Genomic DNA, 43540 nt, shown 5'->3' with positions numbered 1-43540 from the left:
GGCGGAGCGAAAGGTCGATGCTCTATGGGATGCCGTCGGCGCCTTGATCCCCCGCTTCACACCGGCAGAATGCGCAAACTACTTCAGGGCTGCTGGATATGACCCGGATTGAACAGGATGTGCTCTAGCAGCCAGTTTTAGGGCGGAGGCGCGGGCGGCACTTGTGGATGGCAGGGGAGAAGGGTGACGTCGAGCCCTCTCTCCGCGGAAGCGCCTCGGCGCGAGGCCAGCCACGAAATCCGGCGCGTCCCTGAGGCCTGCGGTGAAAACCGTTCATTTCGGCGTCGTGAAGGATCGAGGAGGACTTCGTGCGGCCTGAATTGGCATTCATAAGGAACTCGCGTCGAGATCTCGCCCCAGGCGGGTATATTTCTCCACTTTCCCCATGAGGGCGTCCTAATTTTATTTTTTCTTCATATAAAGAAGGAACACTGTCGTCCGTAGGCTTTGCCTGACAATGGCGACACGGGCATGATGCCTGTCGTGTAAACTCTCAGCGTACGATGTCCGAGTTCAATCCGCCAGGCTGGGTTCCCCCCGGTCGCGTCTGCATGACATCGAGGCCCGCATGCGTGATTTTCTGAATAGGATGCCGCTGACCACGAAACTGGCGGCGCTTATTGTCGCGGTCAACATCTGTGGCGTTTCTGCCTTGGCCACCTATACCTGGATATCCGAAACGCGCTTGCTGATCAGCACGGCGACGGCACATTGGTCGCGCGGCGCCGAGCAGTTCGCGTCGGTTGCGGCCGGTGGCGTGAAATGGGGCAAGGTCAATGCGGTGCGGGAAGCCTATGCTCTGCAGCGCGACAACCCTAACCTCGACCTCGTCCAGTTCGCCGCGTTCAACGCCGAGCTCGCACCGGTCGACATCTGGGCACGCGACGGCGTGGCGGGCGTCCTGTCCTCCGCCGAATTGGCCCAGGTGATCGGTCAAAAACCCGACAGCACGGTTGTCGATACGACTTTGGCTTCCAGAGGTCTGGTCGGGATCGTCGTTCCCCTGCCCGCAGACAAATCCGGCAAGGTCACGGGCTATCTCTTCACTGCCTGGTCGGTGGAGAAAATCCTCGCCACGGCGCAGCAGGAAGTGCTGAACACGCTGCTTATCCAATTGCTCATCATCACCGTTGCGGTCACAGCCTTCCTCTTGGCAATGCGCCGGCTGGTCGGACGCCCCGTCAGGAACCTCAGTGCGCGCATCATTGCCTTGCAAACCGGCGACCTCACCTCTCCGGTCGAATACCAGCGCAATGGCGACGAGATAGGTGTTCTCTCTCGCGCGTTGGAAGTGTTCCGCGGCGAGGCTATCGCGAAGGTCGAGGAAGAGCGTATCGCCGCGGTACAGCGCCAGTCGCTTGACGAGGAACGCGCCCGCAATACGCGGATCACCGAGGAAACCAGCAATACCCAACGAGCCGTCATGGCAGAGCTCGGACACGCGCTGGAAAGGCTTGCCGGAGGCGATTTCTCGATTCATCTCAATGGTCTCGGGCCGGATTTTGAAAAACTGCAGCAGGACTTCAACAACATGGTGGAGGCGGTTGCTGCCGCCCTGACGGAGATCAAGGAAGCGTCCCACCAGGTGGAGGATCGCTCCAGCGAGCTTGCCGGCGCCGCCGACCAGCTGGCTCAACGCACGGAACGACAGGCCGCCGCTCTCCAGGAGACCGCCGCCTCCCTTGGCCAGGTCACGACAACGGTCAGGACCTCTTCGCAGAAGGCCGAGAGCGCCGGGCACCTCGTCGAGGAGACGAAGAAGGGCGCCCATTCCTCGGCAACCGTCGTCCGCAATGCGATCGGGGCGATGGACCGGATCCAGGCTTCGTCCAGCCAGATCGGCCACATCATCAGCGTTATCGACGAGATCGCCTTCCAGACCAATCTCCTGGCGCTGAATGCCGGTGTCGAGGCGGCCCGTGCGGGCGAGGCCGGCAAGGGTTTTGCAGTCGTTGCTCAGGAAGTGCGCGAGCTGGCCCAGAGATCGGCAAATGCGGCCAAGGAAATCAAGGTTCTGATCACCAGCTCCAATCAGGAAGTCGCTGCCGGCGTCGGGCTTGTCAACGACACGGGCGACGCCCTTCTCCAGATCGGCGACCAGATCAACCGCATCAGCGACAGCATCGTTTCGATCGTCCAGTCCTATCGGGAACAGGCCACGGGCCTGCAGGAGATCAACAGCGCGATCAACCAGATGGATCATGCCACGCAGCAGAATGCCGCGATGGTGGAGGAAACCAATGCAGCCTGCCAGGAACTGCTCTCGCAAGGCCGTCTGCTGCTGAGTTCGGCCAGCAGCTTCACTGTCGCAAAAACAGCCGGAAATGGTGCCCGGGCCCATTCCGAATCGGGGGGGCATCAATCTCTCTCCGACAAAAAAACCGGCTTTGCCGCTCCGTTCAGACAAGCGTCCTGAAGACGCCTCTGAAGCGGCATGAGCGCATAAACGTCAGCAACCTCTGGAAGGGAAACACCTATGCATAAGATCATCGTCATGCTCCTTCTCGGCAGCACCGTATCCGCCCTGCCGCTTGGCACGGCTCTGGCCGAGGAGGCCCACGTCGCGCCGGTGACCGAATATGTCACCGGTAAAGTAAAGCCCTGGCTCACCGACGCAGTGATCATTTCGGCGATCAAGGCCCAGAATGCCACCAATGCCAAGCTGAGCGACGCCGATATCCTGGCGCTCGACAAAAAATGGCGCGCCGAGGTCGACAGTTCCAATCGTGCGACGATCGACAGCGTTCTGAACAACGCCTTGTCGAAGCTTCTCGTGGAAAAGAAGGAAAAGTCTGGAGGGGCGATTACGGAAATCTTCGTCATGGACGCCAAGGGCCTCAATGTCGGCCAGAGCGACATAACCTCCGATTACTGGCAGGGCGACGAGGCAAAGTTCAAGAAATCCTTCGGTGCCGGCAAGAACGCGCTGTTCGTCGACGAGGTTGAAAAGGACGAATCGTCCCAGACGCTGCAGTCGCAGGCAAGCGTGACGATTACCGATGAGAGCGGAGCGCCGATCGGCGCCGTGACGATCGGGATAAACGTCGATTCTCTCTGAACCGGGCGAGATACCCCTGGCGCTGCGGCATCGTTGACGCCGCAGCGCCAGGAAAAGATAAACGAAGTCCCAAGGGACTCGCCGATGAAGAACCTGTTCGGCACACATCCACGCCTTTTCGGGTAGCCTGCGCGGCTATCGTCCCGACGCACTGGAAGTCAGTTGGGACAACTGGGGCTCTTTTCCGCGGGGACAGGGCTTCACCGGGAGCCGATCGCCGGCGGCTGATTCTCTCCGGCCCCTTTTCAAAAATCTCGGTGCTTGTCACGGGCCTGCCGGTTAAAAACCGCGCGGCCTTATCTATTAGTGGTGGCCACAGATTCTTGACCTGCCCCAATATGGTACAGCCGAACCCTCAAAACCCTGCTAGATCGGGCTTTCGGCACCTGCTGCCGCTCACGAAATATTTCCGCGCCTCATAACGCAAGTTTCAGGCTGTCCCCGCAACTGCCTGAGAATCCTCGGCTATTTCTTCGTCCCCGTTATCCACAGCCGCGAACCACAATATCTTGTGGTTATAAAAGCGTTGCAATCTACGCCTTGACGAATCTCTCGGCTCGTTCGACAGTGTTCCTTACGTTGCGGCGGCGACTGGACCGGAATTAACGAGGCCGGTTCTTCTTCGAGTTTGACGGGAAAGATCATGCAGTCCGGCTATGAGGACGGGCTGCTATCACGGTCTCCGTGCGTGCTCGTTTTTCCGCTCCGGAACAACGGCTGGGACTGGCGGAAAGATTCTGTTAATACTATATGTAGTAGTGTTGCAGCCGTTATCACCACAACATACAGGTTCGCATCGAAAGATGATTCACCTGGGATCGGGAACATTCAACCGGCTGCGCGCGTCGAACGTGTGAGCTGGAGCGGCACATCTGCGCCTTATCATCAGGCGCCAACGGACGAGGATTAAGGCAATGCGCATCGAACGTCGTTTCACCAAGCCGGATACAGGCGCTTATGGGGAAATCGAATTCCGCAAGGGGATCAGCGAGATCCGCAATCCGGACGGCTCGATCGTCTTCCGGCTTGCCGATATCGACGTGCCGGCGCAGTTCTCCCAGGTTGCGACGGACGTTCTGGCGCAGAAGTATTTCCGCAAGGCCGGCGTTCCGAAGTTCCTGAAAAAGGTCGAGGAAAACGACGTCCCCTCCTTCCTGTGGCGCTCTGTAGCTGACACGGAAGCAATGAAGGCTTTGCCGAAGGAAGAGCAGTACGGTTCCGAAACCGATGCGCGCCAGGTTTTCTCCCGCCTTGCCGGCACCTGGACCTATTGGGGCTGGAAGGGCGGCTACTTCACCTCCGAAGAAGACGCGGCCGCCTTCATGGACGAGCTTGCCTACATGCTCGCCACCCAGCGCGTCGCCCCGAATTCTCCGCAATGGTTCAACACCGGCCTGCATTGGGCCTATGGTATCGACGGCCCCGGCCAGGGCCATTTCTATGTCGATCCCTTCACCGGCAAGCTCACCAAATCCAAGTCGGCCTATGAGCATCCGCAGCCGCATGCCTGCTTCATCCAGTCGGTCGAGGACGATCTCGTCAACGAAGGCGGCATCATGGACCTGTGGGTCCGCGAAGCGCGCCTGTTCAAATACGGCTCCGGCACCGGCTCCAACTTCTCGATGCTGCGCGGCGCGGGCGAAAAGCTCTCCGGCGGCGGCCGTTCGTCGGGCCTGATGAGCTTCCTCAAGATCGGCGACCGCGCTGCCGGCGCCATCAAGTCGGGCGGCACCACCCGCCGCGCCGCCAAGATGGTCGTCGTCGACATCGACCATCCGGATATCGAGGAATACATCAACTGGAAGGTCAAGGAAGAGCAGAAGGTAGCGGCCCTCGTCACCGGCTCGAAGATCGTCTCGCGCCACCTAAAGGCGATCATGAAGGCCTGCCTGAACTGCGAAGGCGGATCTGGGGACGATTGCTACGACCCGCTCAAGAACCCTGCCCTGAAGCGGGAGATCAAGGCTGCCAAGAAGGACCAGGTTCCGGAAAACTATATCGGCCGCGTCATCCAGTTCGCCCGCCAGGGCTACAAGGACCTGGAATTCAAGACCTATGACACGGACTGGGATTCGGAAGCCTATCTCACCGTCTCCGGCCAGAACTCCAACAACTCCGTCTCGCTGAAGGACGACTTTCTGCGCGCTGTCGAGACCGACGGCGACTGGAACCTGACCGCCCGCAAGGACGGAAGGGTGATGAAGACGCTGAAGGCCAAGGATCTCTGGGAGCAGATCTCCTACGCCGCCTGGGCGTCCGCCGATCCGGGCATCCATTTCAACACGACGATGAACGACTGGCACACCTCGCCGGCCGGCGGCCCGATCCGCGGCTCGAACCCGTGCTCGGAATACATGTTCCTCGACGACACGGCCTGCAACCTCGCCTCCATGAACCTGCTGCAGTTCAAGGACAAGACGACCGCCCGCATCAACATCGCCGACTACGAACACGCGACGCGCCTGTGGACCGTCGTGCTCGAAATCTCGGTGATGATGGCGCAGTTCCCATCGCGCCAGATCGCCGAACTCTCCTACCAGTACCGCACGCTCGGCCTCGGTTACGCCAATATCGGCGGCCTGCTGATGTCGACAGGCATTGCCTATGACTCGCCGGAAGGCCGCGCCATCGCCGGCTCGCTGACCGCGATCATGACCGGCGTTTCCTACGCCACCTCGGCTGAGATCGCCTCCGAGCTCGGTCCCTTCCCGAACTACGCGCCGAACCGCGACAGCATGCTGCGGGTCATCCGCAACCATCGCCGCGCCGCCCATGGCGAAACCTCCGGCTATGAGCAGCTGTCGGTCAACCCGGTGGCGCTGATCCATTCGGAAAACCCGGACCAGGATCTGGTCGCCCATGCCAAGGCTGCCTGGGACAAGGCGCTCTCGCTTGGCGAACAGCACGGCTACCGCAACGCGCAGGTCTCGGTCATCGCCCCGACCGGCACGATCGGCCTCGTGATGGATTGCGACACGACCGGCATCGAGCCCGATTTCGCACTCGTCAAGTTCAAGAAGCTCGCCGGCGGCGGCTACTGGAAGATCATCAACCGCGCCGTCCCGGAAGCCCTGCGCACGCTCGGTTATTCGGAAAGCCAGATCGCCGAGATCGAGGCATATGCCGTCGGCCACGGCAACCTCAACCAGGCACCGGGCATCAACCCCGGCTCGCTTCGGGCCAAGGGCTTCACCGACGAGAAGATCGAAGCCATCAACGGCGCCACCAAGGCTGCCTTCGACATCAAGTTCGTCTTCAACCAGTGGACGCTTGGCGCAGACTTCCTGAAGGGCACGCTTGGAGTCACCGACGAGCAGCTCGCCGACGTGAGCTTCAACCTGCTCGAACATGTCGGCTTCTCCAAGAAGGACATCGAAGCCGCCAACATCCATGTCTGCGGTGCGATGACGCTCGAAGGCGCACCGTTCCTGAAGAACGAACACCTGGCCGTCTTCGATTGCGCTAACCCCTGCGGCAAGATCGGCAAGCGTTACCTCTCGGTCGAAAGCCATATCCGCATGATGGCGGCCGCCCAGCCGTTCATCTCGGGTGCGATCTCCAAGACGATCAACATGCCGAACGACGCGACCGTCGAGGATTGCGGCTCCGCCTACATGCTGTCCTGGAAGCTCGGTGTCAAAGCGAACGCGCTTTATCGCGACGGCTCAAAGCTCTCCCAGCCGCTCAACTCGTCGCTGATTGCCGATGACGATGCGGAAGACGCCGTCGAGGAACTGCTGGCCCAGCCGGCAGCCGCCCAGGCGGTGACGATCACCGAAAAGATCGTCGAGCGGATCATCGAAAAGGTCGTCCGCAGCCAGGAAAAGCTGCCCGGCCGCCGCAAGGGTTATACCCAGAAGGCGAAGATCGGCGGGCACACGATCTTCCTGCGCACCGGCGAATACGACGACGGCCGTCTCGGCGAAATCTTCCTCGACATGAACAAGGAAGGTTCGGCGCTGCGCGCCTTCATCAACAACTTCGCGATCTCCGTCTCGCTCGGCCTGCAGTACGGCGTGCCGCTCGAGGAATATGTCGATGCCTTCACGTTCACCAAGTTCGAACCCGCCGGCATCGTCACGGGCAATGATGCGATCAAGAACGCCACGTCGATCCTCGACTACGTGTTCCGCGAACTGGCGATCTCCTATCTCGGCCGCCACGACCTCGCGCATGTCGATACGTCGGACTTCTCCAACACCGCGCTTGGCCGCGGCGTCTCGGAAGGCAAGGCGGATGTCGTCTCCAAGGGCCTGACCCGCGGCTACAAGCCAACCCTCGTCTCCGGCACCGGCGGCGACCGCCCGGCAGCCGACATCAAGGGTGCGGCGACCGCCGCCCCTGCCCGCGCCTCGGCCGGCACCAACGTCACCGCCTTTGCCGGTGCCGCCGCCCGCAAGCTGGAACCGACCGTCGCCATCTCGACTTCCGAAATCGTCTCCTTCAAGCGGGACTACGAGGAGCGCGCCAAGGAACTCGCCGAAGAGATCGTCGAGGAACTGACCGAAGAACAGGTGGCCACCACCGCCCTCTTCTCCGACAAGGCCGCCGACGAGGCTGCGACCGCCAAGACGGAAGCCAAAAAGGTCGAAAACGAACGCCGCATGCGCTCGATTGCCCAGGGCTATACGGGCAACATGTGCGGCGAGTGCCAGAACTTCACGATGGTCCGGAATGGGACTTGCGAGAAGTGCGACACTTGTGGGGCTACGAGCGGGTGCAGCTGATAATACAGGAATAAGTGGCGCAGCCGCTTTTCCACAACCTAGACTGAGATAAGCTGATCCCCGCGGTGATTGAGTTCACCGCGGGGATTTGTCTGTGGAGAAGGAAATGAAATGTCGATACCAAGCTGGCTGCGACAGGAAAGGCAGCTTCGAATTAATACATGGGAACTACTGGAAACCCGTAGTCAACCATGCTAGATTTTGAATGGGATGAACAAAAGGCGGCGATGAACCTCGCCAAGCACGGCGTCAGCCTTTCCGACGCCTCCGCAGTTTTTAAAGACCTATTCGCCTTCGATACCGAAGACAGATCGATGGATTACGGTGAGATCAGACGACGCATCATCGGACTCGGCAATGGTCGCTTCCTGACTGTCATCTATACCGAGCGTGGTGAAACGATCCGGCTCATATCAGCCAGAAAAGCAACGCGGGCGGAGCGTCGGGAGTATGAAGATGCCAGATAGTAAAAAACAGCAATCGAACTGGGCTCGCTTTGACGCCATGAGCGACGATGAAGCGGAAGCCAATGCGCTCGCGGACCCGGACAACCCACCCATGACGGGCGAGCAGATCCGCTCCGCTCCCCGCATGCAGCAGGTCAAGGTCATCCGACGCGCGCTCGGCCTGACCCAGGAAGAGTTTTCCGGCCGCTACCAGATTCCGCTCGGGACGTTGCGCGACTGGGAGCAAGGCCGATCCGAACCGGACCAGCCGGCAAAGGCATATCTGAAGGTGATTGCGGTCGACCCGCAAGGTACGGCGGAGGCGTTGGTGAAAGGCGCTGCATAGTTTCAATAGACGCCGAATGCTGCTTCGCCAGCCTCCATGGCAATGGTCCGCCGGGTCGCAATGAGACGGTCAGAATAAAGGTTGGACTCAAGTCCAACGAGACGGCGTCAGAAATCGCCCAATGCGTATCCGGCGCCGCGCACGGTCCGGATCACGTTGTCGGACTTGCCGAGGCTGATGACTTTGCGAAGCCGGCCGATATGGACATCGATGGCGCGCTCATCGACAGTCGTGTCGTCGCCCCATAGGGACGCCTTGAGCTCCGAGCGGGAATAGACCTTGCCCGGCGTCCGCATCAGGAATTCAAGGAGCTTGAACTCCTTCGGCCCGAGCTTGACCTCACGTTTCTGCCGGTGAACCCGATGGGCTTCCCGGTCAAGCGTGAGATCGCCGACCTTCAGCATATGGTCGAGAAGCGCCGGGTTCACGCGCCTGAGCAGGTTCTTCACACGGACAACGAGCTCGACCGGGGAGAATGGCTTTAGGAGGCAATCGTCGGCACCCGCCGCGAGTGCTATGAGGTGAAGGCCTTCGCCACCCGACGGCACAAGGAGGATGATCGGAAGGCGCGACAGGACAGGGTCGAGACGCACCTCGCGGCACACCTCGAGACCTCGCACGCCCGGAAGATCCGAACTCATGACCAGGATATCCGGCGGAACCGCTTTCAAGCGATTTGAGATCTCGGCTCCACTTGCCAGCATCGATACGACGAAGCTGTCGGCCACGAGGGCTTTCCGCAATATCAGGCGGAACGACTCGTCGTCGTCGACCAACAGGACCCGCGCGCTCATCTCGTGGCCACCAACTATGTTTCCATGGAGTATCCGGCGCCGCGGACGGTGCGGATGACATCCTGCATGTTGGAGAAGTTGAGTGCCTTGCGGAGTCTTCCCACATGGACGTCGACCGTACGCTCGTCGACGTAGATGTCATGGCCCCAGACGCCGTCCAGAAGCTGCGAGCGGGAAAAGACCCGCCCCGGCGCCGCCATCAGGAATTCGAGCAGGCGGAATTCGGTCGGGCCCAGACGCACTTCGCGGCTCTTGCGGTGGACGCGATGGGTTTCCCGATCAAGTTCGATATCGCCGCAACGGAGAACGCTTGAGAGCACCTCCGGACGGGCCCGGCGCAGCATGGCCTTGACGCGCGCCATCAGTTCCGGCGTCGAGAAGGGTTTTACCACATAGTCGTCGGCGCCGGTGGCGAGGCCGCGAACACGTTCGCTCTCCTCGCCGCGGGCCGTCAGCATGATAATCGGCAGGCGCTCGGTTTCCGGGCGCATGCGCAGCCGGCGGCAGAGTTCGATGCCGGAAACGCCGGGCAGCATCCAGTCCAGGATCAGAAGGTCCGGTACCCGCTCCTGAAGCCGAATTTCGGCTTCGTCGCCCCGCAAAACGGTATCGACCTCATAACCCTCGGCTTCCAGATTGTAGCGAAGAAGCACGCTCAGCGCCTCTTCGTCTTCTACGACAGCGATTTTCGGCAGCATTCTTGGCCTGCTCCGTCAGTTCTATTCGGTGATCGCGCCGAGCGTGTTCGACGAGTCGTCCTTCGGACGATCGCCTTCCGGCTGGGCGCCTGTCGTCATGTAGTAGATGGTCTCGGCGATGTTGGTGGCGTGGTCGCCGATACGCTCGATGTTCTTGGCGCAGAACAGAAGATGCGTGCAGGTGGTGATGTTGCGCGGATCCTCCATCATGTAGGTGAGGAGTTCGCGGAACAGCGAGGTGTACATCGCGTCGATTTCCTCGTCGCGGCTGCGGATCGCCTCGGCCTTTTCCGCCGAACGCGTCGCATAGACGTCGAGGACGTCCTTGAGCTGCACGAGGGCGAGATCGGAGAGATGTTCGAGGCCGCGGGCGAGCTTGCGCGGAACGCCGGTGCCCTGAACCGCGATGACGCGCTTGGCGGTGTTCTTGCCAAGGTCGCCGACGCGCTCCAGATCGGAGGCGATGCGCAGCGAACCGACGATCTCGCGAAGGTCGGCTGCAACCGGCTGGCGGCGGGCGATCGTGATGATCGCCTTGTCGCCGATCTCGCGCTCGGCGTGATCGAGGATCACGTCGTCGGAGATGACCTTCTGGGCGAGTGCGGCGTCGGAATTGACCAGCGCCCGCACGGCGTCCGAGCACATCTGCTCGGCGAGGCCACCCATTTCGGAAATGCGGCGGCTCAGGTATTTCAGTTCGTCGTCATAAGCCGACAGGATATGGGTCGATGCCATCTTCTAGTCCTCAAAATTGATTTTCAGGCGGCACAATCGGCTGGATCAGCCGAAACGGCCCATGATGTAATCCTGGGTGCGCTGATCGTCGGGATTGGTGAACATCTTGTCGGTGTCGTTCTCCTCGACGAGCTGGCCGAGATGGAACATGGCGGTGCGCTGCGACACGCGGGCAGCCTGCTGCATCGAATGCGTCACGATCACGATCGTGTAGTTGGCACGCAGCTCATGGATGAGTTCTTCAACCTTGGCGGTCGCGATCGGGTCGAGAGCCGAGCAGGGTTCGTCCATGAGGATGACTTCCGGCGACACGGCGATCGCACGGGCGATGCACAGACGCTGCTGCTGGCCGCCGGAGAGGCCGGTGCCGGATTCGTGCAGGCGATCCTTCACTTCGCCCCAGAGACCGGCGCGCTGCAGGCTCGCCTCGACGATCTGGTCCATGTCGGCCTTGTTCTTGGAAAGACCGTGGATGCGCGGACCGTAGGAAATGTTCTCGTAGATGGTCTTCGGGAACGGGTTCGGCTTCTGGAACACCATGCCGACGCGGGCGCGAAGTTCCACGACGTCGATGTTATTGTCGTAGATATCGTCCGTGTCGAGGGTGATCTTGCCTGTGACGCGGCAATTCTCGATCGTGTCGTTCATGCGGTTGAGGCAGCGCAGGAAGGTGGACTTGCCGCAGCCGGAAGGACCGATGAGAGCCGTCACAGTGTTTTCGCGGACGTTGAGGTTGACGTCGAAAAGCGCACGCTTTTCGCCGTAATAAACCGAAACGTCCTTGCCGATCATCTTGTGGGAAGCATCGCTCATCTTTTGGTCCAGCGCCTTTTCTACTGCCGATTCTGACATCATATTCATTGTCATACTCCTTCTACCAGCGCCGCTCGAAGCGACGCCGCAAGAGAATTGCGCCAACATTCATTAGGATGAGGAACAGGAGCAGGATGATGATTGCTCCCGAGGTACGCTCGACGAACGCGCGCTCCGCTTCGTTCGCCCACATGTAGATCTGGACCGGCAGCGCCGTCGACGGGTCAAGCGGCGTGGTCGGATAGTTGGCGACGAAGGCCACCATGCCGATCAGCAGCAGCGGCGCGGTTTCGCCGAGTGCGTGGGCCAGGCCGATGATGGTGCCGGTCAGGATGCCCGGCATGGCAAGCGGCAGGACATGGTGGAAGATCGTCTGCATCTTCGATGCGCCGAGCCCGAGGGCCGCCGCCCGGATCGAAGGCGGCACGGCCTTCAGCGCCGCGCGGGTCGCGATGATGATCGTCGGCAGCGTCATGAGGGTGAGCACCAGACCGCCGACGAAGGAGGCGGAACGCGGCAGGCCCATGAAGTTGACGAAGACCGCCAGACCGAGAAGACCGTAGACGATCGAGGGAACGGCCGCGAGGTTGTTGATATTCACCTCGATCAGGTCGGTGAACTTGTTCTTCGGGGCGAACTCCTCGAGATAGATCGAGGCGGCGACGCCGATCGGCAGCGCCAGGACAAGCACGATCAGCATCATGTAGAACGAGCCGATGAGCGCGACGCCGACGCCGGCGGCTTCCGGACGGCTCGATGCGCCGTTGACGAAAATGCCGCTGTTGAAATGCTTGGCAAGCGCACCGCTGTCGGAGAGCTGCGTCATCCAACCGAGCTGCTGGTCGTTGATCTTGCGGTTCTCCTGGCCGACGTTGAGGTCGATCTGGCCCTTGTAGGCCGAGTCGATATCGCCGGAGGCGAGCAGTCTTACCGTCTGCGTCGTTCCGATGATCGCCGGATTGGCGACCACCAGGTCACGCAGCTGAACGCGGACACCATCCGACAGCATCTGGCTGACTGCGCGGGCTGCGACACGGTCGTCCACGCTGACGTTGAGCAGCTTGGCGAGCGCGTTGCGGGCGACGACCGGATAGTTCGCCGTCATCAGCTTCTGCGGGTTGGTGGCCCTTTCGTTCTGCGGGTCGATGATCTGCTGCGAGAACTCGACCGGCATGGTGATCATGGTCTGCTGGAAGGCGGTGTATCCCTTGGAGACCACCGACCACAGGAGAAGCATCAGGAAGATGATGCCGAAGGAAAGCGCGGCGATGCCATAGGCGCGGAAGCGACGCTCGGCGGCGTAGCGGCCCTTGATGCCGATATCGCGACGGACGGACTTGGCCTTGGGGATGCCGGCGGCGGGAGAAACCACATCGGTCATTCGTACTGCTCCCGGTATTTGCGCACGATATAGAGCGCGTAGATGTTGAGGCAAAGCGTGATGGCGAACAGCGTGATGCCCAGCGCGAAGGCAACCAGGGTCTGCGGCGAGGTGAACTCAAGGTCACCCGTCAGCTGGTTGACGATCTTGACGGTCACGGTCGTCATCGGCTCGAACGGATTGATCTGCAGGCGGGCGGCAACACCGGCCGCAAGCACGACGATCATGGTTTCGCCGACGGCGCGCGATGCGGTCATCAGGAGAGCGCCGACGATACCCGGCAGAGCTGCCGGCAGGACGACCTTCTTGATGGTTTCCGACCGAGTGGCGCCGAGACCGAGCGAGCCGTCACGCAGGGCACGTGGCACTGCCGTGATGATGTCGTCCGATAGCGAGGACACATAGGGGATAAGCATGATGCCCATGACGAAACCAGCCGTCAGAACGCTCTGTGCCTGTATGAAGTTGGCATAGTCGCCGGTGACGAGGCCGTTCAGCTGCGAAGAAATGTCGCGAAGGAACGGACCGACCGTCGTCAATGCGAAGAAGCCGTAGACGATGGTCGGAATGCCGGCGAGCACTTCGAGCAGCGGCTTGGCAACCGAGCGGACCTTCGGCGAAGCATATTCCGACATGTAGATTGCCGAAAAGAGACCGATCGGAACCGCGAAGAGCATCGCGACGAAACCGATATAGAGCGTGCCGAGCAGCAGCGGAATGAGACCGAACTGACCTTCGGAGCCACCCGAACCCGCAGCGGCAAAACGCGGGTCCCATACCGTGCCGAAGAAGAATTCCCAGGCGGGAATGGCGGTGAAGAAGTGGGCAGCTTCCGTCAGCATCGATGCGACGATGCCGACGGTGGTCAGAATGGCGATCGAAGACGCGACGACGAGGCTGCCGAGGATCACTTTTTCCACCCGGTTGCGGGCGCGGAAGCGCGGCGCGATCTGGCGATAAGCAAAGAGGGCGCCGCCGATGGAAGCCCCCAGAACAATGATCGTCATGAGGATACGGCTGACGAAGGTCATCCTGTTCAGCTCGGCAGCGGCCTTGACCATGAAGGGCTGCGGATCACCCGCAAGCGGAACGCCCTTGGCGCCAAGCGCAGCACGAAGCTCCACCGGATTATTCTCGATGCGGGCGATTTCGTCGCCAGTCAGCGCATTCATGCCGCGGGCAATCGAGGTAATCATGCCGTAGCTCAGGCCCTGCTCGGCCTGCGATTGGGTTTTCACCTCTTCGGGAAACGCACCGCGCACCGAGGAGCTGATATACATGGGGCTGGCGACCAGCCAGACAAAAAGAATGACGACGGCCGGCAAGATCGCCCAGACGGCGACAAAAGAACCGTAATATCCAGGCCGCGAATGAAGTTTGGAGGAAATTCCTCCGACCAGTGCCATTGCATACCGGGCACCGGCGACGTAACCGGCTATGCCGATTATCGCCAAAATCAACAATATTAGTGATGTGTTCATCATAATCCCCCGGCGTACCGCCTTCGGCGGCAACCCATCACCGCCCAGCTCCGTTCATCGGAACCGATCGCATCGCCGTCGCGCCTCGCGCAACACCATCGCCGCAAAACCGACGATTCCCCACCGAGGCAAAAGCCTGCGGTCGGAGAGAAACGGCGCCGCCAGGAGCGGCGCCGTTCTTTTGATTACATGGTCTTGCCAGCGGTAAAGTCCTTGCGGGCCTGTTCGCGCTGGGCGTCCGGAGCGGCAACCAGACCGTACTCGATGAGCGGCGAGTCAGGGCCGATCATGTCGTCGGAGAGGAAGAACTCGACGTATTCCTTGAGGCCCGGGACGACGCCCAGGTGAGCCTTCTTGACGTAGAAGAACAGCGGACGGGAAACCGGATAGGTGCCGTCAGCGATCGTGGCTGCGGTCGGCTTGATGCCGCGCATGGTGGCGACCTTCAGCTTGTCGGCGTTGTTTTCGTAGAAAGCGAGGCCGAATACGCCGACGCCGGTCTTGTTGGCAGCGATACGAGCGAGCGTCTCGGTGTAGTCGCCGTCGATGTCCACGGCAACGCCGTCCTTGCGAACAGCAACGCAAGCCTTGGTCTGGGCGGCCTTCTCAGCGAGCTCCTTGGCGATGACGTCGGTTGCGCCGGAATCCTTGCAGCCTGCAGCAAGAACGTTCAGTTCGAAAACTTCGCGCGTGCCGTGCTTTTCGCCCGGGATGTAGGCGGCGATCGGGCCCTTCGGAAGCGTCGGGTTGATCTCCGACCAGTTCTTGTAGGGGTTGGCGACGAGCTTGCCATCAACAACGACCTGAGCGGCGAGAGCCTTGTAGATGTCCTTCGGCTCGAGCTTCATGTCGCCGTTGCTGCTGGCGGTCGCGAAAACGATACCGTCGTAGCCGATGCGGATTTCCTGGACGTCGGTGACGCCGGCCGCCTTGCAGGCTTCGGCTTCAGACTTGTTGATCGCGCGGGAAGCATTTGCAATGTCGATCGTGGCTTCGCCGACGCCCTTGCAGAATTCCTTGAGGCCGGCGCCGGTGCCGCCCGACTCGACGATCGGGGTCTTGAACTTCGGGAAGGCTTCGCCGAAAGCTTCCGCAACGATCTTCGCATAGGGAAGAACGGTGGAGGAACCGGCAACCTGAACCTGATCGCGAGCCGTTGCGACGCCTGCGGTGGCCAGCAGAATTGCGGCTACAGCGCAGCTTCCTAGATACTTCTTCATGGATTTCTCCCTTGGAATTCGGATTGACGCTTGGGCGTCGGCTACCCTCTATCTGTTGCTCATTACAGTTTTGTGACAGATTTATTTCATTTGTGAAAAGGACGCGCCCCAGCATTTGCACAGGTTTGCACCCTCCGTGCCCGCTCCGGCAGAAAGGACGGATATGGGTTATGACAGCAATATTGGCGAGGATCACCGGCGGCGCGGTCATTCCCCAGATGGGAAAGCCCAGGAAGATAGGCCCCCCGCGATATCGCCTTCAAGAGCGTGCGTTTCGGAATTTTATGGCTCACGCCCCGCCTCCTCCGTCAGGACTCGTACTTGTAGAGCGCCGCGCGATTGAACGGATCGATCTTCAGCGTCGAGACCCCTCGGAGGGCATCACCCCGCGGATCCGTGGCCGCCTCACACCTTGCATCGATCAGCATCGTCGTCCTCGCGGCAGTGTCGTACGGCTTCCATGAAGATTGGTGCAGGCTCCCGATGAGACCAATGTCCCCGCCCCACCGGACCTTGGTCCCGAAGGCAGGCTCATTGGTCCTAATCCCATGGATTTATATCCGCCTCTGCGCCAGAATGTACGGCATCCGAAAAGCCGCGAAGCGCAAAGCTTCTTGTGGCTTTGGCAATGCATATCAGGAGATGGATGAACATGAACAAGGTCCTCAAGAACGGCATCGTCGTCCTTGCGCTCGCCGCAGTGTCCGTCGGTGGAGGCGTAACCGGATTTCCGGACCTCGCCTTGGCCAAGGATGGCAATGGCGGCGGTAACGGCGGCGGTAATGGTGGCGGCGGCGGAAACGGCGGCGGCAAGGGCGGTGGTCGCGACGACGTCTCGAACCATGGGAATTCCGGCAAGAGCCGGTCGAACTCGGCCAGTCTCGGCTCCGGCAAAGAGCGGACGAAGAAGGATGCCGACCGCAAGGTCTCGAAGGCAACGCCAGCGGAGAAAGCCAAGCCGCAGGCCGCAAAAGTGGCAGGCCTAAGCTCACTGAAGCGCAACTACCACGCCTATCTCAACACCAACGATCCGCGGATGACCTCGCTCTCGGCCTACGTGAACGCCTATGCGCAATACGAACTGACGAACGGCATCGATCCTGCCGCCACCGATCCCGAGCTCGGCGAGGCAGCACTTCGCGATGCGCTGGAGGATTTCGCGGGCGCACCGGTGAGCGACGAGGCCTTCGGGTGGGCGCAGGACGAGCTTGGCGTGGGGCCGGCCGTCGGCAAGATCGACCAGGTCCGCGACCAGCTCGACACCGACGCGGCTCTCTGAGAACCGCCCATTATACCAACGGCGCCGTAGGCCTTCCGGCATACGGCGCTTTATAGATTGTCGAACCGCAACAATGCCCTCTCCAGATCCGATGGATCCGGAGAGTTTTTTTGCGGGACTAGAACTTGTAGTTCACGCCAGCCTTGAGCGTCTGGTCGCGCACGTCGGTCCTGGAGGAGACGCCGCCGGAGGTGCTGCGGACGTCGTTGGTCATGGTGTAATTGTATTCGACCCGGGCCGACAGGTTGTCGGTGAGCTTCTGCTCGACGCCCGCGCCCAGGATCCAGCCCGGCTTCCAGCCGTCCGGACCGGACGTGCCGTTCTTGCCGCCGAAGCTGGTGAGCGCAGCACCCGCGGTGCCGTAGACGAGCGTCTGGTTGAAGCCGACGCCAGCCTTGGCCTTGGCGGCCACGCGGCCCTTTTCGGTGATCTTGCCGCCCGGTACGCGGCTTTCCACGTTGCCGAGATGCGAGGCTTCGATTTCCGCGCCGACGACGCCGGAATCGAGGTCCATGTTGTAGCCGCCGTGAGCGCCGAGAACGAGGCCCTTGTCGCCATCGAACGGGTTCAGCTTGCGGGATGCCATGCCGAGATCGGCACCGACATAGGCGCCCCCCCAGCCCGCCTTCGGCGCGCCGGCAGGTTCGTTATAGGCCGGCGGTTCGGAATAGGGCGCGAGGTCGGCAGCCCAGAGGGGCGTGGCGAAAGATGCGGCGAAGATCGCCAGGGCGAAGGGCTTCTTGTTCATGGTCTTGGCTTTACTCCGTACAGCACCTGCGTCGCGAACACATGCAGGCGGTTACTCAAAAGGTTACGCACCGCGCGGCAGTCTCGGTCATCCCAACCAAGCCCCTCAGGCCCGGACCGCCGGCAAGTATCCATTCATTTTTCACGAATTCATAAACACTTCCTTAACTCGCCGGCCGCGAGTGGCAGAGAACCGATCAACAAGTGTAACAGCATCGGGAGCAGGGTCCCGCGCCGATGGATTGAAGCAGCGGCGCCGGAACAGGTTCTCTACGGATGATGTGGACATCAGAGGAGCACGCAGCTTTAGCGCGCCGTCTCCGCTCTTCATCAATCCGTCGCCGCCGCAAGAATTTGGCCGCCATTGCGCTCCTGGACGAGCAGAGCACGTTTCTCGTTGGGCTTTGCCGGCGGGATCGTCCGGCTTTGTGGCTTGCCGTCCCATAGCCCAAGATGCGTCAGTTGGCGCACCACATGTGCATGGGGCAGTGTCTCGCCGGCATTTTCGCCGCGTGCCACGGGAACTTCGACAAGGCCCGCATCATAGCGGATCAGCCAGATATCGGCAGGCGAAGCCGGTTTGCCGCCGCCATCGATCGCGACCGTGTCGCCCTTCAGGCGCACCGCAGGTCCGGCAAGCGGCTTTTCTGCTGCGATCAGGCTGCGGACTTCACCGAGATCCTGGCCAACCGCGGAAGTGCGGCCATTGATGACCATCTGAGGCGTGAATGGGCTCGACTGGCCGAGTGCCGGTTCGTAGGTCACCTGGCGCTGAGTGAACTCCTCCCTGCCGAAAATGTCCTTCCAGCCGAGGTAGTCCCAATAGGTCACGGCGAAGCTGAGCGCCAGGATGTCGGGATCGCTGCTCAGCTTGACCAGATTGGCATTGGCGGGCGGGCACGACGAACACCCCTGGCTCGTAAACAGTTCGACCACCACCGGATTTCGCGCCCCGGCCAAGGCGGGCGCGGCGCCGAGAAGGCTCAGGGATGCGGCGGCGAATGCGAGACGAAACGAATTCCGGTTGTTCACGGGGATGCTCCTTGCAACGTGGCCATTGCAGCCTCATTCGCGGCAGGCAGCACCCCGGTTACAGGCTCACGCTTTAGTGACCATTCGGGCTCGACCATGGACGTCGCCACACGTTGAACGGGTGCGTCGGCAACCACCCCGCCTCAGCTAAAATCGTTAAATAAATCGGCGTCAGGAACCAACCGTCGGCCGGCGTGTTGAGGGAACGCAATTCGACAACAAACTGTGTTCTTTCAGGAGGTTCACCATGGGACGCGGCATACTGCTCTGGCTTCTCGGCATCCCACTGCCGATCGTCATCCTTCTTGTTCTCTTCATGCGTTGAGGAGGCGGAAAATGCCCATTTCATCCGCAGGCTCCGCGATCGCAACTCCGGTGGAGTCGTCGAAATCTGCGATCGCATGGGGGCCGATCTTCGGCGGCGCGGTGGCTGCCACCGGCATCAGCCTCATCCTCATCCTTTTCGGATCCGGCCTCGGCCTCACCATGATCTCTCCCTGGTCGGGGGAAAGCAGTTCGGCCGCCACCGTCGGCATCAGCGCGGCGATCTGGCTGGTGGTGGTGCAATGGCTGTCGGCGGCGCTCGGCGGATATCTGACCGGTCGGCTGCGCACCAAATGGGCGGCCGTGCATACCGACGAGGTGTTCTTCCGCGATACCGCCCACGGCTTCGTCTCCTGGGCCGTCGCCACCGTCTTCGTCGCAGGTTTCCTGGCGTCGTCGCTCGGCTCGCTGGCGAACACCGGAGCGCAGGCTTTCGGATCGGCGGCATCGACCGCAGGCATCGCCGGTACCGCAGTGGCCGCGTCCTCGTCGGATAGCGGGTCCGGCGGCACGGACATGGCGACGTCGTACTTCACAGATGCGCTGCTGCGTCCGCAGCAGGCCCAGGCCCGAGCCCAGAACGATGACGGGGCGGCAACCGCGGAAGTGTCGCGCATTCTTCTCAACGGTGCCGTCCAGGGCGGCGTTCCGGAAGACGACAAGGCCTATCTGGCAACGATCGTCGCTGCCCGCACCGGCCTTTCGCCGCAGGATGCCCGCGCTCGCGTCGATGCGGTCCTGAAGCGGATCGACGATGCCAAGGTCGCGGCCCAGAAGGCAGCGGACGAGGCCCGCAAGGCAGCCGCCACGACCGCCTTGGTCGGCTCACTGTCGCTGCTCGTCGGCGCATTCATTTCGTCGGCGGCAGCCGCACTCGGCGGTCGTCAGCGGGACGAGGAGGAAGACCTGCTGGTCGCGACACGCTACTGACCACCGAGACCCTGATGGAGCGGCCATGCGAGAGCTTGGCCGCTCTTTTCGCGTCTATTGCTTGACGGCGCGGATGTGCAGGAAGATCGGCGCGACGCGGGTGTCGGCGACGACCGGTTCGGCCCGCGCCACCTCTTCGGATGCCATCGGCTCGCCAAAGGCCTCGATCACCAGCCCGGCGCCGACGATCATCGACACCCAAGTGGTCAGCGTCCGGTGGAAACGCGGCACCGCAAACGGCGTCAGCTTCGCCCGCTCCTCGGCCGGAATGTCCGAAAACAGCCAGCGTTCGATGCGCCCGTCCGTCTCGTCGAAATAGTCGGCCACCTGGATGGCGACCGCCTCGCCCGTCTCGTCACGGATGTTCTTGCGCGTCGGCGGCATGAAACAGGGATGCAGGATCGAGAACTGCAGGAAGCCGCCGGGCTTCAGCACACGGTAAATGCCCTTCAGAACCCCTCGCTGATCGGCCATGTCCATCATCGACATGAAGGCGGTGACGAAATCGAAGCTCTCGTCCGGGAAATCGATCCCCTGCCCGTCGCCGAGCACATAGGCAATGCCGAGCGGATCGGCAGCTTCCGTCTCGCGGGCGTAACGGATGAAGGTCGGGGCGATGTCCAGCCCGGTCATCTCGGCCCCGCGCCGCGCGACCTCGCGGGTATTGGTGCCCTCGCCGCAGCCGAGATCGAGCCCTTTCAATCCGGCGACCGGCGGCAGCATCTCGAGGAAGGCCGGCGTATTCAGCGCATCCCGGTATTTGTCGTAGCCGGCCCGCGAATAGATCGTCCAGGTCTCGGCATTGCTCTCCCAATGGGCGCCGACATCCGTCGCATCCATGCTCGGCCTCCTCTCGATCGTCGAATGGGCCGCGAGCTATACCGCCACGCGATGACGGTGGAAAGACGGGGAAGAGACGGAAAAGGAAAAGCCTCCCGGCAGCCGAAACCGCCGGAAGGCATTTGCGAGAACCGGTCCCTGGGGTCAAAAAACCGGAAAGCGATTGCGGTGGAAACGGGATACCTCCTCGCGAAAGCCGATATCGCGCAGCAGGTGTTCGTCGATCATGGGCAGGGTCCTGAGCCTCGCCCGGCCGCGCTCGCCATCGGCATCCTTCACCGTGACGCAGGGGTCGAGCCAACGGCCGGAAATCAGGGCGATGGCGCCAAGCAGTGTTGTGGCAGCCATGCTCCTCCCTCCCGCCTCAGGCCGCGGCCGCCTGCAGACAGGCGTCGCAGATCGCCTGCAGATGCCGGTGGTCGGTGCCGCAGCAACCGCCGAGCACCCGCATCGCCGGATAGTTCTGGCGGAGCGAGCGGTAGCGGGCGCCGAGGTCGAGCGGATCGCCGATATCCAGTTCCGTCGAATCGTCGAGTTCCTGATGGCTCTTGGCGGACGCGTTGGCTCGGATGCCGGAGATCCGCTTCACCCAGCTTTCGCCGCGGGAAAGCGCCTGCTCGAAATGGGTGGGGTGGGCGCAGTTGACCATGTAATAGGCCGCGTAACCATCGGTCGCCGCATCGGTTTCCTCGATCGCCGCCCGCAATGTCTTGCCGTTGACCAGCCGGCCGTCCGTCTCGACCGTGAAGGACACGATGCAGGGCATGCCGACGCGCCTAGATGCCCGGACGATGCCGACCGCCTCGCCGATATTGTTCATGGTGATCGCCGAGATCATGTCGGCCTCGCTGTCGGCGAAGGCTTCAGCCTGGAAGGCGTGATAATCCTCGGCTGCCTGAGGCTCCATGTTGCCGTCCTTGTAGCCGTCGCCGCGCGGACCGATTACGCCGTTGAGTACGATCGGCCGGCTCGGCCGTTCCCAGAGCCGACGCAGTTTTTCGATGTATTCGACCGAGCGGATATTGAGCGCCCTCAGCGCGTCGCGATCGTAACCGAGCTGCGGCCCCCAGTCGGCATTCGCACGCCAGGTCGGCGTGTCGAGGATGAAGCCGAGGCGGTGATCGCGGGCGATCGCCAGATAGGTCTCGTAATAGGCGGTCAGTTCCTCGCGGCCGGCGGCGTTGTCGAGCAGCGGAAAAGCTGCGAAGGCCGGAAGGTCGATGCCGCGATGGAAGACCAGCGTCGTCTCCAGACCTCCGTCGGAAAGAAAATCGCCGCTGTTGATCTGCGGCAGGTTGTGGCGATACTTGGCCATCGTCTGTCTCCTGTGGTAAACATGACGAGCGGATCCCGGATATTGCTCTCGGCCGCTCAGTGAATGACCGTTTTTCGCAGATTTACGTGCGGGGCTTCTAGTAAGCTCATGGTACAGCCGAGCATGCTTTTGAAATTTGTCCGGGTTTACGGGAGGTTAGCATGTCTCAGAGGGCAGAGAATCTCGGCGCCGCCGCCGTGAGGCCACGCGAAACTGTACCGGCGGTCAAGTCTTCGGAGACACGAGAGACGCGCAAAGGAGCAGCCACCCGCGACCGCATCATGGAAATTGCGGAAACGTCCGTGCTCGCCAAGGGCTTTGCCGCCACGTCGATCGACGAACTGATCGCCGAAGCCGGCATCACCAAGAGCGGGTTCTTCTACCATTTCAAGGACAAGAACGAGCTGGCGCGCGAGATGCTGCGCCGCTATGTCGCCGAAAACGACCAGGTCTTCGACGACATCTTTGGCCGAGGCCGGGAACTCAGCGACGATCCGCTGCAGGCTTTCCTACTGGGGCTGAAGTTCCTGAGCGAACTGGTGCGCGATCTGCCGGGCGGCCATCCAGGCTGCCTGATCGCGGCCGTCTGTTATCAGGAGCGGCTTTTCGATCATGAAGTCTTGAAGCTGAACTCGGATTCGATCCGGTCCTGGAACGCGCGCTTTCTCGAGCATATCGAGGAGATCGCAGCGGTTTATCCGCCCCGCGAACCGGTGGCTCTGGCAGATGTGGCGAACATGCTGTCCTGCATCATGGACGGGGCGATTATCATGTCCAAGGCGCTAAAGGATCCCCGGCAACTGGAGCGGCAGATCCTTGCCTACCGCTCCTATATAAAACTGCTGTTTTCCAGATAAGCGAACCGACGTTACTGCAGCGTACGCTGGAAAGTCTGCATGTCCGCCGGAGTGCCGGGAGCGACACCGGCTTCGCCGCCATCGAGGCCGGTCGCGACGACCGAGACGCGGAACTTGCCGTCGAGATTGCGGTCGAAGATCGCGCCGACGACGATGTCGGCATCGTCCATGACTTCGTCGCGGATGCGGCTTGCGGCTTCATCCACCTCGAACAGTGTCATGTCGGAACCGCCGGAAATCGAGATCAGCACGCCCTTGGCGCCCTTCATCGAGATGTCGTCGAGCAGCGGGTTGGCGATCGCGGCTTCGGCGGCGAGCAGAGCGCGGCCGTCGCCGGAAGCTTCGCCGGTGCCCATCATCGCGCGGCCCATGCCCTTCATCACCGATTTCACGTCGGCGAAATCGAGGTTGATGAGGCCTTCCTTGACGATCAGGTCGGTAATGCAGCCGACGCCGGCAAACAGCACCTTGTCGGCGGTCATGAACGCGTCGGCAAACGTGGTCTTGGCATCGGCAATGCGGAACAGGTTCTGGTTCGGAATGACGATGACGGTATCGGCGGCGCGGCGCAGTTCCTCGATACCGGCATCGGCCGTCTTCATGCGGCGGTTGCCTTCGAAGGTGAAGGGCTTGGTGACGACCCCGACGGTGAGGATGCCGGCATTGCGGGCCGCCTGGGCGATGACCGGTGCGGCACCGGTGCCGGTGCCGCCGCCCATGCCGGCCGTCACGAAGCACATATGCGAGCCGGAGAGGTGATCCATGATCTCGTCGATCGATTCTTCCGCCGCAGCGCGGCCGATTTCCGGCAGCGAACCGGCCCCGAGGCCTTCGGTCACGTGGGCGCCGAGCTGAATGCGGCGGGATGCCTTGGAGGTCGCCAGAACCTGCGCGTCGGTATTGGCGGCAACGAAATCGACGCCCGCCAGCTCCTCGGCGATCATGTTGTTGATGGCGTTGCCACCGCCGCCGCCGACGCCAATCACGGTGATCTTCGGCCGCATTTCGGTGATCTGGTATTTTTTGGCGTCCGTCATCACAATCTCCTTGGCATCGGCACCCGCCGGCCGGGCGGCCTCGTGGCACCCGAATCACTTGTATTTTAGCTCGGCAACAAGGCAGAGGCTTGGCGAAAGAACAAGCCCGGTGCTGCAGAAAGCGGCCGAATGAAATTTTCCACAGGTTCGGTGGAACTTTTTCCCCTCAAAGCAATTGTGAGGATTCGATCACAAAAGAGAGAGGAGCCCAGCGTATCATGCCTACGTCCGCTGCACGTACGTCCATCGCCCCGCCGGATGAGCATATCCTCACCGTTCAGGAGGCCCTCGAACCGCTCTTTCTTGCGCTCGAAGAGGAAGCGGAGATCAAGATGGTTGCCGCTGCCGTCAAGGCCGGCTGGTCTGTGAAGGACGCCGTTGCCGCCATCGACGAGCTTCGCCGGACGGAACTCGTCGCCAGCAGAGCCCATTGACCCATCACAAAAACTCGTTCGCCTGACCGCCGGAGATGCCCTAGATCTACCGCACTGCTGAATGTAAGCGTCGGTGAGGATCATGACCATCAGGAATATCTGCATCTACGGTGCGGGCGCTCTCGGGGGCACGTTTGCGACAAAGATCGCGAGCGGGCTCGGCGCTGAGGCCAATGTCTCGGTCGTGGCGCGCGGCGCACATCTCGCCGCCATTCGCGACAAGGGCTTGACCGTCGAGCAGGGCGGCGATGCCGCGCCGCTCCACGCGCGTGTCACCGCCACCAGCGATCCGGCGGTACTGCCGAAACAGGACCTGATCGTTACCGGTCTCAAGGGACACCAGCTTGCCGATGCGGCCGAAGGCCTTGCGAGCCTTCTCAAGGAAAGCACGCGGGTCATCATGATCCTCAACGGCATTCCCTGGTGGTATTTCCATCGGGATTCCGGAAGCTGGCATGCGGAAAGACAGCTTCCGGAACTCGATCCGGACGGCAAGCTCTGGCAGCTGGTCGGGCCGGAACGGGTCATCGGCTGCGTCGCCTATCAGGGGGCGGAGGTGACCGAACCCGGCACCATCCGCCTCAATGGCGACGGCCGCTTTTTCCTCGGCGAACCATCCGGTGAGCTTTCGCCGGACCTAGTGTCGATCTCCGAACTTCTCGGCCGCGCCGGGCTCAACATCATCCCGACCCCGCGGATCCGCGACGAGATCTGGACCAAATTGATGGGCAACGCTGCATATAACCCGATCAGCGCGCTGACCCGCGGCCGGATGAACAGCATCATGGAAAATGCAGCGCTGGTCGCGCAGGTCGGCAAGGTGATGGCGGAAACCAAGGGCGTCGGCGAGGCGCTCGGCGCGGTCTTCAGCCGAAGCCTCGAAGAACAGCTCGGCCGATCGGGCGGCTTCGGCCCGGTCAGGACCTCGATGCTGCAGGACCTGCTTGCCGGAAAGGCGCTGGAGATCGTTCCGCTGACCGGCATGGTGGTGGCGCTTGGTAAGCTCGCCGGGGTGCCGACCCCCACTTGCGAAACGGTGCTGGCGCTGACGCTGCAGCTCGACCGGGAAAACCTCAGAAACTGATTCAAGTGCTTCCGAACGGGAATCCGCAGATGCCGGCAAGTGCTTGAAATCGAAGCTATGCCGGCTTTTCGGCCGGCATAGCTTTTGTTGCGGTTTTCACTTCTTCACCTGCTCCGCCCAGTTCGGTGCATTGCTCTTGCCATCCAGGAAAGGCAGCACGGTCGGCGCCAGGGTCGGCGATGCGAATGCCTCGTAATGGGTCAGATCGGGCAGGATCGCCAGCCGGTTCTTCGGCATGTTCTCCCGCATCCAGCCGGCATCCTTCAGGCCGCCGCCGAGCTTCTGATAAAACTCGACGATATGCTCCGGGCGCACCATGTCGCTGTCGCCGTAGACCAGCATGACCGGCATGGTCAACTTGGCGACCGCATCGGAGAAATCGTAGTCCCGGCCCATCAGGTCGCCCATGGCATCGAGGAGCCGCGGGAATTCGGAGACATCCGGCGCCACGGCCTTGTAGGAGATGAACATCGGCGTGTCCTTCATCATCTCGGCCATGGCACCGGTGACGGACTCCTGCTGCGGGATCATTTCCGGAAAGAAGCCGCGTTTGGCAAACGGCGCCGAGGCGATGACGAGCCGCCGCACCTTTTCCGGCGCCTGCGCGGCCATCTGCAGCGCGATGCCGCCGCCCATCGAATAACCGAGTACATCGACCTGGCGGTAGCCGAGTTCCGAGACGATCCTGCCCATGTCGGCGCCCATGGCTTCCAGGCTGATCGGACGCTTGCCGAGCGGGGTGCGGCCATGGCCCTGAAGATCGACGGCGATCACCTGGCGGTGCTCCGTCAGCGCCGGCATGATCGGGGCGAACATGTCGACGGAGCCGAGACCACCGTGGAGCAGCAGGAGCGGTTCGCCTTTCCCGCGGATCTCGTAATAATAGCTGATGCCGCCGGCCTCGACACGGCCCTTCTTCGATGGCTCGGCGGCGGCCGCCGCCTGCGATGCGGCCGATCTCGGCTCCTGCGTTTCGGCGAATGCCGGAACGAGCGATACGGCAAGGGCTGCGATTGCGGTGGCGATTATCCTGATCGACATGACGTCCTCCTCGGGGATCGGTGGTGATGCCCCAAGGACGGAGAGGAAGAGCCCGGGCCGACAATCCACGCTAAAAATTGTTCGCGCAAAGAAAATCCCGCCGCGAGGAGACGGCGGGACAGGCAGATTGGAGGTCAAAAAATTATTCTTGTACGGCGGCTGCAGGGGACGAAAGCCGCCTGATTGTCTTCGGCGCGGCATGGGGACTGTGCCGGCTGAAGCTGGTCTTCAAAAACTAAACACACAGGTAGCCGCTAGGTTCCACCATTCGTTAACGACATTTTGTTAAGATTGATGAACTTCTATGCTGGCATCAATGAGGCAGGAATGGCCGTACCGAATTTCCGCTTTACCCACTACGATCTGAAACCGCAGCGGGCGGGGACGACGATCGAGGTGACGTTGAATGCGGTCAACAACGTGCGCCTGATGAACGCCGCCAACTTCCAGCGCTTTACCGAGCTTCTCGATTTCAAATATGTCGGCGGCATCGCCAAACGGTCCCCCATCCGCCTGGTGATCCCGGAGGCTGGCCACTGGCACGTCATCGTCGACATGGAAGGCCATCACGGGCTGGCGGAATCTTCCGTCAGGCTGATCGGCGCTCCGGCCAACGTTGTGGCCCAGAAACAGGCCTCCTGACCGCTTTCAGAAGAGGGTCATTTCGGGTATCGTTCCTTGCGAAGCTTGGCCCACCAATCGAGCCGCTTGCGGATATCACGCTCGAAGCCGCGCTCCGGCGGGTCGTAGAACGTCTGCCGACCCATCTTTTCCGGGAAGTAATCCTGACCTGAAAAAGCGTCCGGCTCATCGTGGTCGTAGCGATAGCCGTCGCCATACCCCTCGCCCTTCATCAGCTTGGTCGGGGCATTGAGGATGTGCTTGGGCGGCAGGAGCGAACCGTTTTCCTTGGCGGCGCGGGTGGCGGCCTTGAAGGCGGTATAGACCGCGTTCGATTTCGGCGCGGTCGCCAGGTAGACGCAGGCCTGCGCGAAAGCCAGCTCGCCTTCAGGCGAACCGAGATAATCGTAGGCATCCTTGGCGGCATTGCAGACGACCAGCGCCTGCGGATCGGCAAGGCCGATATCCTCGACCGCCATGCGCACCAGTCGGCGGCCAAGATAAAGCGGGTCCTCGCCGGCATCGAACATCCGCGCCAGATAATAGAGCGCCGCATCCGGATCCGAGCCACGCACCGACTTGTGGAGCGCCGAGATCAGATTGTAGTGGCCGTCCTGCGCCTTGTCGTAAACCGGAGCGCGGCGCTGGACGATCTGGGTGAGGCCCGTCGTATCGAAGACCTCCCCTTCCCGCGCGGCGCGCCAGACCTCTTCGGCGAGCGTCAGCACGGCGCGGCCATCGCCGTCGGCCATGCGGACAAGGCTGGCGCGCGCATCCTCGTCAAGCGGCAGCGGCTTGCCTTCGGCCTGTTCGGCTCGGGTGAGAAGCTCGCTCAGGCTTTCCTCGTCATGGCTGCGGAAGGTCAGTACCCGGGCACGCGACAGGAGAGCGGCGTTGAGTTCGAAGCTCGGGTTTTCGGTGGTGGCACCGACCAGGATGACGGTGCCATCCTCCATGACGGGCAGGAAACTGTCCTGCTGGGCGCGGTTGAAGCGATGTATCTCATCGACGAAGAGCAGCGTCTGGCGGCCGTCCATGCGACGCAGGCGCGCGGTCTCGAAGACTTTCTTCAAATCGGCGACGCCGGAAAAGATCGCCGATATCTGCTCGAAGGCGAGACCCGCCTCGCCGGAAAGCAGCCGCGCCACCGTGGTCTTGCCTGTGCCGGGCGGACCCCAGAAGATCATCGAGCCGAGCGAGCCGCTATCGATCATCCGCCGCAGCGCGCCGTCCTCGCCCGTCAGATGCGGCTGGCCGGTGACTTCGGCGAGCGACTTCGGCCGCAGGCGATCGGCAAGCGGCCGCCGGTTGGCGACCTCTTCCGGAACCTTGGGCGCGAAGAGATCACCGCTCATCGGAAGAACTGCCTGATGCGCTGGCCGCCACGCTCGATCTCGACCCGCCAGAAGCCTGGATCGTCGCCGAGCATGGTTTCCATGCCCTTGGTGCTGGTGACGGCAGTGCCGTTCAGGGAGATCAGGATGTCCTTTGGCTCGAAACCCAGCCGGGCGGCGGGAGAGTTGCGCGTCACGTCGGTCACGACCACGCCGGTCTTTTCAGCCGGGATGCGCAGTTCGGTCGCAAGCTTCGGCGACAGGTTGGCCACGCGAAGGCCCGCAAACGGATTGCGCCCCTCGATCAGCCGCTCGTCGCGGGGCGTTGTTTCCGGGGCGGTGTTGAGCGCCAGGTTCACCTGCCGCTGGCCGTCGGCGGTCTGGATGGTCAGCACCGCCTGCCTGCCGAGACCGGCGGTGGTCAGCCGGTAACCGAGAGCATCGGGATGCTCGACCGAAATGCCGTTGACGGCAGTTACCACTTCGCCGGGCTTCAGGCCGGCCTTGTCCGCCGGGCCGCCCTCAACAACGCGCGTCACCAGTGCACCGCGGGCGGTCTTGAGGCCGAGCGCTTCGGCCACATCCGAATTGACGGCATCGAAGCTCGCGCCGACGAAGGGGCGTTCGAAGCTCGTCTTGCCTGCGGCAGCCGTGGCGAGGAAGACTTTCACGAGATTTGCGGGGATCGCGAACCCGATGCCATTCGAGCCGCCGCCGCGGGAAAAGATCGCGGTATTGATGCCGATCAGTTCGCCGTTCATGTTCATCAGCGCGCCGCCGGAATTGCCCGGGTTGATAGAGGCGTCGGTCTGGATGAAGAAGCCGAAATCGCCGGTGGTGACCTGGTTGCGGGCAAGTGCGGAGACGATGCCGCTCGTCACCGTCTGACCAACGCCGAACGGGTTGCCGATCGCAAGCACCAGATCGCCGACTTCGGTGCGATCGGAATCACCTATGGCGAGAACCGGAAAAGGCTCCTTCGACTTGATGCGCAGCACGGCCAGGTCGATGCTCGCGTCCTTCAGCACCACGTCGCAGGGGAATTCGCGGCCGTCGGCGAGCGCGATCTTGATATCGTCGGCACCTTCGATCACGTGGTTGTTGGTCACGACCAGGCCGTCTGCGGCAAGGATGACGCCGGAGCCGAGCGACGACTGCTTTTCCGAACGGTTCGGCATACGCTGGCCGAAGAACTGCTCGAAGAAGGGGTCCCCCGCAAACGGATTGAGGCGCTGCACGACCCGTTCGGCATAGACGTTGACAACGGCGCCGGCCGTCTGCTTGACCAGCGGCGAGAAGGAGAGCTGCATTTCCTGACGGCTCTGCGGCACCACCTTTTCCTGGGCAAGCGCCGCAATGGGCATCAGAAGAACAAGAGCGAGAAGGCCGGTCGACACGCGTTTCGGCATGGTCAGCATGTAAGTCCTCATTTGAGAAAAATCCGGATCGATTTGTAGCGCGCAACGCTAGAAAGGAAAGGTGGCGGAACAACGGAGATTGTGGCGAAAACCGTCAAGCTTTCCTCCCTATATAGGGTCGAGATCGGGAGAAAAACATTGAACTGGCTGGCAGGCATGAAAGGTTGGGCGAAACGGTTGAAACGCGACGTTCTGGCGTTGTGGCTCGCCGCGCGCGACCGCCGCGTGCCGTGGCACGCCAAGCTGGTCGCCGGCGCGGTCGCGGCCTACGCGCTGTCGCCGATCGACCTCATACCCGATTTCATTCCCGTTCTCGGTTATCTCGACGATCTGCTGATCGTGCCGCTCGGCATCGCGCTTGCCATCAGGCTGGTCCCCGCGCCGCTGATGAGCGAGTTCCGCGCCAAGGCCGAGCGTTGGGCCGAGCGCCCCACCAGCCGCACCGGCCTCGCCTTCATCCTTTTCATCTGGTTCTCCTTTCTCGTCTTCGCTCTCTGGAGCCTCTGGGAACTGAGCTGACCTCCAGGCGTTGCGACTGGAGATCAGGAGTGCAGCAATGAGACGTTTTACCATCGCCGTCGGCATGTCGAGCCTTCTCGGCCTGACGCTTTCAGGCCTTCCCCGACCTGCGGCTGCCGCGAGTTTCGACTGCGAGCGGGCAGACCTTGCGGCCGACGAGAAGGTCATCTGCGACACCCGCACGCTCAACGATGCCGACGTGAAAATGGTCACCACCTTCGACATCCTCACCAGCCTGATGGCGATGGGAAACCGCGGCAAACTGCAGGACGAACAGAGCGCCTGGCTGAAGAAGCGGCAGGCCTGCGGCGAGGATGTCGAATGCCTCCGGGCGGCCTATGGCGAGAGGCTGAAGCAGTTGGATGAGGCCTACAAGAATTTGAACCGGCCGCTGTAGGAGCAACAACTCGGTCAGATGACCTCTATAAGTGTCTCGCCGCGCTCCAGAGCATCGATGATGTTCGGCAACGCTCTTTGGAACCAGGCCAGCAGATCGCGGCGGCGCGAATTCGGCAGGCGGACCCAGACGATGGGCGGCCCGCTCTGTGAAAGAGCTTTGCGCTGGGCGAAATCCTCATCCTTGGTGACAACGACCGCACCCGAGGCAGCCGCGAAATCCCATATTTCCGCGTCCGGGGCTGACTGAAGGCCGCAATCCGTGACATGTTCGGCGTCATGGCCGCGTTCGACGAGCCATCGTGCGAGGGCTGGCGGCAGTTGTGCATCCACCAGAAAGCGCATCAGGCAACGCGCAATACGGTGTGATCGCTTTGACGGGCGGCGTATTCGAGCGCGGCAACAATGTCCGGCGCTTCGAGCAACGGGAAGTCTTCCAGAATTTCTTCATGCGTTGCCCCTGAAGCCAGCAGTTCCAGGACATCTTTCACCCGGATGCGCAGCCCGCGGATTGTCGGGCGTCCCGAACAGATGTGCGGATCGAAAGTGATGCGATGAAGCTCGGACATTTCTCATCCCTCGGGCAACAGGAGCATCAGAATAGCACAAAGCGCCGACTCGTGAACCGGACGGCGCCTTGTGCTTTTCAACGCGGTGACCTGGGCCGTGTCTTATTCCGGCAATATCCGCACAGCGCCCTTGTCGGCACTCGCAGCAAATGCGGCGTAGGCCTTCAGGGCGGTGGTGACGTTGCGCTTGCGGGGCTGCGACGGCTTCCAGCCGGAGGCGTCCTGCTCTCTGCGGCGCTCGGCGAGCTCGGCGTCCGAAACGGCGAGGTTTATCGTGCGGTTCGGGATGTCGATCTCGATCTTGTCCCCTTCCCGCACCAGGCCGATCGTACCGCCATTGGCCGCTTCCGGCGAGGCGTGGCCGATCGACAGGCCCGAGGTGCCGCCGGAGAAACGGCCGTCGGTGATCAGAGCGCAGGCCTTTCCGAGGCCCTTCGACTTCAGGTAGCTGGTCGGATAAAGCATTTCCTGCATGCCAGGGCCGCCCTTGGGGCCTTCGTAGATGATGACCACGACGTCGCCCGCGACGATCTCGTTGGATAGGATCGCCTTGACGGCCGCATCCTGGCTTTCGAAGACGCGGGCCGGACCAGTGAACTTCAGGATCGAATCGTCGACGCCGGCCGTCTTCACGATACAGCCATCGATGGCGATATTGCCCTTGAGGACAGCAAGGCCGCCGTCTTTCGAGAACGGATGTTCGACGGAGCGGATGACGCCCGCCTCACGGTCGGTGTCGAGTTCGTCCCAGCGCGCTTCCTGGCTGAACGCCACCTGGGTCGGGATGCCGCCCGGTGCTGCGCGGAAGAAATTGCGGACTGTCTCGCTGTTGGTGCGGGTGATGTCCCAGCGGTCGATCGCATCACCGAGCGTTTCGGCATGGACAGTGAAGCACTCGCGGTTGAGCAACCCGCCCTTGTCCAGCTCGCCGAGGATCGACATGATACCACCGGCACGGTGGACGTCTTCCATATGCACGTCGGCCTTGGCCGGCGCCACCTTGGAGAGGCAAGGAACACGGCGCGAGAGCTGGTCGATGTCGTCAAGGTTGAAATCGACCTCGCCTTCGTAAGCCGCGGCAAGGATGTGAAGGACGGTGTTGGTGGAGCCGCCCATGGCGATGTCGAGCGTCATGGCGTTCTCAAAAGCCTGCTTGGTGGCGATCGAGCGCGGCAGGACGGAATAGTCTTCCTGCTCGTAGTGGCGGCGGGCGATATCGACGATCAAGTGACCGGCCTCGACGAACAGGCGCTTGCGGTCCGCATGGGTTGCCAGCACGGAGCCATTGCCGGGCAGAGACAGGCCGAGCGCTTCGGTGAGGCAGTTCATCGAATTGGCGGTGAACATGCCCGAGCACGAGCCGCAAGTCGGACAGGCCGAACGCTCGATGACCTTGACGTCCTCGTCGCTCATCGTGTCGTCGGCGGCGGCGACCATGGCGTCGATCAGGTCGAGCGAATGGGTCTTGCCCTTCAGGACAACCTTGCCGGCCTCCATCGGGCCGCCCGAGACGAAGACGGCCGGTATGTTAAGGCGCATGGCTGCATTGAGCATGCCGGGTGTGATCTTGTCGCAGTTGGAGATGCAGACCATGGCGTCGGCACAGTGGGCGTTGACCATGTATTCGACCGAGTCGGCGATGATTTCGCGCGAAGGCAGCGAATAGAGCATGCCGTCATGACCCATGGCGATGCCGTCGTCGACGGCGATCGTGTTGAATTCCTTGGCGACGCCGCCGGCCGCTTCGATCTCGCGGGCGACGAGCTGGCCCAAATCCTTCAGGTGCACGTGGCCGGGCACGAACTGGGTGAAGGAGTTCACCACGGCGATGATCGGCTTGCCGAAGTCGCTGTCCTTCATGCCGGTCGCACGCCAAAGCCCGCGCGCGCCTGCCATGTTGCGGCCATGGGTCGTGGTTCTCGAGCGGTAAGCTGGCATGGTGTTGTCCTCGATCTCTTCTTGTGGGCCGGCACAGTCTACCGCTTTCGGGAGACGCGCGCAAAAGCCCGTGGTTTTGCGGCTTTCCTAGCGCAAAGTGCCCGGAGTGTCACTATCACGACAGGCCAAAGCGGTACGGTTGGAAGACCTGCAGAAACCGAAATTGTGTTCCGGGCCTCGAACCTCTATATTGTTCTCAAGGCCGTCCGGAGAAAGCAATGACCTCCATCATGTCGATCATCGTTCGCGCCACCTGGGACGGGGAAGCCTCCGTGTGGGTCGCGACGAGCAACGATATCGAGGGATTGGCAGTTGAAGCCGATACCATGGAAGAGCTAGAACCAAAGGTGAAAGCCGCGCTCGCCGATTTGATTGAGCTCAACGGCACCTCATCTCCGCTTCAGGAAATTCCTGTCTACATCATGTCGGAGCAGCTCTCCCGCATTCCCAACCCACGACGCGCCTGAACAATGGCCGGCTACCTTCGGGAATTGAAGGAGATGCTGGAAAAGGCCGGCTGTCATTACCACCGGCCCGGCAAGGGTGATCACGAAATCTGGTACAGCCCGATCACCAAACGCTATTTCACCGTGGACCATGGCGTGAAATCCCGTCACACCGCAAATGCCACTCTCAAGCAAGCCGGACTTCCGAAAGCGTTCTGATCGGCCCTCACCTCTCCCGCAGTTCATCCGGATGAATCTCGAAATGGTCGAGGATCATCTTGACGTTGCGGCGGTGCGATTTGAAGAAGAGGTCGAAGACATCGCCCGCCAGCGGCACGCTGCCGAGCACGGAGTCGGCGGCGACATTGCCGAGCATCCGGGTGAGCTTTGCGGGCGGCAGGCCGAGCTTTCGGGCTTCGTTGACGATGTAGAGGCCGACCAGCGCCCCGCCCGCATCCCCCACCAGCGGGATGAGGCCGAAGACGGAATCGGCGCCGAAACGGATGCGGGTGCCGGGAATGCCGATTGCCGTGTCCATCAACCGCGCGATGCCCGAAAGGCGGCGCAGGCGCCGCAATCTCTCAGTGCGATCGGCGAGGGTCTCGTTGCTTCCGGCCTCCCATGTGCGTGCCGTCATCTGCAATCTCCTCCTGTCGGGCGAATGGCCCTGCGATGAGAACTGAAGAACCCGAAATGGGGTTCCATCGATCGCATTTCCATCCGCAAACCTCCGCTTTTTCACGCAAACGTGGTTCGAACCAATCTTCGCGCCGCTGTGAAACTTTTTGGTTCCGCGTTACGTATAGGAGCAAGAAGGCACTCGCTGCCGCAGAGGAGATTTTCGACATGCCCGCCTATCGTCCGCCGCATATCTCGGCTTCCGAAATCACCCCCCGCGATATCTACATGTCGCGCCGGAATTTTATGGGTGCGGCCGCCGCCGCCGGACTAGCCTTCGCGGGCGCAGACAACGCGTCTGCCGCGCCGCTGTCGGCCAAGCCCAACGCCTTCAAGCTGGACGAGACGCCGACGCCGAAGGAGGCCGTCACCACCTACAACAACTTCTACGAATTCGGCGTCAACAAGGAAGATCCGGCCGCCAATTCCGGCGACTTCAAACCGACGCCGTGGTCGGTGAAGGTGGATGGAATGGTCGGAAAGCCGAAGGAATTCGGGCTTGAGGAGCTCATGAAGATGAACCTCGAGGACCGCACCTACCGGATGCGCTGCGTCGAGGGCTGGTCGATGGTGATCCCATGGATCGGCTTCCCGCTGTCTGCCCTTCTCGACCAGGTCGATCCCCTTGGCAGCGCCAAATACGTGGCGTTCGAAACCGTGGTGCGGCCGGAGGAAATGCCGGGCCAGAAGGGCTTTTTCCAGCCGCTGCCCTGGCCCTATATCGAAGGCCTGCGTCTCGACGAGGCGCGCCATCCCTTGGCGATCCTCGCGGTCGGCCTTTACGGCGAAACGCTGCCGAACCCGAACGGCGCGCCGATCCGGCTCGTTGTGCCGTGGAAATACGGCTTCAAGAGCATCAAGTCGATCGTCAAGATTTCGCTGGTCGAGAAGCAGCCGGAAACCACCTGGAAGAACGCCAACGCCCGCGAATACGGCTTCTATTCCAACGTTAATCCGGCCGTTGATCATCCACGCTGGAGCCAGGCGACGGAACAGCGGATCGGCGAAGGCGGCTTCTTCGGCGCCAACCGCCGGCCGACCCTGCCTTTCAACGGTTACGCGGACCAGGTGGCGAGCCTCTATGACGGCCTGGACCTGAAGGCGAACTATTGAGAATGGCGAGCCTCCCCTCCCTGCCCCGCCGCTATCACAAGGCCAGCGTCTGGGCGCTCTACGTGATCGGGCTCGTTCCGGCTGCCTGGTACTTTTACCTCGGACTGACCGGTGGCCTCGGCTTCAATCCAGTCAAGGAATTCGAACATCAGCTCGGCATCTGGGCGCTGCGGTTCATCATCGCGACGCTCGCGATCACGCCGCTGCGCGATCTCGCCGGCATCAACTGGATACGTTATCGCCGTGCGCTGGGGCTGATCGCCTTCTACTACGTGCTGATGCATTTCTCGGTCTATCTGTCGCTCGACCTGCGCTTCGATTTCGGCGCTGTGGGCGGCGATATCGCCAAGCGGCCCTATATCACCATCGGGTTTGCCTGCCTGCTGATGCTGATCCCGCTTGCCGTCACCTCCAACAACTGGTCGATCCGCAAGCTCGCGCAAGGCTGGAACAGGCTGCACAGGCTGATCTACATCATCGCCGCCGGCGGGGCGCTTCATTACGTGCTGGCGGTCAAATCGGTGACGCTGGTGCCGTTCATCCACATCGGGCTGATTGCCCTCCTCCTCGCTTACCGGGCCGTCAGGCGGCCATTCATGAACTGGAAACGCGGCAAGCCGAAAGTGACCCAGGTGGTAAGGCAGTAGGCCGTAGAAATCTGCCGCACGCCAGTCAACTCAGAACCGGAGTGCCTCATCGACGCGGGTCAGCGGGTCTTCGATCTCGCGAGGCGGCGATAGATGAATGCGGCCGTCACGATACCGGCGACATAGGCGAGTATATTCCAGAGCGAAAACACGCGGCCGAGCAGAAGCGCACCGGCGGTCGTCAGCCGGAATTCATCCAGCCATGGCGTGTGATAGAGCCGGGAGAACTCCACGCTGGCGGCGATCCCGACAGCGAAGGCGATGACCGGAGCGGCCCGGGTGGAGTTCAGGAGAGCGGCAAGGGCCAGGTAGACCATCGCGCCCCAAAGAACCGAGCCTCCATATTTCACCACGAGGAACGGCAGGCCGAGATCGTAACCGAACCGGCGCAGGGCGAGGCCGACGGCAATCACCGCCACCATCCCGGCAATCCGCATGATGCGCCCCGATCTCAAAGCTCGCTCACCCATCATCCATCCTTCGCCCAAAGTCATCAAACGCGAAAAAGCCGGGTGTTTCCACCCGGCCCTTTATTCCGACGATGCGGACAGGATTATGCGGCTTCGGAAGCTTCTGCTTCAGCGGCAACACGAGCCTTGTCGGCTGCACCCTTGGCGTCGACATCGCGTTCAACGAACTCGATGACGGCCATGGCAGCGTTGTCGCCCTGGCGGAAGCCGGCCTTCATGATACGCAGGTAACCGCCGTTGCGGGTTGCGTAACGTGAAGCGATGGCATCGAACAGCTTCTTGACAGCGTCCTGGTCCTGGATCTGCGAGATCGCCTGACGACGAGCGTGCAGGTCGCCGCGCTTGCCGAGAGTGACGAGCTTTTCAACGATCGGACGGATTTCCTTCGCCTTCGGAAGGGTCGTGACGATCTGCTCGTGGGTGATGAGCGAAGCCGCCATGTTGGCGAACATCGCCTTGCGGTGGCTGGCAGTACGATTGAGCTTGCGGCCGGCTACTCCGTGGCGCATGGCTATTCTCCTTTAATGCAGGTACCCATTCTTCTTAGGGCCTGCCGTTTCCTGGCACATACGGGCACTCATCTCTTTCGATCAGAGGCCCGCTGTTTGACGGGGAAAGGCAGTCAAAACCTGCCTTTGTTGATTTCAGTACTGGTCTTCGTAACGCTTGGCGAGATCTTCGATGTTTTCCGGCGGCCAGGCGGGAACTTCCATACCGAGATGGAGGCCCATGGATGCCAGAACTTCCTTGATCTCGTTCAGCGACTTGCGACCGAAATTCGGAGTGCGCAGCATTTCCGCCTCGGTCTTCTGGATGAGATCGCCGATGTAAACGATGTTGTCGTTCTTCAGGCAGTTGGCCGAACGGACCGAAAGTTCCAGTTCGTCCACCTTCTTGAGAAGCGCCGGGTTGAACGCGAGTTCGGTAACCGACTCCTCTTCGACGTCCTTCTGCGGTTCGTCGAAGTTGACGAAGACCGAGAGCTGGTCCTGAAGGATGCGAGCGGCAAAGGCAACGGCGTCTTCACCCGTGACCGAGCCATCGGTTTCGATGGTCATGGTCAGCTTGTCGTAGTCGAGAACCTGACCTTCGCGGGTGTTTTCCACCTTGTAGGACACTTTCTTGACCGGCGAATAGAGGCTGTCGACCGGAATGAGGCCGATCGGAGCGTCTTCGGCACGGTTACGATCGGCCGGGACGTAACCCTTGCCGTTGTTGACCGTGAATTCCATACGGATCTCGGCGCCCTCGTCGAGGGTGCAGATGACATGGTGCGGGTTGAGGATCTCGATATCGCCAACCGTCTGAATGTCGCCGGCGGTTACCGAGCCCGGGCCCTGCTTGCGCACGACCATGCGCTTTGCGTCGTCGCCATCCATCTTGATGGCGATTTCCTTGATGTTGAGCACGATGTCCGTCACATCTTCCCGGACGCCCGGAATGGAGGAGAACTCATGCAATACGCCATCGATCTGCACGGCGGTCACAGCCGCACCGCGCAGAGACGACAGAAGCACGCGACGAAGCGCGTTGCCGAGCGTCAGGCCGAAGCCGCGCTCGAGGGGTTCGGCAACCAGGGTTACCTTGGTACGGCCGGAGGAGGAGAATTCCACCTTGTTCGGCTTGATCAGTTCCTGCCAGTTCTTCTGGATCATCACTAAATACCTTCCGTTCGTTGCCACCATCCAATCGTGGCAACCGAGCATGAGGGGCACCGATCGGAACCATGTCCATCGGCGATATGGGTAAAGCCGCCGAACCTCCGCAGAGGGTCAGGCGGCTATTCCCGAGTTCAGACAGAGGCCGCCCAATTCTCGATGTGAGATTCGGCAGCCCCTTCAATTTCCGACGATCAGACGCGGCGCTTCTTGCGCGGGCGGCAGCCGTTGTGCGGGATCGGGGTCACGTCACGGATGGAGGTGATCATGAAGCCGGCAGCCTGCAGAGCGCGCAGAGCCGATTCACGGCCGGAACCCGGGCCGCAGACTTCGACTTCCAGCGACTTCATGCCATGCTCCTGCGCCTTCTTGGCGCAGTCTTCGGCAGCGATCTGGGCTGCGAACGGGGTCGACTTGCGCGAACCCTTGAAGCCCTTTGCACCGGCGGACGACCAGGCAATCGCATTGCCCTGCGCGTCGGTGATGGTGATCATCGTGTTGTTGAAGGTAGAATTGACGTGGGCAACGCCCGACGTGATATTTTTACGCTCGCGTCTACGGACGCGGGTGGCTTCCTTGGCCATTTTATCCCTTTCGTTGATCTCTGCACCGCCGTAATTCCAGCGGCTCCACCTGGGAACGAGCAGTCGTTAGTCGTCAGTGGGTAGGATCTGAGCACTACCCACCAATCAACCGCTCACCCAAATTACTTCTTCTTACCAGCGATCGCCTTTGCCGGACCCTTGCGGGTGCGGGCATTGGTGTGCGTGCGCTGACCGCGGACCGGGAGGCCGCGGCGATGACGCAGGCCGCGGTAGCAGCCGAGGTCCATCAAACGCTTGATGTTCATCGCGGTATCGCGACGAAGGTCGCCTTCGACCTGATAGTCGCGGTCGATGGTTTCGCGGATCTGGAGGATTTCCGAGTCCGTCAGCTGATGGACGCGTTTTTCAGCCGGAAGACCGACCTTCTCCATGATTTCCGATGCGAATTTCGGGCCGATCCCGTGAATGTAGGTCAGCGCGATGACAACGCGCTTCGCAGTCGGGATGTTGACGCCAGCGATACGTGCCACGCCTATTCTCCTTGTTCCAGTTGCCATCCGGCAAGTGGTACTTCTTCCATGAAAGCAGCCAGATCTATGGCCGCCAGTTCAAACACCATACGGAACAGGTCAACGACCGGTCTCGGATGTCCTTGCGGGAAATCCGCGCCGATCGCTAAAGCTGTCGCGAGTTGGCGCGGTGTTTAACGGAATCAGCGCTGAAATGCAACCGCTCCGCCCAAGATTCTTTAACAGATAGATGACGGCTCAAAGAGCCGCCAGGATATTTTCGATATCGGCCGTGACCTGGTCCATATCGGCCATGCCGTCCACAGCCTTGAGCTTGCCCTTGGCGTGGTAATAACCGATCAGCGGCGAGGTTTCCTTGTAGTAGACCTCGAGGCGCTTGGTCATGGTCTCGGCATTGTCGTCGGGACGGCGCTTGAAATGCGTCGAACCGCACTTGTCGCAGACGCCTTCCTGGGACGGCTTCTTGTCCGTGTCGTGGTAGACCGTGCCGCACTGGGCGCAGGAATAGCGGCCGGAGACGCGACGCACGAGTTCCTTGTCGTCGACACGCAGTTCGATGACGACGGAGAGATCGAGACCCTTCGCCTTCAGCATCGCCTCGGTCGCATCCGCCTGCACCAGGGTGCGCGGGAAACCATCGAGGATGAAGCCGTTGGCGCAATCGGGCTGGTCGATACGCTCGGAGACGATCGCGTTGACGATCTCGTCGGAGACGAGATTGCCGGCATCCATGACGGCCTTGGCGCGCTTGCCAACTTCCGTCTCGGCGGCGACCGCTGCACGCAGCATGTCGCCCGTGGAGAGCTGCGGGATACCGTGCTTCTCCACGATCCGCTGGGCCTGGGTCCCCTTACCCGCGCCCGGCGGCCCTAAAAGAATCAGTCTCATCGTCCCCTCTTTCCTCCGCGCAGTTTCGACTTCTTGATCAGACCCTCATACTGCTGCGCAATGAGGTGCCCTTGAATCTGTGCTACCGTATCGAGGGTTACACTGACAACAATCAAAAGCGAAGTCCCACCAAGGGCTAATGGCACGCCGCTGCGGGCCACGAGGAATTCCGGCAGGATGCAGACGAAGACAAGGTAGATAGCGCCGACGACCGTGATTCGGGTCAGCACGTAATCGATGTATTCGGCCGTGCGTTCGCCCGGACGAATGCCCGGAATGAAGCCGCCATGCTTCTTCAGATTGTCGGCGGTGTCCTTCGGATTGAAGACGATCGCCGTGTAGAAGAAGGCGAAGAAGGCAATCAGCAGGCCGTAGAGCAGCATGAACAGCGGCTGGCCGTGGCCGAGCGCCGAGATGATCATCGTCGCCCAGTCCGGCAGTCCGGCATTGCCAGCAAAGCCCGCAGCAGTTGCCGGCAGAAGCAGCAGCGACGAGGCGAAGATCGCCGGGATGACGCCCGAAGTGTTGAGCTTCAGCGGCAGGTGCGACGTATCGCCCTGGAACATGCGGTTGCCGACTTGGCGCTTCGGATACTGGATCAGAAGGCGGCGCTGGGCGCGCTCGACGAAAACGATGAGGGCGATGACGCCGATGGCCACCACGATAACGGTGAGAATCAGCGCAGTCGGAAGCGCACCGGTACGGCCAAGCTCCAACGTACCGGCCAGCGCGGTCGGAAGACCTGCGGCGATACCTGCGAAGATGATCAGCGAAATGCCGTTGCCGATGCCGCGCGAGGTGATCTGCTCACCGAGCCACATCAGGAACATGGTGCCGCCGAGCAGCGTCACGACCGTCGAAATCTTGAAGAACCAGCCCGGATCCAGCACCAGGCCCTGGCCGCTCTCGAGGCCGGCTGCAATGCCATAGGCCTGCAGCGTGCCGAGCAGCACCGTGCCGTAACGGGTGTACTGGTTGATGATCTTGCGGCCGGCTTCGCCTTCCTTCTTGAGGTTCTCAAGCGAGGGGACGACCGAGGTCATCAGCTGCACGATGATCGATGCGGAAATATAGGGCATGATGCCGAGCGCGAAGATCGCCATGCGCTCCACTGCACCGCCCGAAAACATGTTGAAAAGTCCGAGGATGCCACCGGCCTGGCCGCGGAAGGCCTGCGCATAGGCTTCGGGGTTCAAGCCCGGAAGCGGAATGTGGGTACCGAGGCGATACACGAGAAGTGCCGCGAGGGTAAACCAAAGTCGCTTCTTGAGATCCTCCGCTTTTGCGAAAGTCGCAAAATTCAGATTGGAGGCAAGTTGTTCCGCTGCAGAAGCCATGCAATTCTCCGCCTGACCAATTCTCCGGCGGCGGGGGAAATGCCGGGTCCGGAAAGCAGTCTAAAAATTCTGGTTCAAAAAACCGGGCGCGCGAGATTGCCAATGCAATCGGATGCCTCACCCTGTTTTCCGTATGATCCCGGTCAGGCGACCAACAGGATCGCTTCGGGATCGTGAGGCTCACATATGGAGATAAAATCGCCCGGTGTGAAGCACAAACCGGGCGATTTCAAAACGATTTATTCGGCCGCTGCTTCAGCTACGACGAGCAGCTTGATCGAAGCGCCGGCCTTTTCGATCTTCTCGACGGCAGCCTTGGAGGCGCCGGCAACTTCGATCGAAACCTTCGCCGTCAGCTCGCCGTCGGCGAGGAGACGAACGCCGTCCTTGGGGCGACGGATGACGCCGGCAGCCTTGAGGGCAGCAGCATCGATCGTTGCCTTCGGGTCGAGCTTCTTGGCATCAATCGCGGTCTGGATACGGCCGAGCGAAACGACGGCGTAGTCAGTCTTGAAGATGTTGGTGAAGCCGCGCTTCGGCAGGCGACGATAGATCGGCATCTGGCCGCCTTCGAAGCCCTTGATGGCGACGCCGGAACGGGCCTTCTGACCCTTCACGCCGCGACCACCGGTCTTGCCCTTGCCCGAACCGATACCGCGACCTACGCGGATACGGTCCTTGGAAGAGCCTTCGTTGTCCTTGATCTCATTCAGTTTCATGGTCGTTTCCTCCGTCTCACTTCTCGTCGACGACGCGAACGAGATGCTGGACAGCCCGGATCATGCCACGAACGGAAGGAGTATCTTCCAACGTACGGGTCCGGTGCATCTTGTTGAGGCCGAGACCGATCAGCGTCTGACGCTGCACGGCCGGGCGGCGGATGGGGCTACCGGTCTGCTCGACCGTAACCGTCTTCTTGGCTTCTGCCTGAGTGGCTTTCTTGGCCATTATCGCTCTCCTTATTCTTCCTGCGCATTGCCGGAAGCGGCGCGGCGAGTCTGCAGCGTTGCATACTTGATGCCGCGCTGAGCTGCTACGTCCTTCGGATGCACCTGATGCTTCAGGGCGTCGAACGTGGCGCGAACCATGTTGTAAGGGTTCGACGAACCGGTCGACTTGGCAACGACGTCATGGACGCCGAGCGTTTCGAATACGGCGCGCATCGGGCCGCCGGCGATGATGCCGGTACCAGCCTTGGCCGAGCGCAGCAGAACCTTGCCGGCGCCGTGACGGCCGTTGACATCGTGATGCAGCGTACGGCCATCACGCAGGGGAACGAAGATCAGATCGCGCTTTGCGCTTTCGGTCGCCTTGCGGATGGCTTCCGGCACTTCGCGTGCCTTGCCATGGCCGAAGCCGACGCGGCCCTTCTGGTCGCCGACGACGACGAGAGCTGCAAAACCAAAACGACGGCCGCCCTTGACGACCTTGGCGACGCGGTTGATCGCGACCAGCTTGTCTACGAATTCGCTATCGCGCTCTTCGCGGCTCTGGCGATCTTCGCGCTGGCCTCTTCTTTCTTGTGCCATTGTTCTTTTCCTTTTTCTTTTCCGGGTGCAATGGGCAATTTCCGGGAGCCAACCATCCCCTGCCCACGAAGGACTAGGATGGAACGACTTATGAGTGCGGCGAACCGCATTTCGCCCGCCTCCCCTATTCAGGGATGCGGGCGAAAGTTCTTAGAAGCTCAGGCCGCCTTCGCGGGCAGCTTCGGCCAGGGCCTTGATACGGCCGTGATAGATGAAGGCGCCGCGATCGAACACGACTTCCGTCACGCCGGCCTTGGTGGCGCGTTCCGCAACCAGCTTGCCGAC

At 61.6% G+C, this 43540-nt stretch carries 49 protein-coding genes and 1 pseudogene (1 of these 50 only partly in view); 18 read left to right on the top strand and 32 right to left on the bottom strand.

What is annotated here, in order from left to right:
- The 6 genes and pseudogenes from C5L10_RS20315 to C5L10_RS20290 all read left to right on the top strand — a co-directional run.
- Window positions 1-112: pseudogene (locus C5L10_RS20315) on the top strand (IS630 family transposase); the annotation flags it as partial.
- 456 nt (window positions 113-568) lie between these two features.
- Window positions 569-2416: a HAMP domain-containing methyl-accepting chemotaxis protein gene (locus C5L10_RS20310; RefSeq protein ID WP_105431129.1), complete on the top strand. Its 1848-nt coding sequence runs from the start codon at window positions 569-571 to the stop codon at window positions 2414-2416.
- A 60-nt stretch (window positions 2417-2476) separates the two neighbouring features.
- Window positions 2477-3058, top strand: coding sequence for a hypothetical protein (locus tag C5L10_RS20305; RefSeq protein ID WP_105431128.1), 582 nt, complete (start codon window positions 2477-2479; stop codon window positions 3056-3058).
- 914 nt (window positions 3059-3972) lie between these two features.
- On the top strand, window positions 3973-7785 hold the full coding sequence (locus tag C5L10_RS20300; RefSeq protein ID WP_105431127.1) for a vitamin B12-dependent ribonucleotide reductase: 3813 nt from the start codon (window positions 3973-3975) through the stop codon (window positions 7783-7785).
- A gap of 191 nt (window positions 7786-7976) precedes the next feature.
- Complete coding sequence (locus C5L10_RS20295; RefSeq protein ID WP_105431126.1) at window positions 7977-8252, top strand: BrnT family toxin; 276 nt, start codon at window positions 7977-7979, stop codon at window positions 8250-8252.
- Window positions 8236-8577 carry a DNA-binding transcriptional regulator gene (locus C5L10_RS20290; protein ID WP_172717087.1) on the top strand — a complete coding sequence of 114 codons (342 nt, stop codon included), beginning with the start codon at window positions 8236-8238 and terminating at the stop codon, window positions 8575-8577. The genes C5L10_RS20295 and C5L10_RS20290 overlap by 17 nt, the downstream gene beginning before the upstream one ends.
- A 107-nt stretch (window positions 8578-8684) precedes the next feature.
- On the opposite strand, the gene C5L10_RS20285 is transcribed toward C5L10_RS20290, so the two are convergent.
- The 7 genes from C5L10_RS20285 to C5L10_RS20255 all read right to left on the bottom strand — a co-directional run bounded on the left by C5L10_RS20285 (window position 8685) and on the right by C5L10_RS20255 (window position 15699).
- Window positions 8685-9371, bottom strand: coding sequence for a winged helix-turn-helix domain-containing protein (locus tag C5L10_RS20285; protein ID WP_105431124.1), 687 nt, complete (start codon window positions 9369-9371; stop codon window positions 8685-8687).
- A 14-nt stretch (window positions 9372-9385) separates the two neighbouring features.
- Window positions 9386-10069, bottom strand: coding sequence for a phosphate regulon transcriptional regulator PhoB (gene phoB / locus C5L10_RS20280; protein ID WP_037084667.1), 684 nt, complete (start codon window positions 10067-10069; stop codon window positions 9386-9388).
- Window positions 10070-10090: 21 nt separating this feature from the next.
- Window positions 10091-10804 carry a phosphate signaling complex protein PhoU gene (gene phoU, locus C5L10_RS20275; RefSeq protein WP_105401106.1) on the bottom strand — a complete coding sequence of 238 codons (714 nt, stop codon included), beginning with the start codon at window positions 10802-10804 and terminating at the stop codon, window positions 10091-10093.
- Window positions 10805-10849: 45 nt separating this feature from the next.
- On the bottom strand, window positions 10850-11665 hold the full coding sequence (pstB, locus tag C5L10_RS20270) for a phosphate ABC transporter ATP-binding protein PstB (protein ID WP_046668027.1): 816 nt from the start codon (window positions 11663-11665) through the stop codon (window positions 10850-10852).
- Window positions 11666-11678: 13 nt separating this feature from the next.
- Window positions 11679-12998: a phosphate ABC transporter permease PstA gene (pstA, locus tag C5L10_RS20265; protein ID WP_105431123.1), complete on the bottom strand. Its 1320-nt coding sequence runs from the start codon at window positions 12996-12998 to the stop codon at window positions 11679-11681.
- Entirely contained in the window at window positions 12995-14479 is a 1485-nt protein-coding gene (pstC, locus tag C5L10_RS20260) for a phosphate ABC transporter permease subunit PstC (RefSeq protein ID WP_105431136.1), read from the bottom strand. Before pstC ends, pstA begins: the two co-directional genes overlap by 4 nt.
- Window positions 14480-14664: 185 nt before the next feature.
- Window positions 14665-15699 (bottom strand): substrate-binding domain-containing protein, encoded by a 1035-nt coding sequence (locus C5L10_RS20255; protein WP_046668029.1) that lies wholly within the window; start codon window positions 15697-15699, stop codon window positions 14665-14667.
- Window positions 15700-16351: 652 nt separating this feature from the next.
- On the opposite strand from C5L10_RS20255, the gene C5L10_RS20245 reads away from it, so the two are divergent.
- Window positions 16352-16978, top strand: coding sequence for a hypothetical protein (locus tag C5L10_RS20245; protein WP_245448063.1), 627 nt, complete (start codon window positions 16352-16354; stop codon window positions 16976-16978).
- 118 nt (window positions 16979-17096) lie between these two features.
- Here the strand turns inward: C5L10_RS20245 and C5L10_RS20240 are convergent, their stop codons facing one another.
- The 3 genes from C5L10_RS20240 to C5L10_RS33740 all read right to left on the bottom strand — a co-directional run bounded on the left by C5L10_RS20240 (window position 17097) and on the right by C5L10_RS33740 (window position 19106).
- Window positions 17097-17726: an outer membrane protein gene (locus tag C5L10_RS20240; RefSeq protein WP_037084677.1), complete on the bottom strand. Its 630-nt coding sequence runs from the start codon at window positions 17724-17726 to the stop codon at window positions 17097-17099.
- A gap of 329 nt (window positions 17727-18055) precedes the next feature.
- Entirely contained in the window at window positions 18056-18757 is a 702-nt protein-coding gene (locus tag C5L10_RS20235) for a thioredoxin family protein (RefSeq protein ID WP_105431121.1), read from the bottom strand.
- Between the two features lie 73 nt (window positions 18758-18830).
- Window positions 18831-19106 carry a hypothetical protein gene (locus tag C5L10_RS33740; RefSeq protein WP_172717086.1) on the bottom strand — a complete coding sequence of 92 codons (276 nt, stop codon included), beginning with the start codon at window positions 19104-19106 and terminating at the stop codon, window positions 18831-18833.
- On the opposite strand from C5L10_RS33740, the gene C5L10_RS20230 reads away from it, so the two are divergent.
- Window positions 19094-20011 carry a hypothetical protein gene (locus C5L10_RS20230; RefSeq protein WP_105431120.1) on the top strand — a complete coding sequence of 306 codons (918 nt, stop codon included), beginning with the start codon at window positions 19094-19096 and terminating at the stop codon, window positions 20009-20011. The genes C5L10_RS33740 and C5L10_RS20230 overlap by 13 nt on opposite strands.
- A 54-nt stretch (window positions 20012-20065) precedes the next feature.
- On the opposite strand, the gene C5L10_RS20225 is transcribed toward C5L10_RS20230, so the two are convergent.
- The 3 genes from C5L10_RS20225 to C5L10_RS20215 form a co-directional block, all read right to left on the bottom strand.
- A complete protein-coding gene (locus tag C5L10_RS20225; RefSeq protein WP_105431119.1) occupies window positions 20066-20851 on the bottom strand; it encodes a class I SAM-dependent methyltransferase in 786 nt (261 codons plus the stop codon).
- A gap of 144 nt (window positions 20852-20995) precedes the next feature.
- Window positions 20996-21199, bottom strand: coding sequence for a hypothetical protein (locus tag C5L10_RS20220; protein ID WP_105431118.1), 204 nt, complete (start codon window positions 21197-21199; stop codon window positions 20996-20998).
- A gap of 16 nt (window positions 21200-21215) precedes the next feature.
- On the bottom strand, window positions 21216-22166 hold the full coding sequence (locus tag C5L10_RS20215) for a homocysteine S-methyltransferase family protein (RefSeq protein ID WP_105431117.1): 951 nt from the start codon (window positions 22164-22166) through the stop codon (window positions 21216-21218).
- Between the two features lie 281 nt (window positions 22167-22447).
- On the opposite strand from C5L10_RS20215, the gene C5L10_RS20210 reads away from it, so the two are divergent.
- The gene (locus C5L10_RS20210; protein ID WP_046636960.1) at window positions 22448-23023 is read left to right on the top strand and encodes a TetR/AcrR family transcriptional regulator; all 576 of its coding nucleotides are present in this window, start codon (window positions 22448-22450) and stop codon (window positions 23021-23023) included.
- Between the two features lie 11 nt (window positions 23024-23034).
- On the opposite strand, the gene ftsZ is transcribed toward C5L10_RS20210, so the two are convergent.
- The gene (gene ftsZ, locus C5L10_RS20205) at window positions 23035-24060 is read right to left on the bottom strand and encodes a cell division protein FtsZ (RefSeq protein ID WP_046636961.1); all 1026 of its coding nucleotides are present in this window, start codon (window positions 24058-24060) and stop codon (window positions 23035-23037) included.
- 218 nt (window positions 24061-24278) lie between these two features.
- Between ftsZ and C5L10_RS20200 the strand changes: the two genes are divergently transcribed.
- Together C5L10_RS20200 and C5L10_RS20195 are read left to right on the top strand one after the other, a co-directional pair.
- A complete protein-coding gene (locus C5L10_RS20200; RefSeq protein ID WP_046636962.1) occupies window positions 24279-24494 on the top strand; it encodes a hypothetical protein in 216 nt (71 codons plus the stop codon).
- Between the two features lie 82 nt (window positions 24495-24576).
- The gene (locus C5L10_RS20195; protein WP_105431116.1) at window positions 24577-25578 is read left to right on the top strand and encodes a ketopantoate reductase family protein; all 1002 of its coding nucleotides are present in this window, start codon (window positions 24577-24579) and stop codon (window positions 25576-25578) included.
- A gap of 96 nt (window positions 25579-25674) precedes the next feature.
- On the opposite strand, the gene C5L10_RS20190 is transcribed toward C5L10_RS20195, so the two are convergent.
- Window positions 25675-26619: an alpha/beta fold hydrolase gene (locus tag C5L10_RS20190; RefSeq protein ID WP_105431115.1), complete on the bottom strand. Its 945-nt coding sequence runs from the start codon at window positions 26617-26619 to the stop codon at window positions 25675-25677.
- 327 nt (window positions 26620-26946) lie between these two features.
- Between C5L10_RS20190 and C5L10_RS20185 the strand changes: the two genes are divergently transcribed.
- Entirely contained in the window at window positions 26947-27261 is a 315-nt protein-coding gene (locus C5L10_RS20185; RefSeq protein ID WP_037084690.1) for a DUF1883 domain-containing protein, read from the top strand.
- Between the two features lie 17 nt (window positions 27262-27278).
- Here C5L10_RS20185 and C5L10_RS20180 read toward each other — a convergent pair whose 3' ends face one another.
- Together C5L10_RS20180 and C5L10_RS20175 are read right to left on the bottom strand one after the other, a co-directional pair.
- Complete coding sequence (locus tag C5L10_RS20180; RefSeq protein WP_105431114.1) at window positions 27279-28595, bottom strand: replication-associated recombination protein A; 1317 nt, start codon at window positions 28593-28595, stop codon at window positions 27279-27281.
- Window positions 28592-29992, bottom strand: a complete 1401-nt coding sequence (locus C5L10_RS20175) for a DegQ family serine endoprotease (protein WP_105431113.1) — start codon at window positions 29990-29992, stop codon at window positions 28592-28594. Before C5L10_RS20175 ends, C5L10_RS20180 begins: the two co-directional genes overlap by 4 nt.
- A 138-nt stretch (window positions 29993-30130) precedes the next feature.
- Between C5L10_RS20175 and C5L10_RS20170 the strand changes: the two genes are divergently transcribed.
- Both C5L10_RS20170 and C5L10_RS20165 read left to right on the top strand, forming a co-directional pair.
- Window positions 30131-30511 (top strand): YkvA family protein, encoded by a 381-nt coding sequence (locus tag C5L10_RS20170; RefSeq protein ID WP_371411958.1) that lies wholly within the window; start codon window positions 30131-30133, stop codon window positions 30509-30511.
- A 37-nt stretch (window positions 30512-30548) separates the two neighbouring features.
- Entirely contained in the window at window positions 30549-30908 is a 360-nt protein-coding gene (locus tag C5L10_RS20165) for a lysozyme inhibitor LprI family protein (protein WP_371411957.1), read from the top strand.
- Between the two features lie 14 nt (window positions 30909-30922).
- Here C5L10_RS20165 and C5L10_RS20160 read toward each other — a convergent pair whose 3' ends face one another.
- From C5L10_RS20160 to ilvD, 3 genes are all read right to left on the bottom strand, one after another.
- Window positions 30923-31252, bottom strand: a complete 330-nt coding sequence (locus C5L10_RS20160; RefSeq protein ID WP_105431112.1) for a DUF5615 family PIN-like protein — start codon at window positions 31250-31252, stop codon at window positions 30923-30925.
- On the bottom strand, window positions 31252-31476 hold the full coding sequence (locus tag C5L10_RS20155) for a DUF433 domain-containing protein (RefSeq protein WP_105431111.1): 225 nt from the start codon (window positions 31474-31476) through the stop codon (window positions 31252-31254). The genes C5L10_RS20160 and C5L10_RS20155 overlap by 1 nt, the downstream gene beginning before the upstream one ends.
- Window positions 31477-31578: 102 nt before the next feature.
- Window positions 31579-33414 carry a dihydroxy-acid dehydratase gene (ilvD, locus tag C5L10_RS20150; protein WP_046668042.1) on the bottom strand — a complete coding sequence of 612 codons (1836 nt, stop codon included), beginning with the start codon at window positions 33412-33414 and terminating at the stop codon, window positions 31579-31581.
- 218 nt (window positions 33415-33632) lie between these two features.
- On the opposite strand from ilvD, the gene C5L10_RS20145 reads away from it, so the two are divergent.
- Entirely contained in the window at window positions 33633-33881 is a 249-nt protein-coding gene (locus C5L10_RS20145) for a DUF1902 domain-containing protein (protein ID WP_105431110.1), read from the top strand.
- Between the two features lie 3 nt (window positions 33882-33884).
- The gene (locus C5L10_RS20140) at window positions 33885-34079 is read left to right on the top strand and encodes a type II toxin-antitoxin system HicA family toxin (protein WP_105401083.1); all 195 of its coding nucleotides are present in this window, start codon (window positions 33885-33887) and stop codon (window positions 34077-34079) included.
- A gap of 7 nt (window positions 34080-34086) precedes the next feature.
- Here the strand turns inward: C5L10_RS20140 and C5L10_RS20135 are convergent, their stop codons facing one another.
- Window positions 34087-34497: a DUF4112 domain-containing protein gene (locus tag C5L10_RS20135; RefSeq protein WP_105431109.1), complete on the bottom strand. Its 411-nt coding sequence runs from the start codon at window positions 34495-34497 to the stop codon at window positions 34087-34089.
- A gap of 209 nt (window positions 34498-34706) precedes the next feature.
- Here C5L10_RS20135 and msrP point away from each other — a divergent pair, with 209 nt between their 5' ends.
- Window positions 34707-35651 (top strand): protein-methionine-sulfoxide reductase catalytic subunit MsrP, encoded by a 945-nt coding sequence (msrP, locus tag C5L10_RS20130; RefSeq protein ID WP_105431108.1) that lies wholly within the window; start codon window positions 34707-34709, stop codon window positions 35649-35651.
- 2 nt (window positions 35652-35653) lie between these two features.
- Window positions 35654-36298 (top strand): protein-methionine-sulfoxide reductase heme-binding subunit MsrQ, encoded by a 645-nt coding sequence (gene msrQ / locus C5L10_RS20125; RefSeq protein WP_105431107.1) that lies wholly within the window; start codon window positions 35654-35656, stop codon window positions 36296-36298.
- 59 nt (window positions 36299-36357) lie between these two features.
- Here the strand turns inward: msrQ and C5L10_RS20120 are convergent, their stop codons facing one another.
- From C5L10_RS20120 to rplR, 11 genes are all read right to left on the bottom strand, one after another.
- The gene (locus C5L10_RS20120; RefSeq protein ID WP_245448061.1) at window positions 36358-36735 is read right to left on the bottom strand and encodes a DUF2809 domain-containing protein; all 378 of its coding nucleotides are present in this window, start codon (window positions 36733-36735) and stop codon (window positions 36358-36360) included.
- Between the two features lie 116 nt (window positions 36736-36851).
- Window positions 36852-37277: a 50S ribosomal protein L17 gene (gene rplQ, locus C5L10_RS20115; RefSeq protein WP_046668046.1), complete on the bottom strand. Its 426-nt coding sequence runs from the start codon at window positions 37275-37277 to the stop codon at window positions 36852-36854.
- A gap of 135 nt (window positions 37278-37412) precedes the next feature.
- Window positions 37413-38423: a DNA-directed RNA polymerase subunit alpha gene (locus tag C5L10_RS20110; protein WP_007766867.1), complete on the bottom strand. Its 1011-nt coding sequence runs from the start codon at window positions 38421-38423 to the stop codon at window positions 37413-37415.
- A 197-nt stretch (window positions 38424-38620) separates the two neighbouring features.
- Window positions 38621-39010 carry a 30S ribosomal protein S11 gene (rpsK, locus tag C5L10_RS20105; protein ID WP_007766864.1) on the bottom strand — a complete coding sequence of 130 codons (390 nt, stop codon included), beginning with the start codon at window positions 39008-39010 and terminating at the stop codon, window positions 38621-38623.
- A 122-nt stretch (window positions 39011-39132) separates the two neighbouring features.
- On the bottom strand, window positions 39133-39501 hold the full coding sequence (rpsM, locus tag C5L10_RS20100) for a 30S ribosomal protein S13 (RefSeq protein ID WP_024164297.1): 369 nt from the start codon (window positions 39499-39501) through the stop codon (window positions 39133-39135).
- 237 nt (window positions 39502-39738) lie between these two features.
- Window positions 39739-40389 (bottom strand): adenylate kinase, encoded by a 651-nt coding sequence (locus C5L10_RS20095; protein ID WP_046668047.1) that lies wholly within the window; start codon window positions 40387-40389, stop codon window positions 39739-39741.
- Complete coding sequence (gene secY, locus C5L10_RS20090) at window positions 40386-41726, bottom strand: preprotein translocase subunit SecY (RefSeq protein ID WP_046605438.1); 1341 nt, start codon at window positions 41724-41726, stop codon at window positions 40386-40388. The genes C5L10_RS20095 and secY overlap by 4 nt, the downstream gene beginning before the upstream one ends.
- A 239-nt stretch (window positions 41727-41965) precedes the next feature.
- Entirely contained in the window at window positions 41966-42445 is a 480-nt protein-coding gene (gene rplO / locus C5L10_RS20085; protein WP_046605439.1) for a 50S ribosomal protein L15, read from the bottom strand.
- 16 nt (window positions 42446-42461) lie between these two features.
- Window positions 42462-42674 carry a 50S ribosomal protein L30 gene (gene rpmD / locus C5L10_RS20080; RefSeq protein ID WP_037084714.1) on the bottom strand — a complete coding sequence of 71 codons (213 nt, stop codon included), beginning with the start codon at window positions 42672-42674 and terminating at the stop codon, window positions 42462-42464.
- Window positions 42675-42685: 11 nt separating this feature from the next.
- On the bottom strand, window positions 42686-43255 hold the full coding sequence (rpsE, locus tag C5L10_RS20075; protein WP_038542164.1) for a 30S ribosomal protein S5: 570 nt from the start codon (window positions 43253-43255) through the stop codon (window positions 42686-42688).
- A gap of 150 nt (window positions 43256-43405) precedes the next feature.
- Window positions 43406-43540 carry the end of a 50S ribosomal protein L18 gene (gene rplR / locus C5L10_RS20070; protein ID WP_037084721.1) on the bottom strand. Its footprint extends 228 nt past the window's final position, so the window shows 135 of its 363 coding nt (coding positions 229-363); the start codon falls outside the window, past its right edge — the gene reads right to left on this strand; the stop codon is at window positions 43406-43408.

The organism is Neorhizobium sp. T6_25, from assembly GCF_002968555.1.
In the GTDB taxonomy this organism is placed as follows: Bacteria; Pseudomonadota; Alphaproteobacteria; order Rhizobiales; family Rhizobiaceae; genus Neorhizobium.
Note: the sequence above shows the minus strand (reverse complement) of the source record. Positions and strands in the feature narration are given on the sequence as shown.

Bases quoted from the DNA above. Each gene is read 5' to 3' on its own strand.
- pstA (WP_105431123.1), bottom strand. From the start codon at position 12,998: ATGACCGATGTGGTTTCTCCCGCCGCCGGCATCCCCAAGGCCAAGTCC.
- C5L10_RS20285 (WP_105431124.1), bottom strand. From the start codon at position 9,371: ATGAGCGCGCGGGTCCTGTTGGTCGACGACGACGAGTCGTTCCGCCTG.
- rpsK (WP_007766864.1), bottom strand. From the start codon at position 39,010: ATGGCCAAGGAAGCCACCCGCGTCCGTAGACGCGAGCGTAAAAATATC.
- rpsE (WP_038542164.1), bottom strand. From the start codon at position 43,255: ATGGCACAAGAAAGAAGAGGCCAGCGCGAAGATCGCCAGAGCCGCGAA.
- C5L10_RS20145 (WP_105431110.1), top strand. From the start codon at position 33,633: ATGACCTCCATCATGTCGATCATCGTTCGCGCCACCTGGGACGGGGAA.
- C5L10_RS20120 (WP_245448061.1), bottom strand. From the start codon at position 36,735: ATGCGGATTGCCGGGATGGTGGCGGTGATTGCCGTCGGCCTCGCCCTG.
- ftsZ (WP_046636961.1), bottom strand. From the start codon at position 24,060: ATGACGGACGCCAAAAAATACCAGATCACCGAAATGCGGCCGAAGATC.
- C5L10_RS20290 (WP_172717087.1), top strand. From the start codon at position 8,236: ATGAAGATGCCAGATAGTAAAAAACAGCAATCGAACTGGGCTCGCTTT.
- C5L10_RS20165 (WP_371411957.1), top strand. From the start codon at position 30,549: ATGAGACGTTTTACCATCGCCGTCGGCATGTCGAGCCTTCTCGGCCTG.
- C5L10_RS20215 (WP_105431117.1), bottom strand. From the start codon at position 22,166: ATGGCCAAGTATCGCCACAACCTGCCGCAGATCAACAGCGGCGATTTT.
- C5L10_RS20155 (WP_105431111.1), bottom strand. From the start codon at position 31,476: ATGTCCGAGCTTCATCGCATCACTTTCGATCCGCACATCTGTTCGGGA.
- C5L10_RS20140 (WP_105401083.1), top strand. From the start codon at position 33,885: ATGGCCGGCTACCTTCGGGAATTGAAGGAGATGCTGGAAAAGGCCGGC.
- C5L10_RS20185 (WP_037084690.1), top strand. From the start codon at position 26,947: ATGGCCGTACCGAATTTCCGCTTTACCCACTACGATCTGAAACCGCAG.
- C5L10_RS20200 (WP_046636962.1), top strand. From the start codon at position 24,279: ATGCCTACGTCCGCTGCACGTACGTCCATCGCCCCGCCGGATGAGCAT.
- pstC (WP_105431136.1), bottom strand. From the start codon at position 14,479: ATGAACACATCACTAATATTGTTGATTTTGGCGATAATCGGCATAGCC.
- secY (WP_046605438.1), bottom strand. From the start codon at position 41,726: ATGGCTTCTGCAGCGGAACAACTTGCCTCCAATCTGAATTTTGCGACT.
- C5L10_RS20225 (WP_105431119.1), bottom strand. From the start codon at position 20,851: ATGGATGCGACGGATGTCGGCGCCCATTGGGAGAGCAATGCCGAGACC.
- C5L10_RS20240 (WP_037084677.1), bottom strand. From the start codon at position 17,726: ATGAACAAGAAGCCCTTCGCCCTGGCGATCTTCGCCGCATCTTTCGCC.
- C5L10_RS20255 (WP_046668029.1), bottom strand. From the start codon at position 15,699: ATGAAGAAGTATCTAGGAAGCTGCGCTGTAGCCGCAATTCTGCTGGCC.
- C5L10_RS20230 (WP_105431120.1), top strand. From the start codon at position 19,094: ATGCCCATTTCATCCGCAGGCTCCGCGATCGCAACTCCGGTGGAGTCG.
- rpmD (WP_037084714.1), bottom strand. From the start codon at position 42,674: ATGGCCAAGAAAGCCACTCAGGCAGAAGCCAAGAAGACGGTTACGGTC.
- pstB (WP_046668027.1), bottom strand. From the start codon at position 11,665: ATGAATATGATGTCAGAATCGGCAGTAGAAAAGGCGCTGGACCAAAAG.
- C5L10_RS20310 (WP_105431129.1), top strand. From the start codon at position 569: ATGCGTGATTTTCTGAATAGGATGCCGCTGACCACGAAACTGGCGGCG.
- C5L10_RS20190 (WP_105431115.1), bottom strand. From the start codon at position 26,619: ATGTCGATCAGGATAATCGCCACCGCAATCGCAGCCCTTGCCGTATCG.
- C5L10_RS20135 (WP_105431109.1), bottom strand. From the start codon at position 34,497: ATGACGGCACGCACATGGGAGGCCGGAAGCAACGAGACCCTCGCCGAT.
- rplQ (WP_046668046.1), bottom strand. From the start codon at position 37,277: ATGCGCCACGGAGTAGCCGGCCGCAAGCTCAATCGTACTGCCAGCCAC.
- ilvD (WP_046668042.1), bottom strand. From the start codon at position 33,414: ATGCCAGCTTACCGCTCGAGAACCACGACCCATGGCCGCAACATGGCA.
- phoU (WP_105401106.1), bottom strand. From the start codon at position 10,804: ATGGCATCGACCCATATCCTGTCGGCTTATGACGACGAACTGAAATAC.
- C5L10_RS33740 (WP_172717086.1), bottom strand. From the start codon at position 19,106: ATGAAATGGGCATTTTCCGCCTCCTCAACGCATGAAGAGAACAAGAAG.
- C5L10_RS20110 (WP_007766867.1), bottom strand. From the start codon at position 38,423: ATGATCCAGAAGAACTGGCAGGAACTGATCAAGCCGAACAAGGTGGAA.
- C5L10_RS20095 (WP_046668047.1), bottom strand. From the start codon at position 40,389: ATGAGACTGATTCTTTTAGGGCCGCCGGGCGCGGGTAAGGGGACCCAG.
- phoB (WP_037084667.1), bottom strand. From the start codon at position 10,069: ATGCTGCCGAAAATCGCTGTCGTAGAAGACGAAGAGGCGCTGAGCGTG.
- C5L10_RS20300 (WP_105431127.1), top strand. From the start codon at position 3,973: ATGCGCATCGAACGTCGTTTCACCAAGCCGGATACAGGCGCTTATGGG.
- C5L10_RS20220 (WP_105431118.1), bottom strand. From the start codon at position 21,199: ATGGCTGCCACAACACTGCTTGGCGCCATCGCCCTGATTTCCGGCCGT.
- C5L10_RS20245 (WP_245448063.1), top strand. From the start codon at position 16,352: ATGAACAAGGTCCTCAAGAACGGCATCGTCGTCCTTGCGCTCGCCGCA.
- C5L10_RS20295 (WP_105431126.1), top strand. From the start codon at position 7,977: ATGCTAGATTTTGAATGGGATGAACAAAAGGCGGCGATGAACCTCGCC.
- C5L10_RS20180 (WP_105431114.1), bottom strand. From the start codon at position 28,595: ATGAGCGGTGATCTCTTCGCGCCCAAGGTTCCGGAAGAGGTCGCCAAC.
- msrQ (WP_105431107.1), top strand. From the start codon at position 35,654: ATGGCGAGCCTCCCCTCCCTGCCCCGCCGCTATCACAAGGCCAGCGTC.
- C5L10_RS20195 (WP_105431116.1), top strand. From the start codon at position 24,577: ATGACCATCAGGAATATCTGCATCTACGGTGCGGGCGCTCTCGGGGGC.
- C5L10_RS20305 (WP_105431128.1), top strand. From the start codon at position 2,477: ATGCATAAGATCATCGTCATGCTCCTTCTCGGCAGCACCGTATCCGCC.
- C5L10_RS20160 (WP_105431112.1), bottom strand. From the start codon at position 31,252: ATGCGCTTTCTGGTGGATGCACAACTGCCGCCAGCCCTCGCACGATGG.
- msrP (WP_105431108.1), top strand. From the start codon at position 34,707: ATGCCCGCCTATCGTCCGCCGCATATCTCGGCTTCCGAAATCACCCCC.
- rplO (WP_046605439.1), bottom strand. From the start codon at position 42,445: ATGAAACTGAATGAGATCAAGGACAACGAAGGCTCTTCCAAGGACCGT.
- C5L10_RS20175 (WP_105431113.1), bottom strand. From the start codon at position 29,992: ATGCTGACCATGCCGAAACGCGTGTCGACCGGCCTTCTCGCTCTTGTT.
- C5L10_RS20210 (WP_046636960.1), top strand. From the start codon at position 22,448: ATGGAAATTGCGGAAACGTCCGTGCTCGCCAAGGGCTTTGCCGCCACG.